The sequence below is a fragment of the Arthrobacter sp. zg-Y1143 genome (assembly GCF_030125565.1).
Taxonomy (GTDB): domain Bacteria; phylum Actinomycetota; class Actinomycetes; order Actinomycetales; family Micrococcaceae; genus Arthrobacter_B.
On record NZ_JASKLW010000015.1, the window covers coordinates 1 to 56,477 of the forward strand.

Sequence of the window (56,477 nt, forward strand, 5' to 3'; positions counted from 1 at the left end):
CGGGCCATGGGGTGCCCCCCTCCGTTACTTGGCCCCCCGAATCGCCCGGGTTTTTCCCCCCCCCCCCCCCCCCCCGGAGGCCGGAGGCCACCGGGGAGCCAGCGTAGCGTCAATCGGCTCCCGGGCACCGGAGTCCTAGTGGCGGAACTTCACTTCCTCGCCGTAGGGGGTTGCCAGCCGTCGCTGCGTAGCGTTCGCCGGGTCTTCCTCCTCGGCCTCGTAGTCGTAATACTCGCTGGTGACGCCGTAGTCGGGGTCGTACTTGGACCGCACCATTTCGTGGTCTTTTGCCTGCTTGCGGCAACCGGTCCGTACGTCAAAACCCACGTCGTGGTAGGGGGATCCGGTTGAGGGTTCTGCGTATTCGTATTGGGCGGAGAAACTCAGGTCACCCATCTCATACACAAAGGACTGGTAGTCAGCGGAGCTATCCTCCATGACCAACGTCCACCCCTTCGACTTCACATAGTTCTCCATCGTGTTCATGGCTTCCCCGGCGGCGGCGCTATCGGGGAAACGCCCGCTGGCGAAGGTCCGCACTTCCGTCACACGGTTCATGTCGTGGTCATGGATCGGGTCGAGGCAGCTGCTTTCCCTCGCCTGGTCCACCCTGATAGGTGAGTGGTACCCCAGATCCTCCGCGAGCATCTCCTCGATAAACGGTTCTGTGTCCGCCAGGGACTGGGCCGACGGGCGGACCGGTTCGTCATATCCGGCGTATGCGCAGGAAACTAGGCCGGCCGCCAGGACAATCGAGGCCACTGCCAGGGGAGCAGCGCGCTGAACCTTTAGCACTGGGGACGCCTACCGGAGGCTCTCGAAGACCATGGTCGCCTGGATGCGGTCACCACCGCCGAATCCCTTGCTGCCGCTGCTCGCAGTGGTGATGGTATGGAGGCGGTAGCCCTTCGCGGCCTGGTCATTGATGGCCTTCTCCAAAGAGGTTAGGTTCCCGGAGCCGGTTCCCAACAGTTTTTCCTTCAGGGTCTCTTGCAAGACGACATAGTGCGGCAATTTTTGTGTCCTTTTATTTTCGGGTAATTTGGGCACCACAATACTCGATGCAGCTAATGGTGATTCCCGGGAATGCGGGGTGTTTTTGCGGGCGTAGCGAGTCACATTTCCCGCCCGTAGATACTGCATTCCCAGGCACACCTCTCACTGGCCGTGTCCGTGAATGCCACACCCGAAGGAGACACCATGGTCGATTCCGAAATGCGGTCAAAAACGCTCGAATACTCCCCTGCGGAACGGGACGTCGCGCGCATATTCTCGCGAACCGGGCTCGAGCACCTGCAGGCGCTGGCCGCCGGCGAAATTCCCGGCCCGCCGATCAGCAGCCATGTCGGACTCCGTCTGGTCAGCGTGAGTGAGGGCGACGTCGTGATGACGGCGGAGCCGGACGAATCGCACTACAATCCGATTGGCTCCGTCCACGGAGGTTTTTTCGCCACCGTCCTGGACTCCGCCTGCGGCTGCGCCGTGCACTCCACGCTGCCGGCCGGCGCCGGCTACACCAGCCTCGAACTCAAGGTGTCCTTCCTGCGTGCCGCGACCGCGGACACGGGCACCGTCACAGCCCACGGATGGGTGACCAAGACCGGGCGCAACGCAGCCTTTGTCGAAGCGGACCTGCGCGACGCCGCCGGCCGTGTCCTCGCGACGGCGTCAAGCACCTGCCTGGTGGTGGGTCCCGGGGCGTCGGGGAACTGAGCGGCCTGCGGATCCGGCTCGTCGCATGATTCCGATCAAGCGCTACCCTGACGCCTCCCATCTCAGGCGCCGGCCGGCCAGAGAATGAAATCGTCGCAGATTAGCCGTACCGGCTCCGGCCCTGCAGCGTCCAGGGCAGATCGCAGCATGTGCAGATGCTTGATTGTCATCTCAAGGGGCGGCTCGTCAGGCTGGTAGGTCGTGCGTTCCGGATAGTCGACGCCCGCCGTGCTTGTCATTTCGATGTGACACCCCACGACGTAGGTCACGGGGTGCGAATTGCAGAACTTGATGAGGCGGTCAATGCTCTGGGAGAAGGCCGGCCAGTCATTGATGTACAGCCGGCCCCGGTACACCGAGTCACCGGTAAAGAGGATCCCGGTCCGCGGGTCGTAGAACGTGACGGCACTACTATCGTGACCCGGCGTGGGGAGAACTGTGAGTATCCGTCCACCCAGGTCAATTTCGCCGGACTGATCCGGGGCGTCAGCGAACCCAAAGTATTGCCAGGCGGCCATCTGGTGTGCCGGCACGAGCGTTGTGCGGGGGCGGCCGGAGAACTGGGCGTCACCGGCGACGTGGTCTCCATGTGCATGTGTATGCAGGATCAGGAGTTCGTAGGAAGGGTCTGCGCCGGATTGACGGTGAAGCCAGAACTCGATGAGTTCGTCGACGACGGCGCGCAGCGGGAAGTGTTGGTGGTCGGCCGTTGCTCCAGTGTCGAGCAGCACCACGCGCTCCTCTCCAAAAAGGAGGAACATGAAGGGAGCCTCGTAATGAACCGCCTTATTCTGCCGCAGGACAACCGTGTCGTCGTCGTACCAGTAGACCTGCACATCGGGGTCCGCATTGTGTTTCGAAGACTCCGACCCATGGATCCATCGCGTCGGTAAAGGACGCGCAACGGGTCCCCCTGCAGATCGAAACTTCATTGCTCTCGCCACAACAGCAGGTGAAGCCCGCTGTGCGCGACGGCGCTGGCGTCCGTGCGGCGTTCAAGGTGCTGCCTGAAGAGCGCCGCCTCCGGCCCCTCGGGGCGGGCCAGCCTGGAACCGGCTGCAATGAATGCCGCCCCGAGGCGGATCAGGGCACGGGAGGTGAACCCCGCATGCACGGTGAGGGTGGCGGGCGGGTAGCACCCGATACTGGCAGAACTCATGGCTGCTCCTGAAAATCGGTAAGGGGAAAGGCGTTGAAGTGCAGCTGCACTGGGCGGGCCCCGGCTGCCCCGGGTTCACTCCGGTAGGTCTCGAGCTTCTCGTGCAGGATCGCTTCCATGTCACGGTTGAGTGCCTTGAGCTGGTCCGATGTCAGGTAGGCGTTGAGCGTGCTCAGCATGGCGGCGTCGGCCCACTCCTCCGGCAGTGCTGACGGGTCGCTTGCCGTGAATGCAGCCAATGCCTCTGCGCGTCCCTGGACGAAGTGCCGGTTGACCTGCCGGGACGCCTCCCGGAGGGCAGGGTCTTGCTCCGCTGTGGTGGTACTGAGGATCAGGGAGCCGCGCGGACGTTCCCACCACCGCTCACGCGCGGACCCTCGATCCGCGACTTCGCGGACCAGGCCGTGCCGAGCCAGTTGCCGCAAGTGGTAGCTCGTCGCTCCGCTCGATTCCCCCACCCGTTTACCCATGCTGCTGGCTGTCTGCGGCCCGTACTGGGACAGGATGTCGAGCAGCTGCACCCGGAGGGGGTGGGCGAGCGCCTTGAGGACGGGGCCGTCGAGGACGCGGTCTCCGTCACGGGTTGGCTGGGGATCAGTCTGCGGGGTCATGCCCTCATCATGACAGTGCAAAGGTTTATTTGCAAACGTTTCATTGCATTGCCGATCCGGGGTACGACTCCGCCAGGATCGCAGCAACCCCCGGGACGACGTCGCTCCTCTGCGGGAGAAACGGTGAGCCTTCCGGAAGGGGCGGGCGGCGACGACGGTTCGGGCCTGCCAGAACCACAATTGTCCTCACACGCGCCACGGACGGGCTCGGAAGAGCGCCGGCCACACCCGCCCGCTTGTGGGAGATCAGCGAGAACCTCTGCCCCGACGCGGCCACCCCGGCGCAGAACCAGCCCCTCAAATAGTGCGGCAGATCGTCCCGGCTTACACGCGGTGCGTGCTGGCCATCGGGCAGGCCCACGTATCCACGCCTCCGCGGCCCACCTTGTTGATGTAGGCGGTAACATCCCGCAGGGATTGGCCCAACGCGGTTTCGGTATACCGCACGCCCAGCTGCTCACAGTGCTGGCGGACCAGCGGGGCAACTTTTCGCAAATTCGGGCGGGACATGGAGGGAAACAGGTGGTGCTCCACCTGGAAGTTCAGGCCTCCCATAAAGGTATCCACCCACCGGCCGCCGGTGATGTTTCGGCTCATCAACACCTGGCGGCGCAGGAAATCGATGCCCGCGTCCCGGGGCGCAATCGGCATGCCGATGTGGTTCGGCGCGAAGGAAATACCCATGTACAGGCCGAAAACGGCGAGCTCGACGCCGATGAACGCTGCCCCCTTGCCCGGTGACAGCACTACGAAAACCAGCACCGCATAACTGGCCAGGCGGACACTGATGAAACCGAGTTCCACCCACCGCCGCTTGACCCGGCCGGGTCCCAGTACTCGCTTGAGGCCCTGGACATGCAGGTTGACGCCCTCAAGCAGGAGCAGCGGGAAGAAAAAGTAACCCTGTTTCATGGCAAGCCAGCGTGTGAAACGGTTTTTGCGCGCGTCGGCCGCCTCGGGGGTGAAGGCCAGGACGCCGGGCGCGATATCCGGATCCGTGCCGATCTTGTTCGGTGCAGCATGATGCTTGCTGTGTTTTGAATTCCACCAGCCCAGGCCCATACCGGCAAAAAGGTTAACCACGATCAGTGAGACCCATTCATTCCACTTCGGCGACACGAAGATCTGCCGGTGCGCGGCGTCGTGCCCCAGAAACGCGATCTGTGTCATCAACAGCGCCAGCACCACCGCGGTCACCATCTGCCACCAGGTGTTCCCCAGCAGGACGAAGGCCAAGGCCAGCACCAGGCCAATCAGCGTCAACCCGATCAACTTGCTCCAGTAGTAGCCGTAGTTCCGGCGCATGTAGCCGGCTTCCTGGACCTGCCGGGTCAAAGCCGTAAAGTCACTGATGTGCCGCTGGCGGGCCGGGCCAGATGGTCGGTGTTTGCCTTCTCCACTCGAATCCACACTGGTACCCGTCATAAGGGCGTCTTCCATAATTCACTCTCATATCGGCGGACAAAGTCCGTGTCATATTAAGGAACAGCACCGAATCCGCTCCTTTGGCTGGGGCGCAGATCCGCTGCTGTGTGCATTTCCGGCTGATGGCCGGCCTAAACTAAGGGTGCTTAGTATATACGGAAGACGGCAACTCCGTTTACACATAGACACGGCGCGCCGCGCTTACTCGGCTGCCAAGCTACGGGCGGAGGAGCGACGAGGTGACCCCCTACGGGCCGAAGTGGTGGTGGTGGTCCACTTTGTCCTTTTTGAGGACTAGGGTTCGTCACGGCGTTCTACGAGTCGGGAGGAATCAGAGAGCAAGACTTCCCGTCGGCGCGGAACCGAGAATCGCTTCCTGGTTTGAGGTGGTGCTCCGGTGGCCGAGTGTCGTCATCAGGAGGATCGCGCCCAGCACGGCGCCCCACATGGTGAGGGTATCGAAGGCGAGGCGCTCGGTAATGCCGAGGCCCAGTGAAATCGATGGCCCACCGCTGATCGCGTCAATGAAAAGAACAAAACCGGCAATCGAGAGTGTGAGACTCGCCAGGGTCAGGGCTGACGCCCATCGTGCGGCCGCGCTGCCTCTGAGTGCGAAGGCAAGGAAGGCCATCCCGATCCACTGCATCAGGGCCTGGGCAAGGGCCACGGCGTCATGAGCCTCCGGGTGAACATCCCAGGCCAGGAAGCCGACCAGCATCACAAGTACACCGCCCGCGGCGAGGAATGACATCGCGGTTTTCCCTGTCCGCTGCCGAGGCCAGGCCGACCACAGCAGGATGGCTCCGACGGCCATGAGGGCTCCGTTGGCGATCGTGGAACCGTTGGCCAGCAGATGGCCGGGGGAGCAAATGTATCGCTCAACGCGGGTGCCGGCGTCGAACGTCCTGCACGCAGTCACGCCCAGATCGCTGATGAAATTTGCGGACCAGGAGTACGGGTTTGGCCACTGCGCGGCCGCAATTACCTGAGCCGGAAAGGTCAGCAGGCACAGAGTCCATAGCGCGGCGCCCAAACGAAGTCGTGTCATGCCCCGAGCATACAATACGAACGTATGGTTTGGTTCGGAGTAATCTCGAATCATGACCTCGGCGGGCGCGCAGCGCATTCTTACGGCTGTGCAGGACATTCTTGTTGAGCGGGGCCTTGAGGATGTGACGATCCGCAACGTCGCCGCAGCCGCCGGCCTCTCCATAGGTGCCGTCCAGCATCACCATAAGACGAAAGACGATTTGATCGTGGCGGCCATGAACGAGGTCTCCAGGAACTTCATCGAGCGGGTGGCCTCCGCCGTGCACCCGGAGGCATCAGCGCGGCAGAATCTGGGCGCGGTGTGCAGGATTCTCGGAGGGGTGGACGACGAATCCCGCACCGCTTCGGTCATTTGGTTGTCCTACGCCGCGAAGGCGGCAACCAGCAGCGCAGTTGCCAGCGCCCATCAGGCATCCTGGCGGCTTATGGAAGAAGGCCTGACAACTCTGCTCCGGCAATGGAACCCGGACCTCGCGGAGGATGACGCCGCCATGCTCATGGCGCTGCTCGATGGCCTAGCCATCGCCAGGGTAACCGAGACCGACCGAATGACGTCCGAGCGGGCTCAGCGCCTCATCGACCAACACCTCAAAGGGCTCGAACCTCCGTCCCGCTAAGGCGATCCAGGAGCGGACACCCCTTACTATCGCACTGCGGCACTGAGTTGCTGCAGCCAGGACTGGAACTGTTCGGGGCTGTCGAAGTGGGCACCGGCTATATTGCTTACTTCCGGAGCCATGTCAGCGCCGTCAATAACTAGCGCGTGCCCCCCTGCTGCGGTTGCCGCTTCGAACGCTGGCATGTCTCCTCTATCATCACCTGCGTACGCGACAGTCTGGATATTCCCAGCATTGATGATCCTCTGAAGGGCAGTGCCTTTGTCCTGTTTGAGGGGCATTCGGAGTTCCTCGACGAACTTGCCGGGTTCATGGCGCAGCCCATGAGTGTCGATCACTTCTTGGACGAGCGGGGTGATTCGTTTCGTGGCGCTGTCACGATCTGGTGCGCGCCGCCAGTGGACAGCGACTGCGAGGGACTTTTCTTCGACGTAGATACCCTCAAGGTTGTCTAGTTCCCGGTGCAACACCTGAGTGGCTGTTCTCACCGCTGTCATCCACTGTTGAGCTTCGGGGACAACCTCGATGCCATTTTCAGTGAGGTGTTCAAGACCGTATGAACCATAAAGTTCTACTCCTGGAATGGATGCCCGCGCCGCCAGAAAGCCGGCAGGTCGCCCGGAGAGGAGCGCTACAACCGAGAGTCTGGTCGCCAAGGTTGAGAGTATCTCCTTCGTGCCTGGCAACAACTCGCTGGCATCGGGATCCTCGGTTATTCGAGAAAGAACGCCGTCAAAATCCATGACCAACCCAGCGTTCTCATTGGCTATCAGAGCTTGCATCACCGTGGTCGCTGCATCCATACATTCACCCTAGCCGAGAGCATTCAGCGCTATTCGGCGGAGACCCGATCCCCACCGCAACAGCCCCGTGCCATTCCAGCGAGGACAGCAACAGAAAAGCTGTCCCGCTCACGGATCCCCTCATGGAGCGGAGTCCACCACGGAAGTCCGCACCGATCGCCAGGACGAAACGGTACCGGCGGGGGCGCCGTCGTAATCCTGCAGCGAAACAACCTGCTCACCGATCACCAGTCCCGTGGCAGGATCGATGACGAGATCACTGCGCCATATGCCATCGAGGCTGACCATGCCGAGGGCGACGCCCTCCCTGCCGTCGGCCATGACCACGCTGCCCACAGCGTCGACGCCGGGAATCAGCGCGGCGGCCCGGTACAGGGCTACACGGAGATCCGACGGGATCACGCCCGTGCGAAGGATTTCCTTAACCATCTCAAATGCCTTGTCGTCCGGGGTCCCACGGTCCTTCGTGTACTCGTATATCCGGTCGAGGAGCTTGGCCGGATCCCGGGGCAGCCCGCTGGTATCGGCCGGCGGCACGCCAAGTATCATGTAGCCGGCACCGTCGAAGTCACCGCCCGGCGCCCGGAAAACCCCCACCATGGCGGCTTCTGTTCGCGGATCATTAACCGCCCGGTTGCGGGCGAGTTCCTTGACCACCTCGGGTGCCGAGTCTGCCGGAACCTGAGCTTCCCGGTTCCACACCCACTCACCCTCCAGATCGGAGGGAACATAAAGCTGATCGCGGGAAAGCGCATCCCAGGAAAGCACTACGCCGTCCGCCGCGAAAGTGTTGGAGAGCAACTCCTCCCTTTCGATTTTCAGATACTGCCCCGGAAGGAGCACCGGATCCGCGGTACTCATCGCGGCCGCTTCCACGTCATCAAGCAGTTGGGTTGCCTCCGCTGTTGCCCGGCCGCGATCGGGCAGAACGACGTCGGCCGTCACCAGGACGCCGACGAGGAAGGCCGCCGCTGCCGCCAACAGAGTGATGCGGCGGCGCGCCTTGCCGCGGCTGGCTGCCCGAGGCGGTGCCACGACTGCGGTGTCCACGGAGGAAACAACCCCTATGCCTGCCAGAACTTTGCGGCGGTGGCGGGCCAGTGTTGCCGGCGGAGGGGAGGCAATGCCGCTGCGCATTCCGCGGAGCAGTGTTATTTCGTCCATGCTTGTTCTCCTTTGTCTGCAAGCTGCACGGCGTCAAGCGCGCTGCGCAGGGTCCGCCGTGCCCGGTTCAGACGGGACCGGACGGTACCGATCGGAACGTTCATAGCGGCGGCAATACCCTCGTAGGTCAGGTCTCCCCAGGCATAGAGAAGCAGCGTGTCCCTGTCGATGACGGGCATCGACTTCAACGCCACGGCGATCAGGCCTGTGGCCACCAGGGCATCCGTCTGGGCAGCGACCCTGTCGGATTCATCGGCCACGGAGTCCCGCAGACCTGCCTTCGCGGCGGCTTTCAGCATCCTGGCTTCGGTCCGGTGGTGTCGACGCAGCAGGTTGGTAGCGATGCCGAACAGCCAGGGCCGCGCGTCGTCGTGGTCGTGGTCGTAGCTCTCGAGCCGTTCCCATGCGACCAGGAAGGTGTCGGCAATAATGTCGTCGGCAGCGAACTCCCCTGCCCGGCGCGCTGCATACCGGTAAAGGCCGGCAGCGTGCCTGTCATACAGTTCCCCGAAGACTGCCGGGTTGTCCCGGGCAAGGCGAATGATTTCGCCGTCAGTGTCTGTGCTCACACTATGTATTGCCCGAACATCGCTTTAGGGTTCACGGACCCAAGACCCGCACGGCTCTCACTCAGGATGTCGGATTTCACCTGACCACTAATGGAACCAGCAGTTTTTTGAACACCAGTCATCACTGCATTCACAGTTTGGTTGCCTGCCCCAAAGCCGATCTCAGCCCACCCCTTGGCAGCACACGGCGAGCTATGACGAAAGCCCAACACCCGCCGCTCAGCAACGGTAAGAGCACCCAAAAGACAAAAGCCTGCCCGAGTGTCATGGAACCCACAACCGCCTGCCACAGGACAGGGACGGCTAACGCCGCTAGCGTAGCCGCGAGAAAACAGGTGCAAAGAGCAATCCACGGCGGCCGACTAGATGCCGCATGCATCAGAAGAACAACCGGTCCCCCCACGAGGAGTGAAAAAATAAACCAGGGAATTGCAACCCATGCAGCGAAGATAAAGCCCATGCCAGCAGGACCGAAATCATCCGTGGCACCGGGTGGACTCGTCACCACCAACACCCAGACAAGCCCGCCAACAGAGACAGCATTGAGCCATGCACCACGAAAATAAAGACGCCAGCTGGATCCTGACACTCCTCGTTCTATGTGGGCTCCCGTCTCTTTTTCATTGGACACGTACCAGAACATACAGGAGCTCGGACGCCAATCCGTCGATCGGACGCCTCCGGGTTCCAGTTGATGATCAGAAGAAACTCTGGCATCGGCGGTAGCTGATTGGCTGTTGTTCGACGCGCCCCCATACTGTCAGTTTCTGAAACGGTGAGTTCTGCGCCAGTTGCATTCCAGTCCAGTGTGTAGGACCCTTCTTCGATTGGCCGGTATCCGTCGTCAGTGCTCTATGTCTGCGATTGGTGTTCAGCTTCCGCTTCTCCAATTGGATCTATCAAATAAATGAAAGCTGAACGTGCCACGCGAAGAGACTCGTGACATGCGTGGTAAGTTCCTGATTGGACGGATGAGGGCAGCACCGGGACTTCGAGTGCATCGCGGTGAATGCTCCCACACCGAGCTCGGCCGACGACATAGCTGAACTCTTCAGGGGCGCGATCCGTTCCGGGCAAACGGTCAGAGAAACCATGCGTACACTCGTCTACTCCAGTGACACCGCTGGAGTATCACTGGATGATGTCATCGCGATACTGCGCAGCATCCGGGCTGTATCGTCTGAAACAAACAAGGGTGACGATGAAATGCAGTCTCCTTAGTCCCCAGGCGTTGGACGCCGCTAATTAGTAGCAGCTCGCAGTGATCCTTGCCCTGAATTGCACGCATTACCCCATTTCGCCCGCGAGAATGTTACCCATAAGGTGTTTGGTGATCCTCCTGCGCTGGCATTATGGCCCACCAAAATAAGGGCACGCGAACGCTCGTCACACCGGGAGTCATCGGGCTGAATAACCTGGACATGTCATGGATGAAGCAGCACTGAAGCGCGCTGGAGCCCAATGGCGTATTAGATCCTGTTGTACAGTCGGTCATAAATCACCGTGGGGTAAGTTCGCGAGGCGAGCTTATGATCACTAACGAATGGAGGGGATTCGATGCGGTTGACCAGGACTTTGAAGCACATCAGTGCAGGGGGCTTCGTATCAGCTCTGACATTGTCAGTTTTCCTATTAAGCGGTTGTGGCAGTAGTAACTCGGAAGCGCCGACAGCGACGCCCAGTCCGACGGCGAGTCAAAGTTCGACAGCAAGTCCGAGCCCAACGCAGAGGCCTTCTGCCACGCCGACGGCCTCTGAGCCGGTGTCTGAAACACCGGCGGCAGAAGCGCCGGCCGCTGAGGCTCCCGCTCCTGTTCCACCTCCAAACCCGGCGATTAACCCCCAGCCGGCTACTGTGGAGTTTGTTTCGGCGGAGGAAGCAGTAGACATCATTGCGGAACACCTCCAGTACAGTCCCGACCTTAGGTATGACGTTACCGATAATGGGGACGGGACCTACAGTGTGCAGGTCACTGTTCTGTCTATCGTGGCGCAGGGAGGATCCGGGGACGCAGGGACCTACCTGGTGAGGCAGGATCGAGCCTATTTCTTGAAGTAGATCAAGAGGCGGGCCTGAGGCTGTTGCGACAGGTCCTGGAATCCGTTTCTCTGTTTAGAGAAGCGATCTTGCCACCACCCCTATGGTGATGCGTCCGTAAGCAGCCACGATATTTGAAGTAGTTCAGTCATCCTCAGAGTGTTTCAGAGGAAAGTTCGCCGGTTAGTCGATCCTCCACAGGGCGGGACTCGGTGCTCTTCAGTGTGCCCGTGCGATGGGCCGTTCCCAGAGGGTGACGGTACTGCTGAGTTTGTCGTAGTGGTACGGTTTTCCGTTCGCCGGTCGGCAGGTATCCGAGTGCTCGCCAGAATGGTTCCGCTGCAGCCGCGTTCTTCTCGACGATCCCGAGCCGCAGGCGTTCGGCGGACGATTGCCGGTGAACGCGCGCAAGAACCGCGTCGTGGAGCTCTCGTCCCAAGCCCTTCCCAGGGTGGTCGCCGTGCACGATGAAAAGTCCGATATAGGCCGCGGCGGGATCAGGGTAACCGAAAAGGATGTCGGCAAAGGCGACGAGGTCGGCACCATTCCACAAGCCGGTTCCACGCTTGCCCGCGGAAAGTTGAGTGGTACGGAGATCAAGGCGCTGGGGGCGTCCGCCGGCCCCGGCGGATAGCCGGCAATCGGCTCGGCACAGTCCGGGACCGATTCGAGTAAATTCTGCAGCGCCTCGACATTGGCAGGCCCTAAATCGCGGATGGTGTTTATCACGTCACCCAGTTTGCCACCTACCGCTTGACTCCCTGAGTGGCCGTAAGAGGAACCCTAGCCGGGCAACGTTGAACAGGATTGAAATCTTAGTTGTCTGTGATCCGCTTGAGTGCCGCGATGTGTGCGGTGAGGGCTGCGTGTCCTTCTTTTGTGAGGGATAGCCACGTCTTCATGTAACGGCCCGATCGCTGCTTATCGATACGAACGTAGCCAACATCAGAGAGTCTGGTGAGCTGTCGTGAAAGCTCAGCGTCGTTCGTTTCAATTGCGTCGCGAATGGCGGCGAACTCAGCTTCGCCCACTCGGGAGAGAGCGGCGAGGATGGAAAGCCGGAGAGGAGAGAGTAGTTCTTTATCGAGCTCGGATCGTGGGTGTGCCATTAGTGGGCCGCTCGGTTTCCTGTGACGATGAAGGCTACAGGCGGGGTTGCACACAGGATTGCCGCGGGAATCCAGAAGCCCGGTACTTGCGGGTAGAGGTACATGCCTGTGATGATCGTCCCGACGAAGAACAGAGCCCAGAAGCCAATAGTAAAAAGGTAGCGGCGAGAGAACGCCCGGTCGCGTGCTCGTGCGGTTGCGCCGACGAGTGATACCGGAATGGTTGCGGCGACTACCGCGGTGGTTCCAGCGACGACAGCACCGATCGACGGGACCAACCCAATGATGAGCAGCCCGAAGGCAGTAGCGGCGGCCAGGCTCACCATCGCGACACACATTGCATACACATCTTTGTGCATTTTTGCGGCCAGCCGGTCGGTTTCCGCGATCGTGATAGCGGCGTCTTGGGGGCTTACCTCATAGGGGCTCACGAGCGTACTCCTTGCTACAGTGGACGGGGTATTTGCAAGCATCGCATGTACTTGGCATATACGCAAGCATATTCAAGGCGCGAAACTACTACCCTTCAGGTCCCTTCGGCCTGGCGGTGGCTTTGTCCTTTTCGAAAGGGGATCCCTGACCGAGTCATCGATAACTGGCAGCACTGGGGCCACGCGCGTCGCTCGGTCGCAACGGCTTGTATAAGCGAAAGAATAGCGCCATGACAATCCGTGGCCTGCCGTCGTTATCTCCAGATCAGGTAGTTCAGCTTCAAGATGCGTTGCTGGCGAACGCCGACCGTCTCCTCGTGTCTGCACTGACGATTCTTGAACGCGACCAGGTGGCGCTGGCACGATCGCTGGCAATCCTTGCGATAGAAGAGTCTGGCAAAGCTATCGCCCTGCACGAACGGCGGATCTCTATTGCCTACGATCCGGAAGGAACCCCTTTTGTTGACGAAGCCCTCGAAACACTCTGGTCAAGTCACCCTGAGAAGCTGAAAAGAGTTCACCGGTTCCTAGTAGACGAAAAGTACTGGTTCGGTACGGCACCAGCTGACCAGGAAGCCAACGCCACAGCTCTTGGGGCAATTAAGCAGTGGACGAAGCGCCACGACAAGCTCAAACAACGTGGGTTCTACGTCGACATTGATCGGATCGGCAATCCTCTCGAACCCACTGGAGTGGGTGACCTGGAAACTGTCCGAGTGGTGATTTCCCAAGTTCATCAGATCGGATGGCAGCTAAGACTCGGAGAACACATAGAAGCAAAGGCCCAAGAGGAGGCGGCGCGCGATGTGCCGGCCTCTGACGAGGCCGAGATCGAGGAAATGCGCGACGTGTTTAGGAGCATCGACCCAGACATACGGGAAGCAATCCTCAGCAGCATGAGAGATGGACGCCAAGGCGATAAGTTGGCAAACGATGCCTATCGGCTCCAGCTCCCCGCGGAAAACACGAATCCTTTCGCTAACGTAGGCAGGCCCGGCTATGAAGCGGAGACGAGGGAGCTCCTGCAGCTCGCTGCAGATCTGGACCAACAGCCCGGTACCTGATGGTAAGAGACATGCTCTTAAGCGCGAAAAGGGCTGCTGGCGGTACTAGAAGCGGTGCAGGGAAATAACTCGAAGCCGGTCCTGATAGCGACACTCAGCGTGCCAGTAGGCGATCCTAGATCGGACGGTCCTTGCATTTGCGAGGCATCGGATAGAACAGTTAGGCGAATGCGCTCCCACGTCCTTTTCATCAGCGGCCGTTCCGGCGTCGGCTCGCCGCACGCGGCGAGCATCGGGCCGGGCCCGAAGTGCTCGGAGCGGTGCTGGGCGTTCCGGCCCGCACGGTCTCACGGATCCTGCGCCGCCACGGCGTTGCCTACCTGCGTGATTGCGACCCGATCACCGGAGAAGTGATCCGTTCCTCGAAGGCCACCGCAGTGCGCTACGAGCGCGAACACCCCGGCGAACTGGTCCACATGGATGTCGAGAAGCTCGGAAAGATCCCCGACGGCGGCGGATGGAAAGCCCACGGGCGGCAGATGGGCTCCAGCAGGGCCCGCAAACAGCTCAAAGTCGGCTACGACTACGTTCACTCCCTCATCGACGACCACTCCCGGCTGGCCTACAGCGAGATCCTGCCCGACGAAAAGGGAACCACCTGCGCGGCGTTCCTGGAACGCGCCATCAACTTTTTCGCAGCGGACGGCATCACCCGGATCGAGCGATTGATGACCGATAACGCCTGGGCGTACCGCTACTCGCTGCGTGAACTGTGCGCATTGCATGGCGTCACGCAGAAGTTCATCAAGCCACACTGCCCCTGGCAGAACGGCAAGCTGGAACGCCTGAACCGCACCCTGGCCACTGAATGGGCCTACAGACAGGTCTTCACCAGCAACGATGAGCGCACAGCCGCACTTGCACCGTGGCTCGAGCACTACAACAATGAACGTCCACACAGCGCACTCGGAGGCAAACCACCCGTCAGCCGACTGTTACCAACCTAATGGCCGGGTACACCTAGTCCCGTGAGCCGTCTTATGGGACTAGCTCAGTTTCGACTCCCCTGGGTTTTCGTTCCTTCTCAGCTCGCTGGGAACAGTCGACCCTACGAATATTTCCGTGCGGGAGGCTCGCCTAGTTCCTAGACGAGCCGCCCCCTGTCTCGGTTGAGCGGGATGTCCTACCGGAATACGCCGGCGCCGCCTGAGATATGAATGGATTGCGCGCTCAGGTAGGTGGAATCGTCACCCAGTAAGAAGGACACAACGGCTCCGACATCCTTCTCGGTATCTCCAATCCGACGCAGCGGAATGGAGGCCATTGCTTGGTTGAACGCCGCGGGATCGACCTGCTCCCAGGCCAGGGCGCCCTCCGAGTTCGCGAACGGTATCACGACGTTGACGCGAATATTGGCGGCTCCCCATTCAAGAGCGGCCACCTTCGACATGCCACGAATCGATTCCTTGGCTGCTCCGTAAGCGGCGAAGCCCACTTCTCCGCCTGCGCCGGCACCCGATCCGAAGTTGACGATCGAGCCGCCACCGGCAGCGACCAGATGCGGGTAGGCTGCCTTCATCATGGCGAAGGTAGCCCGTGGGCCGGTATCGGAAATGCGACTGAAGATATCGTCAGTCTGCTCAGCGAACGGCATCGGCTTGTTAATCCAGACCGCGTTATTCACCAGACCATCGAGGCGACCGAACCGTTCCACGGCGGCATCGATGATGATGCCAGCAGCCTCGCGGTCCGCGAGGTCGGCCTGCACAGACGCTACTTCGGCTCCGAGCCCGCGCATCTCCTCTGCCGCGCTGTTGAGATTGTCGGCGATGATGTCCGTCAGGAAGAGCTGCGCACCGTTCTTTGCCAAAGCACGGGCGACACCTCTACCAATGCCCCTGCCGGCGCCGGTGATGATGATGGTTTTCCCTGCAAGCGATGAGGAGTTCGTATAGCTCAATTGACTTTTTCCGTTCCTGGAGAAATTTTCAGATGATGGGTGAGGAAAGCGATCGTGATCAAGGGGCAAGGGCAGCCGTGCTGGCAACGTTTGAGACACACGTCTCGTACCGGAACGTTGGCAGCTTCCGCCAGTTCCTAGGCGGATCGAATTGCGTGCAGATGCGCCCTACGGAAAGGTGTTCGACGGACTCGGGAGGTCCGGCGGTCCGTTACTTCGCAGCTGACCGCGTAGATTCCTTCACGGACTGCTCGGAGATCCATTTCAGGTCAGGAGTTTGGCCAAGTTCGAGGGCCTTGAAGAAGAGCCGCTCTTCGCGGGGCTGGCTCTGCTCGAAGACATCCACCAGCGCCCCTGATTCATCCGTCGTTCCCATGATCTGTTCCCAGTTATCCAGCACGTCCTCTGAGGTGAGGTCCGGGTTGAAATACCCGCGGGTACCGGCAAGGAACACCCGAGCCATGCGTCCGCCGCCGGCAGTAAACGCTTCACCGGTCGTCGGGGCATCCTCATGAAGGAGGGGAGCGATCGCCATGGCGACCTTCTCCGGCTGCAGAGTGTTTCTCATGAAAGTGATGAGTTCGGTCTCCTCGCCACCGCCGCTTGCACCCACAGTCTCGGTGAAAGCCCACGGCATCAGAGTGTTCGCGATAATTCCGTGCTCCTTGCCGGCGGCTGCGACCTGCCGGGCCGCAGCGAAGACTGCAAGCTTTGACACGGCGTAATCCAGTTCGTAACCCGTCGGTCCGTACCAGAAGCCCGTTCCGACAGCGGACGACGTGAACAGGATGCGTCCGTATCCCTGCTCGACCATGTGGGGCCAGGCAGCCCTGTTCAGTTGCAAAGACCCGCGGACGTTGATGTCGAAGTAGAGATCCATCCCAGCTGCCGGTGCATTCGCGACTTGCTCGGATCCGTCCATGATGCGGCCGGCGGGGACGCCGGCGTTATGGATCAGGATGTCGATGCGGCCAAACTCCGCGATGGCCGCTGCCACGAGGGACGCTGCAGCGTCGTCGTCGCCGATCCTGGCCCCCACTGCTATCGCCGTGCCGCCGGCCGAACGAATATCGTCGCGCACTGCCTCTGCCCGGTGCAGATTGGACGGAAGCTCGTTAACCACGATGGCCGCACCACGGGCGGCCAGATACCGTGCATGGGCAGCCCCGATGCCGATTCCGGCACCTGTCACGATGGCGACACGTCCGTCGAAGCGTAATTCCTTGTTCATTGAAAATCGTCCTTTCAATCTCACGCGCCTCATGGCGAGCGTTCTGTTGATTCTGGTCATGCGTTCATAACCAGTGCCATAGATTCCGACAGAGACGCGTGGGGTCCGCTGTCGGTGGAGGGCTACGGACAGCGGCGTCACAGCTGACACGCTGACAGTTGTCGTCTCACAAATCTTCGTTGTGTCATCACTGTAGACGAAATTGTTTGTGAGGAAGAATAGAGTTATGGAACCCCTAGGCACACCCTTTCAACGGCGCGGCCGACCGCCTTCGACCCGCGCGCAAGATGCCATCCGGGCCGCTGCCACCGTTCTCTTCGCCGAGAAGGGTTATGCCAACACCTCCGTGCGCGATATTGGAACTCGAGCCGGTGTAGATCCAGGACTGATCGCCCGACACTTCGGATCCAAGGACGCCCTGTTTATTGAGACTATGGGTATAGACGAACGCATACGCGGCATCACAGAGGGACCAAGAGACCAGCTCGGCCGCAACATTCTGCGCCGACTGATTGAGGCAGAGCCAGATCATTATGCTGCCCTGTACAAAGCACTAGACCGCACCGACGTCCGCGACTATCTCATCGCGTCCACTGAAGAACACCTCATTCAGCCCCTCGTTGCCCGACTTACGGGTAGCGGCCGTGAGCTGCGCGCCCGGCTCGTGGCAGCCCAGATTTCCGGGCTCATCATCGCCCTCTGGGTCATACGCCGCCCAGACCCTGACGTCACGCCATTGAGCTTGGTCTACGACCAGTACGCTCCTGCAATCCAGGCGCTCATCGACATGGACGAAGGAAGGGACAGCAACGGGGGACACGCAGATCTTCAAGACCACCATCGGCCCAACCTGCCGGAGCAATAACTCGCCTAGACCAACCATCTGGTCAGCACGATCAAAGTGAAAGCATGCCGGCTGATCTGTGAGCTGCTGCGGCGATGCACGTTGGCCCGTCAGCAAAGCCGGGTCTCTTCTACTCCGCAGTGATCACGAGCAATTCATCGATATCGCAGACCCAGGCGTACTGCTTGAGGCAACGCGAAATGCTCTCACCTTGCACCAAGGCGGGATGGGGTCGTTCTAAGATGTCGGCACCGCACACGAGAAGGCATGCAGGTTGCCAAAGCCAAGGGCAGGCTTCGCGGCAACCTAAACTCTCCAGATTGCAGGAAGCGCACGCCTTCAAGCAGCAACTGATGCCCTGCGCATTCACGCGCGTGCCTCCGCACCGCCCTCTCACGCATGACTACGCTAAGGACATGGCAACACTCATCCTCGTGCGGCACGGCCGCACCACCGCGAATGCCTCCGGGCTGCTGGCCGGCCGGACCCCCGGCGTCGAACTCGACCAGGTGGGCCGCGACCAGGCCGCCGCCACCGCCGACCGGCTGGCGAAAGTCCCCGTCGTCGGCGTGGTCTCCAGCCCGCTGGAGCGCTGCCGCCAGACCGCGCAGTTCATCCTCGACCGCCAGACCGGCACGCCGCACACCCCGGTCGAGGACGGACTGACCGAGTGCGACTACGGCTCCTGGCAGGGCCGCACGCTCGAGGAGCTGGCGAAGGAGGACCTGTGGAAGACGGTGCAGTCCCAGCCCTCCGCCGTCGTCTTCCCCGGCGGCGAGTCCATGGCCGCGATGCAGGCCCGCTCGGTGGCCGCGGTCCGGCGCCACGACGCCGCGTTCGAGGCTGAACACGGACCGGGGGCAGTGTGGGTGGCGGTGAGCCACGGCGACATCATCAAGTCCGTCCTCGCCGACGCGCTCGGCATGCACCTGGACATGTTCCAGCGCCTCCACGTGGGCCCGGCCTCCGTGTCGATTGTGCACTACGGCACCGGGCGCCCCACCGTCCTGGCCACCAACACCGACGCCGGGGACCTGTCCTGGCTGGCGGCCAGCCCGACGCCGGACGACGCCCCGGTGGGCGGTGGTGCCGGTCACGAGGCGCCGCCGGCCAGATGAGCCTAGAGTAGTTCCATGCCTACAACCGTTCACGATTTCGACTGGCCCGACCGCGTCGTCATCGGCACCGTCGGCGTCCCGGGCCAGCGCACGTTCTACCTGCAGGTGCGCGCCGGGAAGCAGATTGTCAGTATCGCCCTGGAGAAGCTCCAGTCCGCCCAGCTTGCCGAGAAGATCGACGAGATCCTCGACCAGCTTATGACCGTCGACGGCAACCCCTTCCACGTGCCCGCCAGTACCCCCATCGAGCTTGTCGACAATGACGATCTCGACGCTGTGGAGGAACAGTTCCGCGCAGGCGTCATGAGCCTGGGCTGGGATCCGACGACGGCGCAGCTCGTCATCGAGGCCTACCCCCTGGATGAGGTGGATGAGGACGACGACGGCGGCTTCCTCGACGAAGACGACGACGAGACTGACGCCTCCGACGCCGAAGAGGTGCTGCGCGTGCGGATGCCCGTGGGCACCGCCCGGGCCTTCGCCAAGCGCACCCGCGAAGTGGTGGGCGCCGGGCGGCCGATCTGCGTAATCTGCGGGCAGCCGATCGACCCCGACGGGCACACCTGCACCTTCCCCGAGTCCTGATGCCCGCGCCCGACCTGGTCACCGACGAGCTGACGCTCACCGGCCGCCTCACGACGGCGTCCAACGCCACCTTCCTGGGCAGCATCGGCGACGCCGTAGTGGTCTACAAACCGATTGCCGGCGAGAAACCGCTCTGGGATTTCCCCGACGGCTGCCTCGCGCACCGCGAGGTGGCCGCCTTTGTGGTCTCCGAGGTGCTGGGGTGGAACATCGTGCCGCGCACCTGGCTGCGGGACGGCCCGCTCGGTGAAGGCATGGTCCAGCTCTGGCAGGAGACCGACCCGGAGCAGGCTCCGGTGGACCTGGTGCCGGAAGAGGACGTTCCGGAGACCGGCTGGAAAGAGGTCCTGCAGGGCCAGGACGACGTCGGGCGGATCGTCTCCCTCATCCACGAGGACACTCCGGTACTGCGGCGGATGGCAGTGTTCGACGTCCTCACCAACAACGCCGACCGCAAGGGCGACCACGTCCTGGCCATGGCCGGCGGGCACCGGTACGGGGTGGACCACGGTCTGACCTTCCACCAGGAGCACAAGCTGCGGACCGTGCTGTGGGGCTGGATCGGCGATGCGCTGAGTGCCGAGGAACTCGAAGGCATCGACCGGGTTCTCGACGGCCTGCAGGGCGAGCTGGGCTCGCAGCTGGCGAAGCTCCTCACCGCTGAGGAAGTTGCGGCGTTCGCTGCGCGCTGCGTCCGGTTGCGATCGGCCGGGCAGTTTCCGGCTCCGGCCGGTGACATGCCGGCGGTGCCCTGGCCGCTGTTTTAAGAGGTCCGAGTCACTGGCCCGCCACACACGTCACCGAACAGTGCGCACCAGATAATCCAGAGCCCGGCAGGCCCGCCATCCAGTCCATATGGCAAAGACGCCTGCTCCTACGGCGGCAACAGCGGCAAAGACTGCCAGCAGCGACTGCTGTCCCGCGAGTCCGGCGGCCGGGTCGATCCCAACTGTGAAAGCGGCAAATAGTGTGCAGCCTACAGATGCAAGCCACAGCACGAGCGTGGCGGCAAACATTCCGGCGACCGGGTACGGACGATTCATTGATTTCCCCCTGAAAATGACAACCGGCACAGCCTATCCCACGGCATATGAAAAAGGTGTCCTGGATTCAGTGCTTCGGAGGCCTCGTCAGCCCAAGCTCCGCGGATTGGGCTGAGCCAGAGAGACGGCAGGGCCACTAGCCGCCACTTTCAGCTGCTTTTGCCTCAGCGAGCGTCTCCCGGATTCTGTCTGCTTCGGGATGGTTAGCGCGCAGGACGAAGGCACCCGCCAGCTTGTTCGCATCCTCCGTGGTGCTGACTCCTAGCCGAACTTCGCATGCGGCGCCTGAGGTCTCCTCCGCCGACCAAAACCGCTAAAGACGAAATCGAACCAGGTAGAACCACCCGGGCTCAGCGCTGCTGCCGGACGGGGTAGTGCTCGCGGAGGTACTCGCGCACCGTCGTCGGCTTGCGGCCAAGGAGTTTCTCCAGGTCGCCGCTCGGGTTGTCCCATTCACCCGTGTTGATCCCGCGCACCCAAGCGAGAAGGAAGTCCGCCACGGATTCCGGCAGGCCGGCGGCGAGCTTCTGCTCGAGGTACTGCTCTTCCGTGACGGTCGAATAGGCGACCTCAGTCCCGCGCAGGTCTGACAGGATCCCGGCCATGTCGGCGAAAGAGACCGCGGGGGCGCCGTGAAGTGAATAGCTTCGATTCTCGTGCCCTGGCTCGGTGAGGAGAACCGCCTGGGCTTCAGTGAGGTCATCATAGGTCGCCGCCCATTTCGACTCTTCTGGCTGGTTGCTGCTGTTGATTCCACCGTGTTGATCCGGTCAGTGGTGATCCGGTCAGTCCCGCCCTGAACGCCATCATCGGCAGTTACCTCAACACCTTCCACCGCGACCATCCCGAAACCGGATGCGCATCCGCCGCCCTGGCCTTCGATGCCGCCCGGCACGGCACAAAGGCGCAAATGGAATATGGCCGCGGCTTGGACGGCTACCTCACCGCCATCACTGATCTGCTCCTGTCCGCCGCAGAACAGTCCGGGGACATGCTGGACCCCGCACACGCACGCGAAGCGGCCCTCGCACTGTTCAGCCAGATGGTGGGCGCCCTCGTCATCTCGCGCGCGGTGGCGGCAGCCAATCCCGAACTGTCCGATGAGGTCATCGCTTCGAACCGGCAGGTACTTCTGCGGCAGCAGGCGGACTGAACAGAGGAAACCGGCCCGGCTCGATCACCGCACTAGGAAGTCGATCGCCTTTCGCCGCCCTCAGCCGGAACCGGGAACAGCCCCTCCAGGAACACCGCCACCAGATGCTCATTAAAGGTGATGCCCTTGTCGGGGACGGGCTGGCACAGCAGGGCCACCGCGATGATGACGTCGCCGGCGTCAAGCCGCGGGCGGCTCAACCCTCCCTCCACTGCCGCGTCAAGTAGGAGTTGGAGCGCCGGTTCAAGCCGCTCCCGCACGTACGGGGCAAGACCCTGGAAGGCGTCGTCATCCGAATGCAGGGCGGCAGCGAGCCCCCTTTTCGTCGCCACGAGCTCGGTATAGCGCTGCATCCATTTCGTGAGCGCCCGGGCCGGCGGATTCTCTTCCGCGAGCGTCGCCGCCGCCGCGGCGCAGGCATCGATCTCACTGGTAAGGACGGCGGCCACAAGGTCGGACCTCCGGGGGAAATGGCGGTACATCGTGCCGATCCCCACTCCCGCCCGGTCGGCAATCTCCTGGCCGGGCGCTGCGATGCCGGACTCGGCGAAGACCTCTCTCGCTGCCTCGAGCAGAGCGTCGAGGTTGCGCCGTGCATCCGCACGGAGACGCCGGGGCGAGGATCCGTTGTTCGAGGGGTCATCGATGAATGTCACAAATACTCCTTGCTTAACCGGAGCAGCCCTCCGTATAGTTCCGGAGGGAGCCTCCGGTTACCACCTTAGAGCATCCGGAGCCGTCCTGATCGGAGAAAACCATGCAATACCGCACCCTCGGACGTACCGGCATCAAAGTGAGTCCATACGCTCTCGGCGCCCTCAACTTTGCCGCCCAGATGGGCAACCGCGAAGCCGACTCTGCCCGCATCATCCATAAGGCCCTCGACGCCGGAATCAACCTCCTCGACACGGCCGACTCCTACGGAGACTCCGAGGAGGTCGTCGGCAGGGCCCTGAAAGGCCGCCGTGACGACGTCGTCCTCAGCACGAAGTTCGGCCTGGGCCCCGACGAGCATCGCCGGGGCGGGTCGCGCCGGTGGATCGCCATGGCCATCGACAATTCGCTGCGCCGCCTCCAAACCGACCACATCGACCTGTACATCCTCCAGCGCCCGGATCCCGAAACCGACATCGAGGAGACCCTGTCCGCACTGACCGACCTCGTCCACGCCGGGAAGATCCGCGCGTTCGGAACGTCAATGCTGCCCGCCGCGGACATCGTGAGAGCGCAGTGGGTCTCGGAGCGCCGAGGCCTGGGGCGGCTTCGCGTCGAGCAGCTGGCGTACTCCATCCTGAACCGCGGCGTTGAACGCGAGATACTTCCCGCCGCCCAGGAGTTCGGCATGGGGATCCTCGTCTGGGGCGCGCTCGGACAGGGCATGCTGACCGGGCGCCTCCGCCGCGGGCAGACGAATGATCTCAACCGCGCCAAGTATTTCAATGTTTTCACCGACGAACGCCGCATCGACGCCGTCGAGGAACTCGCGGTCCTGGCAAAGGAAACCGGCATCAGCATGCCGCATCTGGCCATGGCATTCGCCATCTCGCACCCCGGAATTACCAGCGCACTTCTCGGCGCACGGACGGAGGAACAGCTCGATAACCTCCTCGCCGGCATCGACACCGAACTCTCCGACGACATCCTCGACAGGATCGACAAGATCGTCCCGCCGGGGACCGACGTCGGCACGCTGGACCAGGCCTACATCCCGGCATCCATCCAGAACATCGAGTACCGACGCCGGCCCCTCGGCCAGCGAAGCGCTGCCTGACGGACAAGCCGTCCACAATCCGCCCGCAGCGGCGCTATCTCGCCACGTCCGTGTCTTTACGGCGGGCGGGGTCGGTCACGCGATGCATCATCGCAACGGTTCCGCGCCGGCTCATCATCCGGGCGGCCGCCGCACCGACCCGGTTTAGCCGGCCGTCGATCACGCTCGGGCCCGGGTTGCGCCGGGCCAGATGAGTGAGGGCGGTGGCGACGACGTCGTCCGGCGTGCGCATCCGGGCACCCGCGGTGGCATCGTCGGTGCCAACGACGGTGTTGAACTCCGTGCTGGTGGCGCCGGGTGACAGGGCGAACACGGTGACGCCCGTGCCGCGGGTCTCGGCCCACAGTGACTCGGTGAAGCTCAGGACGAAGGCTTTGGCCGCACCGTAGACGGCCATCCGCGGGGTGGGCGTGTACGCGGCCATGCTGGCGACGTTGATCAGAAAACCGGTGCCCGTCTTCACCATGCCGGGCAGGAACGCCGCACTGATCTGGACCGGCGCGCTGATGTCGACGGCGATTTCCTGGGCCAACCGGTCGGGATCCTCTTCGACGAAGTCCCCGAACGTGCCGAAGCCTGCATTGTTAATGACCCCTGTGACCTGCAGCCCTGCCGCCGCGACGGCTGCTGAGAGCTCGGCGCGCGCCGACGGTGAGCCCAGGTCCTGGGTAATCGCGGTGACGGTCACCCCGTGCGCCGCCCGAAGCTCGGCGGCGAGGGCGTCGAGGCGGTCCCGGCGTCGGGCGACCAGTACGAGGCCGGCCCCGCGGGCGGCTAATGCGCGGGCAAAAGCCGCACCGATGCCGGACGACGCCCCGGTGATGAGGATGGTTTGGTTGGGAAAGTCCAGTACCGGCATGAGGAGCTCCAATGTTCCGGGGGTGGATAGCGCATTTGTGCGACCGTATGCCTTGCTGGCACTCAGTGTCAATGAGGCATCTGGGGTACGCTGAACCGGTGACCGAACAATCGACTCTGTGGCAGCGATCGCGCCAGGCGGCATACGCCGAAATTACGGGCACGGCCATGCGGTTGTTCCTGGAGCAGGGCTTCGAGCAGACCACCATCGATCAGATCGCGACGACGGCGGGCATCTCGCGGCGCTCGTTCTTCCGGTATTTCGGCACCAAGGAAGACGTGGTGCTGGGCGGCCTGGCGCAGCAGGGCGAGCTCATGCGGGACGCGCTGGAAAATGTTCCCCTGACGGTCGAGCCGTGGGACGCGCTGCGGCAGGCGCTGCACGCGGTGGATGCCCTCGCCGTCGAGCCGGGCGTTACGTTGAAGATCGCGAAGATGATGTACGGCACGCCGTCGCTCCGGGCGCGCAGCATCGAGAAGCACCTGCACTGGCAGTCGCTGCTGGTGCCCAACATCCGCAGACGCCTCGGGCACGCCGACGACGACGCAGCGGACCCGGCGCCCGCTGCCATTGTCGCGAGTGCGATTACCTGCCTTGACGTGGCCGGCGAACTGTGGGTTCACGGAGGAGGCACGGAAGATCTGGGCGCGCTCTACGACCGCGCGGTTGCAGCGGTGCGTTCCGGCGCATAGGCAGTTGGCTCGGGGACCCGTCCTTCCAGACGGCGCAGGACCTCGGTAGAATCCTTCGGCGGCCCGCGGAGATCCGGGACCGGCGGCCATCAATAGAACGTCAGTGGGCTCAGCTACAGTTCAGGACAAAGCTGTTCTTGATGTGACTGTGCGAGGAACCCGAGGGTTGGAGACCACGATGGATGGACCTTTCAATGCTGCTGAAAATAAGCACGACAAGCGGAAGGCCTTTGACGGACTTGACAGGATCACCGAGGGCGTCCGCCAAGCCAGTCGAGTAGTGTCGACACACATAGCTGACCAGACCAGCCAGACGAAAAAGAGAATCGAGGAGCTCAACACCAAGGCCCCTGATTCGTATGACGAAGCTGTGGCGGAATACAACGGCGTATTCACCGCGATGAGCGACAAAGGCTTGTCCCTCCTACGGCAACGGGAGCGGTCGACGGATCTGATGACGTTTGTCGAAATGCTGGTGAACAGTATCGCCAACACGCCAAAGTCGTTCCGGACCGATTTCGACGAGATCCTGCTCCGCAAGATGGAGTTTCTGCAAGCCGAGGAATTTGCCCGAAATGATTTGGAGGCGGCACGGCGATCGGCAGTCGGGGCCGGAGTGGGCTTCACGGCGGGTGCTGCCATTGCCAGTGTGGCACCCACCGCCGCAATGTGGGCAGCGACAGCCTTTGGGACCGCGTCTACCGGCACCGCCATTTCCACCCTTTCCGGCGCTGCCGCCACCAATGCCGCGCTGGCCTGGCTCGGAGGAGGCCCTGTCGCCGCGGGCGGTGGTGGTTCCGCGGCTGGGACTGCGCTTCTCGCCTTGGCAGGCCCGGTGGGCTGGGCGATCACTGGCGCCACACTGCTGACGACCGTCGTACTCTTCTCTAAGAAAAAGTTCGAGAATAGAGCCGCAAAAGACGCAGCACTAACGGCTATAAAGCAGAACACCGCCCTAGCTAAACGAACCGATATTCGGATCGCCGCCCTCTTAGAGGAGACTTCTTCGCTTCGCATCCGTTTGGCCTCGCTGTATGCAGACTGCCTGGCGTTTTACCGTGCTGATTTTGCCACCCTAAGCGATGCGGATCACGTGCGCCTTGCAACGTTGGTGAACAACACGAAAGCCTGTGCCGCGCTGCTGAGTCAGCGCATTGCCCCGGACATCGCGGACGAATGACATGAAGAAGTTTGCACAGACCACTCAGGAACAAGCGGCTGCCGCCTGGATAAATTACCTCAACCAGCTTCGAGTAGATGCCTTATTAAGGTCGCTAACTGCTCAAAAAGAAAATCTCGGTAACGCAATTACTAGCGTCAATAAAGCCCTCGTCAAGATCGATCTCGAGGTCGTCTCGACCGATCGAGGCGGACAAAAGGGTATGCATGGGTTCATCGCTGAGATCGCCGAAGTAGGAATAGGCAACGCCAGAGAACTGATACACGGCAGGGAAGCAGCCTACACATGGGTTAACGACAACGGGCCCGTGGACTTGGTGCGTGCTGGAATTGATATCCAGCAGAAGTTCTCCATGTCAGGAGGCCGTTTCTCTCTGTCGGCTGTAGAAGATCACCTCAAAAAGTACCCCGACTATGTCAAGAACGGCGGCCGGTACCAGATCCCGCGTGATCATTTCGCGACGGTTCAGCGACTGCACTTCATGTCCCCAGAGGAAGCCGGAAGGCTGGCATCTCACACTGGCGAGGGAGAATCCTTCAAGGATTGGCAGCGAATCAACAGGTTTTTCCGTGAGGCACCGGTCGGAATTGAATCACTGGAACCCTCGAAGCTTGACTATCGCGACGTACAGAGAGGAGCTTACGCGTCAACCCTGGAGTCCGAGAAGAGCTCCCTGAGATCCACCGACCGCGCCTTGCGCGACAGCGCCTACCAGCGTAGCCGTCCAAAACTAGAGGAGGGAGCGAAGGCTTCTCTGGTTGCCGCAACACTAGAAGGCGGAACCAGCTTTATCCTGGCCCTCTCAGCCAAACGCAAAGCAGGTAAAAAATTCAAAGAGTTCAACGCCCAGGATTGGACCGAGATCCTCGCCGGATCAGGACTCGGAGTTGCCAGAGGCGCCGTCCGAGGAGTGAGCGTCTACTCGCTGTCCAACTTCACAGCTACGTCGGCAGCAGTTGCCAGCTCGATTGTCACCGCCACTTTTGGCATTGCAGAGCAGGCGCACAAGCTACGCAACGGCGAACTTAGCGAGTTCGAATTTCTTGAAAATGCCGAACTCGTTTGTCTGGAAGCTGCCGTAGCTGCCCTGTCATCCTTTATTGGACAAGCCTTGATCCCGGTTCCTGTCATCGGCGCCCTGATCGGCAATACCATCGGCCCCATCATGTACCAGTCGGCTTCACACTCACTTTCCAAGATCGAAGCTGACCTGATCAATGGCTATCTCGCGGACCAGAGCGTCCTGGATGAAAAGCTGGCGGCAGAGTACGGTCGCCTCGTCGAAGAGCTCAACGAGGGCCTGTCCACCTATCTGGCAGTACTGGAACGGGCTTTCTCGCCTGACCTACAGATTGCGCTCCTTGGATCGGTTGAACTTGCGCGAAAGCTAGGTGTTCCCACCGAGGAGATACTGGACAGCAAGAACAAGACCAGCGCCTACTTTCTCGACTAAGTGCCGTCGCTGAGATGCAGGCCCTATCCTTTTTGGTGCTGGAGTGCCTGGGTGAGGACTTGCAGCTGTGCGCGCACTTCGGCAAGCTCCCGGCGGACGGATTCGTCAGCTACTTCGACATCGGCTGCTGTTTCCGCTGCGACACTTTCGACCAGCCATGACGCCAGGGACGCGGTCACGACGCCGAGCACAGCAATGCCTCCGATCATCAAGGCTGCCGCGATGAGGCGGCCGGTATCCGTGACGGGGTAGTGGTCCCCGTATCCGACCGTCGTGATCGTCGTCATGGCCCACCACAACGCATCTCCGAGCGTCGTTATATTCGCTTCCGGATCAGTGCGTTCAATATCAAGAACGGCCAGCGCTGCCGCATAGGAAAGAATCCCCGCTGACGCGAGAACGTACATGAGGATCCGACCCCGTAGAGCACGCCCACCCGCACGGTTGAGTGCCCTTAGCAACGTGATGAGCCGAAGCAGGCGCAACGGACGGAGCATTGGAAGTACAACAATCAGGAGTTCGTGGAGATTATGCACGAACCACTGCCTGCGGTTAGGTGCCAGCCAGAAGTTCACCAGGTAGTCAATGAGGAACACTGCCCAGATTACCCATGTGAGGACTTCCAGTATCTGGCGTAGATCCTGCTCGGGCTGGCTTATGACCTGAATGGAATAGACCAACAGGAAGAGAATTGCCGCCGCAGCCAAAGGCCATTCCGTGCGGTCCCGCCAGGATACTTGGGTCATCGAAACATTCTAGGGGCCGAGATAACACTCCAGAGGTGGGGGTCATTCGATCGGCCAGCAAATCAGAGTGCGCCATTTTCGCGGATCCGGCTCCATCTCGGAATCGGTGAGATAGCTTTCCCCCATGAACCTCTGAGGGCTTTAGTTTGTGGGGCAACTGCTCCGTCCCCCGTGCGAGCTACTCGCAAGTGTCCACTCCAGGGTGACGACTCCGAGGCCGCAGCTCCGTAGCGTGAAGTGGTGTCGCGGCAGGTTGCCGACGGCCTCACTTTCGGAGGACCTCATGAAATTTGTGCTGCAGCTGCTTGCCGTGACAGCGGTCGCTGTCCTTGGCAACCTTGCCCTCCAGGCGGTGGACGGAAGCCCTTGGCCCGCCCTGGCCGTTGGCGTGGCAGTCGCCGGACTCGCTGTAGTGGCGTACCGCCAGGTAGTGCGGGCAACAGAGCGGCGCTCTGTCGCGGAGCTGGCGTGGCCCGGCGCCGCACGGGCGGCCGGCCGCGGCGCCGTGGCCGGCGTCGCACTCTTTGCCGCCGCCATTGGAATCATCGCAGCCTTCGGCGGCTACCAGATCACGGGGCTCGGCTCCGCAGCCGGAGCAGTCGGGCTGATCGGTCTTATGTGCGCTGCAGCCGTCACCGAAGAACTGATCTTCCGCGGTGTGCTGTTCAGATGGGTGGAGGTCGCAACCGGTACCTGGTGCGCGCTGGTCCTGACGGGATCATTGTTTGGCTTGGTGCACCTGCTGAATCCCCATGCATCCCTCTGGGGCGCCGTCGCGATTGCAGTAGAAGCCGGCGGGATGCTCACCGCGGCGTACATCGCCACCCGCAGCCTCTGGCTCCCGATCGGACTGCACTTTGGCTGGAATGCCGCCGCCTCCGCCCTCTTCAGCACCGAAGTGTCAGGCAACAACACTCCGCAGGGGCTTCTGGACGCCGCCACGTCCGGCCCGATGCTGCTCACCGGGGGAGATTTCGGACCGGAAGGCAGCATCTTCGCAGTCCTGTTCTGCGGGCTGGCCACCCTGGCCTTCCTGCGCCTGGCGGCACGGCGCGGCAACATTGTGTCATTCCGTGCGGCCCGCGGCACCGCACGGGCTAAAGTGGCGCAGTGACTACGATCACCGATAGATGGCGCCGGCTCGACGTCGTCGTGCGGGATCTACCGCTTGCGGCGGCACTGTTTGTCCTGGCCCTTCTGCCGGTGACCCACGGATACGGAACAGTGCTCGGCGGGCTGCCTGACCGCCCCTTTTCCGGCCCGGCCCTAGCCGCAGTGGCTCTGCAATCCCTTCCTCTTGCCGTCCGCCGTCGGTGGCCGGCTCTCTGCCTGGCTCTGGTTTCAGCAGGGTTCGCCCTGGACCAGCTCAACGGCTTTCACACCTTCGCCGGCACCGGCCTGGTGGTGGCCTTGCTGAGTGCCGGCTCCTATCTTGAGCGGCACCGCAGGCTTGCCGTAGCGGTTTTCACCGTCGGGTACACCGTCCTGGTTGCCGGCATGTACCGGCTGGGAACCCCCGAGCCCGTCAGCGAGTTCGTGACGTTTTACGTGGCCATGGCCTTCGCCGTCGGCGTCGGGGCATGGCAGCGGGCCGGACGGATCGCTGAGCGGGACCGCCTTGACCGCATCGCCGAGGAGACGCGCTCTGGGGAACGCACCAGGATGGCGCGGGAACTGCACGACGTCGTCACCCACCACGTCACCGCCATGGTGGTGCAGGCGGAAGCGGCACGCTACCTCAGCGGGGCTCCCGACCGGCTCGACGTCGCTTTGGAAACCATCGCAGGCACCGGACGGCGGGCGGTCTCGGATTTGCGGCAGGTGCTGGACGTGCTCAACCCGGGCCATAAGGAGCCCGGCCGCACCCCGGGCACCGCCGAACTGCGCAGCCTTGTGGAGCACGCGCGCCGCACCGGCCTGCAGGTCGACTTTGCCGAGGAGGGCAGGCCGCCCGGGGACATGGATGACGGAGCCCAACTGGCCCTGTACCGGGTGGTGCAGGAAGCGCTGACCAACGCGTGGAAGCATGCAGCCGGCAGCCGTACCGCTGTCAGCATCTGCTACAAACCAACGGAGACCACAGTTTTGATTCATTCGGACGCCGCGGCGCCACCGTTTCCTGACACCGCCCAATTGCCTGCCGGCAGCGGCCGCGGTCTGACCGGACTTCGCGAACGGCTGGCGGCAGTGAGTGGCGATTTCAGCGCCGGACGGCAGGAGGACGGCAGCTTTACGGTGTCTGCCCGCGTGCCGACGGAAGGCCCGGCATGAGCCTGCCGACCAGGGTCCTGGTGTGCGACGACCAGCCGCTGATCCGGACCGGATTCGCCACGATCATCGGCGCGCAGCCGGATATGGAAGTGGTGGGCGAGTGCGGTGACGGACGGGCCGCCGTCGACCTGGCCAGGCAGCTGCTGCCCGACGTCGTGGTGATGGACATCCGGATGCCGCAGCTGGACGGCATCGAGGCCACCCGCGCACTCGCCGGCGCCGGCGTTTCCATCCCCGTCAAGGTGCTGGTGGTGACCACCTTCAACCTGGATGAGTATGTCTATGAGGCGCTGCGCGCCGGGGCCAGCGGCTTCCTGCTCAAAGACGCGCCGCCGGCACAGCTGCTCAGCGGTATCCGCACCGTAGCTTCGGGGGCCGCCCTGCTGGCACCGGAGGTGACACGGCAGCTCGTGGGCCGCTATGCCGAACGCATCCGGCCGGCGGGCAGCGCAACCGCCGATTCCGGCCTCACGCCGCGCGAGCGCGAAGTGCTGCAACTCATCGCCGCCGGACTGTCCAATGCCGAGGTCGCCGCAGCACTGGTGATCAGCTCGGAAACAGTGAAGACCTTTGTCTCTCGGATCCTCGCCAAGCTCGGCCTCCGCGACCGGGTCCAAGCCGTGGTGTATGCCTACCGGCACGGCCTGGTTTCCTAAGAGGATGACGCTGCGAGAAGGCCAAGGAGTCACTGTTATTGACGGGATCGATGGCGGCGTAGGCGTATAAGTCGGCAGCCCGGCCCTGATGCCTCAGCCGGGCAGACGGGTCGCCTTGACGGGTGCGTCCTCGAGGGCCTTCGATGCCGCAGCATGGACGGGGTCGCCCTCGAGGGCTTGCGCGACCGCCGCGTTGACCCGTTCATCCTCGCGTTCCTTCTCAGCGGCGATACGGTGCCTACGACGGCGGATGTACAGATACGTCGCGGCCGCCAGCAGCAGGATGATCGCCATCGCGGTCCACGGGATCGCCGCGCCGACAGCGGTTCCCGATACCGCCGCGAGCGGCGTGGTGGAACCGGATGCATCGGTCATCACCGGGGTCACGGTCGTGCTCGCCAGCAGGACGAACAACGGCAATACGCCGTCCACGGTCACCGTCCGTGTCCAGCTCTCCCCGGGTAGTAGCTCGGGCACCGCCTCGCCCTCGGCGGCGTCCACCGGGAACCAGCCGAACGGCCCACTCACCACGTCGGCAGGCTGTACGGACAGCGCCGCATTACCGGTGTTATGCAGCGTGTACGTCATAGCGGCGTCGCCGCCCGCGAAGGGGTTCCAGCCGCCGTTCCAGGACACGGACAGGTCCTCGACGGCGAGTGAGGGCGCCAAATCGCCGCCGACGCGCAGGTTGACGCGTATGCCCAGCCGTCGGTCGACGCTGACACCGGAAGGCGCGTCCGGGACAGTGAGCGAGGTCACCAGCCCTCCGACGTAGTCCCCGGGGGTGGCGTTGGCAGGGATGTCCACGGTGAACGGGATAGTGGTGGCTGTGTCAGGGCCGATGGTGACAGTCTTCGTTTCGGCAGTGATCCAGGTTCCGACCGCCTGCGAAGTCTCGCCCGCGACGAGTAGCGAGAGCTCCCCGTCGTCGGAGGTGAAACCGTCGGCCGCGTACACGGAGAGAGCCACCGGTTCGTCGCCGCGATTGGTGATGACCATAGCGTCCGTCAGCGAACCGCCCGGATCGACTGTGTAGGTGAAAGTTGTGCGGTCGGCGCCGAGGTCGTTGGACGCGGTGCGGACGGTCCATGTCACGTCGTCGGGGCCCTCGGCATGGGCGGGGAAAGCGGGGAGGAGGAGAGCAAGGGCCGCGAGGGCGGCGACCCGGAGCGCCCGGCGGCGCGGGCGCCGGTATACGGGGGAAGCGTTCACGTGAGATCTTTCGGGAGGGCGGAAACGGGGGCGATCCGTGGGAGTGGGGCAGCCCTCCCCCACGGATCTGAGGACGTGTTGTTGTCAGCCCGCGAGCGCGGTGACCGTCAGGGTTGCGCGGTAGCTTCCCTTTTCCGTGCCGGCTGGCAGCTTCAGGTCGAGATCGGCACCGAGGAGCGCCGAACCCTTCTCGTGGCCGTTCGCGGCGGAACCGAGCGCCCGGCTAACCGACAGGCCGCTACCGCCGAAGTATCCGGAAGCGACGGGGGCGCCCGCGACGGCACCGGCACCGGGGATGAGCACCTTCGGGGTCCAGCCCAGGTAGCTGCCGGAGAAGGTCTTGCCACCGTCGGAGAAGTCACTCACCACGGCCGTCAGCGACCAGGGTGCATGCGAAGAACGGCTGTCGGCGACGTTGATCGGGTTGATCTCCCCGTTGGCCACGAGGGAGCCTTTGGATTCCTGTGCGGTGCCGAGGTCCACAAGACCGTTCTGTCCGTCGATCGTCCACCCGAATTCACCCGGCGCGGCCGTAGGAACAGTCACCTGAATCTCCTCGGAATTGCCGTGGAAGGGGTGGATGGTGACGCTGTCGATGACACTTCCGACACCATCCACGGCCGTCGAGGATCCGGCGGTACCGCACCAGGACGACTGCCCGCCTTCAACCGTCGAGTCGCAGGTTCCGCTGCGGATGCCTTCGACGACGAGTTCGTCCGCCTTCACCTGGACCTTCACATAGCCGCGCACATGCTCCTGGTTCTGCACCGAGTTGTACCAGTAGTTAGCCGGGTTCAGCGGGTCCCCTCCGTTGCCGGCACCGCTGGTGCCGGTTGCGTCAGGAGCCGAGATGTCGTAGTACTTCGACCCCGATGCCGAGTTCGCGGTCATATAGATCACGCCGCCCTCGCCAACGAAAACCTCGTTCTGGCCGGGCACCTCGTCCGCGTTCGCCTTCGCACCATCGTTGATTTCATAGCTGCGCGTGTACACGTGATCGTGGCCCTGCAGCACGAGATCGACGCCCAGGTCCGAGAATACGGTGGGGAAATCGACACGGCGCACCTTGGCGTCCTTGTCCTTGGCGTGCGCCGCTGCCGAGTAGATCGAATGGTGGTAGGTGAGCACCTTGTACTTGGCGTCCGCACCGTGCGCGTTCACCACATCCGTGACGTACTGCACGTGAGCCTGGTCGCCGCCACCGGTAGCGGAGTCGTAGCTGTTGCTGTTCAGATCGATAAACAGCACATCCTTGTAGATGTACCAGTAGTCACCGCCCGAGGTGGTCGACTTCTGCGCAGCCTTGGCGTAGTACGCATCCGAGTAATCGGTGTTGGGGGTGTGGAAGTGCTGCTCGTATGCCTTGCCGCCCACGTCGTGGTTACCGATAGTTGCCGCCCACGGGTACTGCCGCAGCTGGTCGGGGGCAAGGAAAGCGTCCCACTGCGACTCGGTGTTCGCCGTTTCGACCTGGTCACCGCCTGAGACGAGGAGCTCGGCGTTCGGGTTGGCATTGAGGGCGACGTTGAGGGTGTCAGCCCAGCCCGCCCCGTCCTGTGCGGTGTTCCCGGAGGCGCCGATCTGCGGATCCCCGAAGAACAGGAAATCGAAGTCCCCTTCAAATGACTGGGTCTTGAAGGAGTAGGTGGTCGACCAGTTTCCGGTAGAACCGACACGGTACGAGTACTGCGTGTTCTCCTGCAGGCCCGAGACGACCGCATGGCGGTTATACCCGCCGCTGGTGGCGATGTTGGCGGCGCCGGTTGCTGAGAACGTGGTCACGGACGGGCCGAATTCTCCGTTCACCAGCGAGGCTGTCGGGGCAACCTGCACAACCTGCGCGCTGTCGGAGCTGGTGTACCAGGCGAGCGTGCGCTGGGTTTCATCGGAACCGACGCCGAGCACAACGCCGGTGTAGGACACAGGGTCAGCGGCGTGGGCTGCAGACGGTGCGACGGCGATAACGCTACCGGCGGCCAGTGCCGCCGTGAGGGCCACAGTCGACAGCCACCGTGCCGCGCGGCCCGCGGGCCGAGGGGGTGCTACCAGGAACATGTGTATTCCGTTTCTCTCATGGAAGTGCGGTGATGGGGGAACCGGACGCGCTCTCGCGGCCGCGTCCGCCCCAAGGATTTAGGCGGCACATTGACGGAAGGTGAACAATCGGCGGTCCCGCCGCATCGCAAACGGAAACATCTGGCGGCCAGCGGATTCCATGCATGGCGTCACCAGCCCAGGCGAACATGAGGAGCCCATCCGATGAACAGCCCGGTAACTTGTCCGTGGCGAGTCGGCTCCAGCGCATTTGCAGATGCACTCTGGAATCGCTCGCCGCTGTCCAACCGATGAGGATATTTCCGTGCATCACCGCCCCGCGATCGCGACCACCCTGAGCGTCGCTGTCCTGCTCCTGTCCGGCTGCGCTGCCAGCGACTGGGACGACGCCCGCCCCACGACCACTGCGACGGGTCTGCCCGCCGCGGGCTTCATCCCAACACCGCTACCGTCCCCGGAGGGGACCGTAACGCCGGCGTCCGGCTCTTGGGCGGGTGTCGACCCTGCGCCCGGTTACCGCGTAGTCCTCCTCACCAGTGGCGAGGAGGAGCGCACGGCAACACTTTCCGCAGCCGTAGTCGAGTGGGCCGACGCCGTGTCGGCGGATCTGCGTCGAGTGGATGCCGGCGAGGACGCGATCCGCAGCATCACCGAGGCGATGGATATGAAGCCCGAGCTGATTGTCGCCGCCGGTGACGACCTGATCGATCCGCTCGCCATCGTGACACCCAACCATCTGGATATACCGTTCCTCGTGCTCGGTGCTGAGCTGGCCGAGCCGACCGCCAACGTCACGGCTGTCGAATGGTCGGGAGCGGGGTTCCGCGGCACCGGCCTCGGGTCAACCACGCAGTTTGATGCGGCCTCGTTCACCCCGGAGCGTAGCGCGGAGGCGATCCGGGCCGGCGTCGCCGCCGTGCTCACCCGCATGACCGGCGTCGTACTCTGGATCGATTGAGCGTTTGTTTGGGGTGGCCTCGCGGGTTCTGAGCCACAGTGCGGCAACCACTGCCACGAGTCCGAGGTAGAAGGGTACGGGGAAGTGCGCCATGGCATCGAACAGGGGCTGGAGGACAGAATCCTGACCGGTGCTGATGCCAACGATCCAAGCGATCGCGGCGACCACTGCCAGGGAAGCGGTCACGAGGCGGAACCCGGCGTACGCATGGGAGTGTGACAACCAGATCAGCAGTGGCAGAACCAAAGCTGCTGCGATGATTTGTGCCAGCTCAATGCCTATGTTGAACCCGATGATGGCGACGAGTTTTTCGCTGAACCCGAGGTTCAGCTCGAGGATAGTCGTGGCGAAAGCGGTGCCGTGGACGAGGCCGAAGCCTCCCGCTATGAGGAGCTCACCGCGGGACAGAACCGGCCGGGCGGCATGGATGGCGGCCACGATGATGGAGACCGCCACCAGGACCTCAACGGGCTTGGTCGGGAAGGAAATCAGTCCGAGCGACACCAACGCGAGAGTGACCAGGTGTCCGGCGGTAAACGCGGTGATGATGAGTGTTGCCCGCCCGATCGCCCGCTTTGTTGCGATTGGCTGGTTCCACCGAAGCCCCCGCCCGCCGCGTCCGGCAACCGATGGAGCCACCACCAGCAGCGTCGTGAGAAACAGCAGGTGATCGGTGCCCTCGGCAATGTGGAGCATCCCCAGCCGGATCACGGCGACGAATCCGTTCGTGGGCGTGGACGCATTCCGGTCGAGGACCATCTCAGTCACCCCGCCGCCGAGGACGCCCACCACGCTCGGCTCGCCCTCTGTAAGAACGCCGTTGTTCCAATCGCTAACCAGGGACACATACACCTGGTGCGAGGGGACCACATCCAGGATGAAGCGGTAATCCAGCACGATGTTTCCCTCGATCGCACGGTTACCGTTCGCAAACCGGACTGTCGTGACAATGGCGTCCTCGCCGTTGATGCTCTTGAACTCGGGTTCACTTACGACTGCCGGCTCGAGAGCCGACACGCTGTCGGCGACGGCCACGCGATTGAGGATGAATGACAGGAGGTTGTCAGCGATGTCATCGAGCGCGGCTTGGTCGGACCCGATGTCGAAGCCGGTTGCGGCAGTGAAACCGGCGTTGTGGATCTGCATCTCGAGGTCGACTGAGTCTGCCCGCACGGTCACCTGCACGCCGGTGGTTCCCGCGGGGTGGGCGGATGCGGTTTGAGCGGGCAGCACGATGAGAAGCAAAGCGAACACAGCGGTAAGGCAGACAAGTATCGGCCGGGAGAGGCGGGGGGAAATAGCAATCACGACGCGACAGTAACCGTCGTGTGCGAACGGGAAGCAAACCCCCGGTGACGAGACGGCGTTGAAAAGGCCGCGAGGGTAGCGCCGAGCGTCTTCTGCTCGGTTGGGGATGCTGCGGCTCTATTACAGCAGCTGCCGCGCGTTGGCCTTTGCCAGGTCAATGAGTTCGCGGCCGTTCCCGGCGATCACCGTGCGCAGCGCGTAGACCGCGAAACCGGTGGCCTGCTTCGCGTCGATCTTCGGCGGCATGGAGAGTTCCTGCCGCTCCACCGCGACGGAGACGAGCGCGGGTCCGTCGTACTCGAACGCCCGGCGCAGGGCGCCCTCAAGGTCCTCCGGGCGGGTCACGCTCTCGCCGTGCATGCCCACCGCCTGCGCCACCTTGCCGAAGTCCGGGTTCTGCAGTCCGGTGCCGAAGTTGACGATGCCCGCCGCCTTCATCTCCACCTCCACGAAGCTCAGCGCAGCGTAGTCGAACACCACGATCTTGATCGGCAGATTGTGCTGCACCGCCGTGAGCAGCTCGCCGAGCATCATCGCCAGGCCGCCGTCGCCGGCCAGGATGACCACCTGGCGGTTCCGGTCCACCGCCTGCGCGCCAAGACCGAGCGGGGTGGCCGCCGCCATGGTGCCGTGCCAGAAGGAGCCGATCAGCCGCCGTCGCTCACTGATGTGCAGGTGCCGGGACGCCCAGATGACCGGGGTGCCGACGTCGGGCAGGAAGACCGCGTCGTCGTCCGCGAGTTCGTCGATCAGGTGGGCCAGGTGCTGCGGATGGATGGCACCCGGGCCCTGCTTCCCGCGGCCAGCACGCTGGAGGCTTGGTCCACACATAGAGGTCACGCCTGGACATCGAATGCCCGTTGGGACGCGTAGTTACCTCCCAAAGACAGGTATCCCTACGCTGGAGACATACCGTACGCCCCGGGCCTACCGTGCACTCACCGGAGCAATCAGCCTCCGCGTCAGTCTCGGATTTCTCGGGGGTCATCAACGGGGCCGAACAGATGACGACGGCCACTGTTGGCGGGAAGGCCTACACCTACAAGTACGCCGGCGCGGCCCAGAACGAGCTGCTGTCCCAGACCACGCCTCAGGGCACCTATCAGCTCACCTACGGCCGCACGGACGCCCAGGGCCAGCCGGTGATCGAGCAGTTGAAGAAGGACAGCCTCACCGCCTATGTGGAACATGACCCCGTCACCGGTGAGCCGCTGATGCTGCGCACCAGCTCCGGCATGCAGTCACTGTATGTTTACGACGGCACCGGGAATCCTGCCGCCCTGATCACCAGCGGCAAGTATGTGGCCTTCGCCTACGCCTACGATCCCTACGGCAAGCCCACCCTCACCGAAGACTCCGGCGGCCTGGGCGTGCCGCAGAACCCGTACACCTTCAAGATCGGGCTCCAAGACCGGGCCACCGGCTGGGTGAAATACGGCCAACGCTGGTACAACCCTGGTGTTGGCCGCTGGACCCAAATGGACACCTTGGATGCACCCCTTGACCTGGCTAACGCCAACCGTTATGCCTATGCGGCCAACGATCCCATCAACAACTCCGACCCCCTAGGCATGCTTACAGATGATCAAAAAAATGATTTGGGCGCAAACATCACGTGTGGAGTTGGGTTCGGTATTCTAGGCCTACTTTCCCCACCCGTGGGTATAGCTGGCATAGCCATCTGTACGGGCGTCACCATATATACAACTATTGATACAGGTGAGGACTGATTGGCGTTATGGAGACCAAACAGCGGGCGATCATTATCCTTCCCACTATTTTAGCTATTTTGGCATTGGGCTGTATGGCTCTTCTCTACCCGGCAGTCTTCCGCCCTGCGACGATCGCTATGCCAATCGTTCTAGGCGCAGGAATGATTACCTTGCTGGTCCGAGAACGACACTCACACAAAAACGGCGGGCCGAAAGGCCGTAACGTGAAACTCATAATCGCTTTAGTTGGAGCGGTGTTCGTGATAGCGATGACTTTGGTTTCTTTGACCGTTGGGTATCAGCCACTAATACTCATCGTGACGATAGTCGGCACATCAATTGTTGTGATGATTGGCTTCTATTTAGATAGGCAGGCAAAGCGCTAACTCCAGAAATCTTCAAAACGGGATTGTCCGGGACAGCTCGGGATGGCTGCGCGTGGAGACAACCTGGAGACCAAAGGATGAAGACCTCTTAGGCCGATATCAACGATCAAGCCGGTCCTAAGAGGTCTTGACCTGCACCCGTTCCCCGATAGCGGCGGAACTTTCCATGACTCGGTACCATCTGACGCTGGTCAGCACAGTCCGCGATGCACATCTCGGACCCCGGACCACGCGTAGCACATGTCTTCACCCGATCCTTCTCCGAAGGCACCGGCAAGATCACCTACACCTATTAACGCCGGCGGCCGGACCATCAAACGCGTCGACGGCTCCGGCACTACCACCTACGCGTACGACCGGCTCGGCGGTACCTGCCCTCGATGAGACCCAAGCCGAAGCGTTCCCGCTAGAGCAACTGGCGCGCGTTGGCCTTTGCCAGGTCGATGAGTTCGCGCCCGTTGCCGGCGATCACCGTGCGCAGCGCGTAGACCGCAAAGCCGGTGGCCTGCTTCGCGTCGATCTTCGGCGGCATGGAGAGCTCCTGCCGCTCCACCGCCACGGAGACAAGCGCGGGGCCGTCGTACTCGAATGCCCGGCGCAGGGCGCCCTCGAGATCCTCCGGGCGCGTCACGCTCTCCCCGTGCATCCCCACTGCCTGCGCGACCTTACCGAAGTCCGGGTTCTGCAGCCCGGTGCCGAAGTTGACGATGCCGCGACGGCAAGCTTTATGACTGGCCGGCCTTCTCCCAGAGCATTGACCGCCTCATCGTGTGGGAAGAACTGCGAGTATCCGTCCACCCAGATCAATTTCGCCGAAGCGGGTGGGCGAGGGCCTTGAGCACGGAACCGTCGAGGACGCGGTCGCCGTCGCGGGTTGGCTGGGGGTCTGACTGCGGGGTCATACCCTCATCATGGCAGTGCAAAGATTTATTTGCAAACGTTTCTTTGCACTGCCTGAGTGGAACTTCCCGATGAGCACCACTGCTAGCCTTTGCCCTCCACACGGGCATGAGCCGTTCCCGCACCACCCAGCCGAACCCGCACGGCATCCCAGTCATCGCGATCCAGACCTACTACCGCTTTCAGGTATGCGGCCGTCGTCTCACGCAGGAGTCTCACGACCGCCGGGTTCTCGTCCGTAGTTTCTTTGACGTCATAGCCCGGGATGCCGCCGAGGGAGTGTTCGGCATTGTGAAGGATAAGCAAGTGTTTTGGTCCGGGACTGTCCGTGTACGGGTCGGCTGACCAGTCCGGGCCACGCGTGGTCAGGGGTGAGTCATCCTGGTCACCCAGCACAACCAGGGCTGGTGCGGCCATCTGCTCAAAGACGGGGTTCATGAACGGAAAGTGCTCCGCAGCGTAGGGCGACAAATCGGCGCCGCGTCCTGCGGTTGCCATTAGTACACCGCCGCTCACACGGTCGTCCCGGTAGTAGACGGCGTTGCCGGTGTCGGGGTCGATGACGCCGGCACCGAGGAGGAGGGCAGTCGTTTGCCCCCCGAAGGAGTGCCCGGCGGCGACAATGCGGCTCGTATCGGTGCGCTGCCGGAGGCCCGGGATGGCTTCCAGGATCTCGTGAAGATTATCCAGGACCCGGACGGCGTCGTCGGCCCGCTGCCGCCATATCGATTGGCGGCGGGGGTCGTCGTCGGGCAGACCGACGCTGCGGGAATCGAGATAGGTGGGCTGGACGACGACGAAGCCGGCTGCCGCCCACCAGTCAGCGAGCGGACCGTAGCCGTCCATTGACTCGCCGAAACCATGCGAGAAGAGCAGGACCGGCAGTCCGGTTCCGGCGGCCGGTGCGCTGAGCCGCAACTGCAGGGGGACGGCGCGTCCCGGACTGGGCAGCGTGACCGGCTTAAGTGAGAGCACTGGCTGGTCAGTACCTGTGAGGTGGGTTGTGCGTGAAGGCATTACGGGGCTTTCTGATCGATAGGGCAAATCCGTGGCGCAGTTGAAGACAAGCGGGCGTTGTCGGCGGGCCTGAGCTCGACGCCGATGCAACCCACAGGCCGACCGGCTGAACCCATCTCCTCGCATTGGCAGTTTCACTCGGGTCAGATCTGCTCACTGCCGCCGTCGACGAAGACTTCTCCGCCAGTCATGAAAGAGCTGTCCTCAGAGGCGAGGAACAACGCGACGGCGGCGATCTCTTCGGGACGGCCTACCCTGCCCATCGGCGCAGCTGCAGTCATCTCCTTCAACATGACGCCGACGTCGACGGGTCCTGACGCCAGACCCCTGAGCCCTGGCGTCTCCGTTGAACCCGGGATGAGGGTGTTGACCCGGATGCCGGCATCAGCGAGTTCCGCGGCCCAGGTGCGGCCAAAGGAGCGGATAGCCGCTTTTGACGCAGCGTAGGCACTGAACGCTGGTGTGCCATTGGTGGCGGAGGTAGAGCCGGACAAGATCACGGATGCACCGCGATTGAGCAAAGGCAATGCCTTTTGGACGGTGAACACGGTTCCGAAGACGTTGCGCCGGAATGTGTCCTCAAGATGACCACGGGTAAGGTCCGCGAGCCGGGCAAATTCGCCACCGCCGGCATTGGCAAAAAGCACATCCAAGCCGCGGCCGCCTGCTTCGACCGTGGCAAACAGATCGTCCAGGTCTGAGTCGCTGCTGATATCCCCAAGTACGCCGGTTGCACCGTGGCCTATCTGCCGGACGGCGTCATCCAGCAGGTGCTGGCGCCGGCCGGTTACGTAGACTTGCGCCCCCTCAGCTGCGAACCGCACCGCCGTAGCGAGACCGATCCCCTGTGTACCTCCGGTCACCAAGGCAACCTTATTCTCCAGTCTTCCCATGATCTGCTCCTACTCCTAGGCGGGCTGGCCGCCGGCAATAAGCCGGCTTACCCGGGTTTCTGACCGAATAGTCAAGAACTGTAAGTTATAATTGATCCATCAGTCAATAACGATGCGGTCACCGAGTGCCGCCGGAGGGAAGCGCAGCCATGCCGCGACCACGGATGTTCGACGAAGCGGAAGTCATAGCCTCGGCGAGCCGGGCGTTTGCCAAGACCGGGTACGCCGGCACGTCCATGGATGACCTCGTCTCTGCAACCGGGCTCGGCAGACAGAGCCTTTACAACGCATTCGGGGGCAAGAAGGAACTTTTCATGCGCGCCTTCCTCAGCGATACCGAGGACGCAGTCGCAGCAATTGAGGCGCTGCGCCACGGTGTTGACAGCCCTATCGTCCGGATCCGTGCACAGTTGCTAAAGGTCGCGGTCAGGTACGGTTCGGCTCGGGAGCAACCTTCTTTGTTCGCCAAGGCTGCGATGGAACTCTCAAGCCAGGACACAGTCGTTGCCGCCTCTGTCTGCAGGACCTTCAACAACATGCAGTCCCACTACCGGGGGTGCATTATCGACGCGCAGGAAGCGGGCGAGGTTGAAGCCGGCACTGACGCTGACGCCCTGGGTGCATTCTTCCTGACGCTTATCGAAGGGATGGCGATGCTTGGCGGCTCGGGCGTTTCAAGGACGAAGCTGACAACTGTCGGGTTAACCTCGCTTGCGGCAATCCCGCTCACCGACCGGGGGCGGGACGCCTTGGAAGGGCCTGCAGGCGACTGGAGCTGATACTTCGGACTGCGTCGGACGCATGATCGAAAGGAAGCACGCATAGACTCTCAAAGTCCTCTATGCGGACGCTGACCGACCGTATCCTAATCCCATGCCTTCGACTCACGATCTTCTTTCCATCGGGGAAGTCAGCGCACGCACCGGCCTGAGCGTCGACACCCTCCGGTTCTATGAACGCGAGGGTCTATTTCCGCCTCTCCAGCGGGATGCTGGCGGTCGTCGGGTTTTCTCGGCCGACGACCTCGGCTGGATTGGCATCTGTCAACGTCTGCGCGCCTCGGGAATGCCGCTGCCGGAGATTGCCCGATACGCCGAGATGGTCCGAGCGGGATCGGGCAATGAGGACGAGCGCCTGGAGTTGTTACAGCGCCACAAAGCACGGGTGCAGGAGCAGATGGCCGCCTTACAAGACGCTCTCGATCTCATCTCCACGAAGGTGGCGGCGTATACCGAGGCTGTGTCGTTGGGAACGGCGAACGGATTGTTCGTTAACGACGACGCCGACGACGCCTACTTCGCTGCAAAGAATGAGGCCTCGATGCGTCAACAGACTCTTGGTTCCTGAGCTGCCTGGCGGTTGTGTTTGACCTGAAGTGGACTCCAGCTTTTAGGGTTACGGCACTGGCCATCGAGCGGCCCAAGCGTTGCTCGAGGGAAGCCATCGACAAGTGACCGTAAGGAAGAATATGTCTGCCTTTATCGACCCCAATGACACCCGTTATGACGATCGCTCCCGCGCACTGGTGCGGGTCGGCCGCGATGCCATCGCTCAGGAAAACCCTGCCCTCTTGCGGGAGTACTTCAGCGAGGACTTCACGTTCCATGGTCCGGGTGCCGAACTCGACTTCGCAGGACTTGAGGCCAACTTCGCGCGGATGCGTGCGGCATTCAGCGGATTCTACTGCGAGCGCTACGAGATCGTATCGTCAGGTTCCCTCGTCGGATGCCGCACCGAAATGGGCGGTACATTCGACGGCCCGTACGAACCGACGCCGTTCGGCACTATCCACCCGGATGGCGGGAAGTTCACATTAACGCTGATTAACATGTTCCGCTACGACGAGGACGGCAAGCTCGCCGAGGAATGGGCGCAGTACGACAACCTCGAGATGATGCGCCAGCTCGGCGTCGAACTCACCGCGGTGGATACGCACAGCGTCTAAGTTGGTGCCCTTGCGCTGCATCGCTGGAGGGGCCAGTCCGCAAGTGCCACCCCTCTCCCACAGGGGAGGTACACCATCGCAACGACGTAAATATTATGCGGCTTCCTTGGTTTGCACGCTCATAGGAGCAGCCCTCCTTCTAGCGACGGTGAGCTGGTGATGCTTCTCCACTAGAACTACCGACGAAGGGCCGGGGTGCGCTCAAGGTGCACCCGGCCCTTCATTGATAACGCGACAGCGCCACGGGGCTCATGCATTCCCCCTGCCACGCTAGCTGCGGGCGGACTACGGGCCGAACTCTGACCATTTGACCGGCCGCACCGTGCTGATCGTCGGGTGCTTCAGCTCCTTCTAACCGGCTCCTGCTAGCCCAGTAGCGTGGGCACACGGCGGCTGGGATTCTTACGCTCGTTACATGCCCGCAATGAGACCCAAGCCGAAGCGTTCACGTCAGAGCAGCTGCCGCGCGTTGGCCTTTGCCAGGTCGATGAGTTCGCGCCCGTTGCCGGCGATCACCGTGCGCAGCGCGTAGACCGCAAAGCCGGTGGCCTGCTTCGCGTCGATCTTCGGCGGCATGGAGAGCTCCTGCCGCTCCACCGCCACGGAGACAAGCGCGGGGCCGTCGTACTCGAATGCCCGGCGCAGGGCGCCCTCGAGATCCTCCGGGCGCGTCACGCTCTCCCCGTGCATCCCCACTGCCTGTGCGACCTTACCGAAGTCCGGGTTCTGCAGCCCGGTGCCGAAGTTGACGATGCCGGCCGCCTTCATCTCCACCTCGACGAAGCTGAGCGCGGCGTTGTCGAACACCACGATCTTGATCGGCAGACGATGCTGCACCGCCGTCAGCAGCTCACCGAGCATCATCGCCAGGCCGCCGTCGCCGGCGAGGACCACCACTTGCCGGTTCCGGTCCACCGCCTGCGCGCCAAGACCGAGCGGGGTTGCCGCGGCCATGGTGCCGTGCCAGAAGGAGCCGATCAGCCGCCGTCGTGCGCCGATGTGCAGGTGCCGACACGCCCAGATGACCGGGGTGCCGACGTCGGGCAGGAAGACCGCGTCGTCGTCGGCGAGTTCGTCGATCAGGTGCGCCAGGTGCTGCGGGTGGATGGCGCCCGGGCCCTGCTTCTCCAGGTCGTCAAGCTGCCGCCGGGTGCGGCGGTAGTGATCCAGCGACTTCTCCAGGTGGGTGCGGCTGGACTTGCGCTCGAGCAGCGGCAGCAGCGCCTCGGCCGTCTCCCGCACTCCGCCGACCATGCCCTGGGTGAGCGGCACGCGGCGGCCGAGCTGTTCGCCGCGGATGTCGACCTGCAGGATCTTCGCGTGCTTCGGGTAGAACTGCTGGTAGGGGAAGTCGGTGCCGAGCATCAGCAGCGCGTAGCAGTCCTCCATCGCCCGGTAGCCGGACGCGAAGCCCAAGAGCCCGGTCATGCCGACGTCGAACGGGTTGTCGTGCTCGATGAATTCCTTACCGCGGAGGGCATGCACAATCGGCGCGCCCAGGGCGTCGGCGAGGGCGAGGACCTCCTCGCGCGCCCCCTCGACGCCGGCGCCCGCCAGGATGGTGACCTTTTCGCAGGAGTTCAGCGTGGCGGCGGCTTCCTGCAGCTCCGCCGGGGAGGGCACGGTGACCGGGTCGGTGCGGCGGATGGTGAAGACGCGCTCATCCTTGGCGTCTTCGAGCGCGGTGTCGCCGGCCATCACGAGCACGGCGACGCCCCGCTTTTCGATGGCCGTCCGCATGGCGATTTCCAGCAGCCGCGGCATCTGGTCGGCGCTGAGGACCATTTCGCAGAAGACCGTGCAGTCGCGGAACAGTTCGGTGGGCCGGGTTTCCTGGAAGTACTGGCTGCCGATCTCGTCGCTCGGGATGTGCGAGGCGATCGCGAGCACGGGAACCCGGCTGCGGTGCGCATCGTAGAGCCCGTTGATCAGGTGCATGTTGCCCGGTCCGCAGCTGCCTGCGCACACCGCAAGGTCGCCCGTCAGTGCCGCCTCGCCTGCGGCGGCGAATGCGGCTTCCTCCTCGTGCCGGGTCAGCATCCACTCGATGCCCTTCTCCCGGCGGATGGCCTCGGTTACCGCATTAAGGGAGTCGCCGGGAACACCCCAGATCCGCTGGATCCCATTGGCGGCGAGGTTGTGGACGACGGTTTCGGCGATCGTGGGCATGCTGCTCCTCTGTTGGTGCGTTCAGACGGCCCTGTCAGTCTATGCACCGGGGATCGGGCGGTGCCAGAGGTGTGGCGGGTGCGCCCGCCTGAATGCCACGCAGGCGTGATGAGTCGGGGCTGGGATCGGACGACGTCGCAGCTCCTCATCGAGGCCTACCCTCGAGGAGGTGGGTGAGGATGATGACGAAGAAACAGACGACGCCACCGCGGTGCTGCGCGGGTAGACGCCACCCGGGCCTTTGAGAAGCGCGCGCGAGAAGTGGTGGGCGCCGGGCGTTCGATCTGCGTGTTTCTGCGGTCAACAGATCGACGCCGACGGGCCCACCTTAACGTTCCCCGAGGGCTGATACCCACGTCCGGCGTGTACAAATCGATGGCCGGTGAGAAGCCTCTGTGGGACTTCCCGACGGCTGCTTGGCGCATCGGGAGGTGACTGCCTATCTGGTGTCGGAGGTGCTGGCCGGGAATATTTTGGTGAGCAAGTGGCTGCGGGATGGCCGGTTCGGTGAAGGCAAGATGGAGCTCAGGATTCTCGGGTTGGATCGGCGATAAGTTGGATGCCGAGGAGATTGCTTCGCTTGCCGCTGCGTCCGACTGATTTCGGCCGGGTGGTTCCCGGATCCGAGCGGCGACATGCCTGCGGTACCCTGGCCGTTGTTCTACGAACAACGGAGGCGGGCTTCGATGTCGGAATGACATGGATCCCAAAAATAACGATCAAAGCTCGACATTCCTGACCCCGGAATATTTACGCCGGAGCCCGAGCGTGAAATTTAGGTGGTGGCTGGGGACCCAGTTTCGTTGTCGATGAGCCCAAAAGGCTCGACCTCAGGATTTCGCGTATATCGGACGACAACGTGCTCCTCAACATTATTCGGAGGGGTGTTATCGACGACGATCACTTGAGCACCTGCACCCGCACTGCTGAGCCACTCAACTAGGTGCGCATAGACCCTTTCAATGAGGTGAATGTCTGCAAACTCGGCGTCGTCGGCCGCGCCCCCGAGATTCTTTTGGGGCGTGTCGATCAGAAGTACCCCTGGATGTCCCGCGTTCAGTTCGTAGGCAATCTCGAAGACAGAAAGCATCCACGCGAGTGACACGAGCACCTGTCCACCGCTGCTCGCTTCTTTGAAGTGTTGATTCCTGACGAATGGGACCAGTTTCTCGTCCAGATAAGGGGACAACACGCCGTCCTGCATGACTTTGGGGTATTGGATCTCTATCAGGATTTGTGCGTATCGTTCCGATATCTGCCGGAGGACTGCTTCTCGGTCCGGGCGTTCCTTCTTATCCCGTTGCTCCTGTCTCAGGCTATCGAGGCTCCGCCGGGCTCGATCCAAGTTGGTTAGCCTCGCTGCAAGCCCTGCTCGGAGCTTTATCCCGTTCGTTACTTCGCTCCGCGAGACGAGAGCTGCTTGGCGCCTGCGCTGCAGTTCGTTGCGTTCTCCAAGGAACGGCGTCAGTGCTTCATGGGTTGCCTCGTCAAGACTGGAACCGGCTTCGGCCTCCGCGAAGGCCGCAGCTTCTGCCGCCTGGCGAAGCGCAGGAAGTTCCTCATTGAGGCGATGCCAATAGTCATCCAGTTCTTTGTAGCGGCGTTTCGCGGTTCGTAGTTCTCTGCGGGCATGTTGCTTCGAGCCGTCCGAACGATTCGAAGCAGTTCTCTCGGGCTCGTGACCGTCGAGTTGCGGTGGGAGAGTGCTCTGATGGCAGAGGCTGCAAGTCCCGTTGTCTTGATTCGGGGCTTCGAGCAATGGATTGAAGCAGGCAGGGCATACCTCCACTGACAATAGGTCGAAGGCGCTCTCGGCCTCCACGAACAAAGTGAGTTTACGTACGTCGTCCGCATACTGAGCTCGCAGGCTGCCGAATCTGCTAATTAACGAGAGCCTGTCCCGGACAAGCGCGTCTTTCTTCGCGGCTCGAGCGGCCAACTCGGAGTGCCGGCTGCGCAATTCCGAGGCGAAGGCTGAAGCGGCAGCTTCGCGCTTGCCGAGTTTGCGCAGCTCGCCGTCGATCTCACGGAGTTCTTTGTCTAGATCGTCTGCTTCAACCTCTAATGCGGTGAGTGACTTGGGCTGCTGTTGTCCAACGAATTCCTGCAGTAGTTCAACGGCTCGATGCTGGTGGTCCAAAGCGGCCTGCGCTTCTTTGATTCTTCGCGCAAGCTCGGCCTGGTTACTGTCATGTACGCCATAAATAGCGTCGACGACCTGGCGAAGCTTCAGTTCCTTCATAAAGTTGCCGGAGTGAAGAAGTTGCTGGCTTCCAATGCGCTCATTGAGGTAGAGGCAAACCCCCATCACATCGCGGAAACCGAGCCGGTCGGTGCCGGACTCATCTTGTGTAGGGGATTCCTTGAGTTTGACGTCTTGCAGTCCGACGGTGGCCAGCAGTAAGTGCGAGACACTGTTCGGGTGGCCGGTCGGATCGATGACTAAGGTGGACGCCGTGACAGCATCGAAGCTGTCGATATCGGATGGGAAGAGAGTGGCAGTGTTTGCGCCCAGGGCCCGTTCCAGGGTGAAGAGACCGTCCGGAGTTTGCAACTCCAGAGCAACGGACCTAACTTGGCGAAGGACTTCACTGTGATTGGGGAACGTCTTTGCGCCGAGTGCATATTCGATGAATCGGAGGACACTTGTCTTGCCCGTGTTAGTCCTCCCAGCAATAATGCTAAGAGAGCGGGCCAGTCCGTTGGACTCACGAAAATCGACATCAAACGAACGTGTGGCGCCAAGCAACCGGAGACGCCGAATGCGAATTCCGCGTTCAATATCCAAGAGTGGTGTCTCTTCCGTCGACGAAGTCGCATGGCCAGAGTCATCCCCGTTCTCGTTGGCTAGGGGGTCGAGGCGCATGCTTTCACTTCCTGAGCTGTTGGTATTCAAGGTAGGTCACTTCGATCCCTGCCGCGCGGCGGCTGTGCTGCTATAAGGTCCTCCCCCGGGGCTTCGCCTGCTCCATATAAATCGAGTAACAGCGATGGCGTTCTTAGCCATCCGCGGACCGCAGCGGCTAGCTGGGTGTCTGATAGCCCGCTAAAGCGCTTGTGTACCACTCTGACGGAATCTCGGTATTGGTCGGCGTACAGGGCGGTCAGAGAGATGGCGAAGTCGTTGCCCTTGTCACTGATGCCGTATCCGGCTCCACGTTGGGCCACGAGCCGGTATGAGACGAGCAGCGCGACGTCGTGTTGTAGTCGCTTTCGACGGTTGGCAAATCTAGATCCTGTTGACGCATAGGACAGCTGACGCTCATCGAAGGCCGCCCGGTGCAGCTGTGCATGCTCAACCAGGTCTTCAGCGCCGAAGATCGCGAACGGATTGGCCGAGAAAAAGTCGTAATATCCTAGTCGTTCAAGGTCGAGCCCCTTCGCCCCGGGCGGCGCAATTTCGTCTATGAGTATGACCAGCTGAGCGAGCCGGAACATGGTGTGATCCTCCGGTGACGTCACGGAGAATCTGCCGTGTTCGGCCGCCTCTGAATGGTCCTGCACATGGTCCGGACTCATACCGTTTCCTGAATTTCCGGCAATACCATATCCGGCACCAAACGTGGATCGCCGCCTTCGTCCGCAGTCACATAGTCGGATCGGTCAATGACGTGGTCTTGCGCTATATCCGGCCAGTCATGCACCCAGCCTGCCCGGCCATTTTCGACGATTCTGTGCATAAGCCCACGGGTGTGAACCGGACGGAGCGGTAGCTCCACTGGGGGCTGAACAGCCCCTGTTTGCCTCATGACGGTCGAGAACAGTTTCCGCGCAGAAACTTGGTAGTTGTTAGCATTCGGGGCCGTATCAGGGTCCGCAACGGCGTCTTCCCAATTCCCGAGCAGCGTCGCATCAATTTCGCTAATCGCGGCTAGTTCCTCGGGTAAGGCACGCGCGCTGACATCCCGGACCAATATGTCGGCGTTAAAGAACGCCTTGCGTTGAGCATCGACAGCACTCACCCCCGCCACGGTCATTTGCTTGACGAAGAGGGCACTCTCGTAGCTAGGTGTCTCCGCCAGCGATATGGGTGGCGCAAGATGCCGGGCACCTTCAGCCGTGGCCGCCGTCCGCATCTCACTTATGTCTCGATTCGGCCCATAAAACTCGGCCCAGACGTCTTCCGCGTCGGGTGACATCAATTTCCTTCGCAGACGAGGTGCATCCCACAGATCGAATTGCACTCCGGGGTGAAGTTGCTTCCACTCTTTAATCTTCGTATCCCACCATTTACGTTCCGGTGCGCTGAACTCGCACGCCACGCAAAGCGTCCACGTTTCGACCGTGTAGCCTTCATTCTTCGCATTTTTCATCGCTGACGCGAAGGACTCGCGGATCTGTTTCTTCTGCGAGTCTCCGATTCTGGTGTAGAAGTATTTCGACTGCCAGACGGAGACCGTCCCCACTAGGCTGCCCACGAAAACATCGATGCCCCAGTCTCCAGGGTCGGCTCTGATGTCAGTCGCTGTCGGGTGCGTGATTCCGATCAGCGCTGAGAGCATTCGGTGAAAATCGACCCTGCCCGCGTCGTCACTACCGGTACGCAATGCATGGATTCGAAAGTCGATCAGCGAAGGTGTTGTCACTGCATCCTCATGGTTTCTCGGCGCTGGTCGGCGGGAGCAGGACAGCCTACCCGCCCCGTTCCAGGATGTGAATCGACTGCACCCTGCATTTCTCCCCCGCTACCCCTATTCCGCTTATCGTAAGACATTCCACGCCCGCATACAGATTCCGGCGATTAGGCTGCCCTCTCGGTGGAGCGTTCTCGGCGTTTAGCCACATCAAAGTGGGAATCAAGCCGTTCGTGGATTCCCCAGAGTATCGACATACACGCCGCGGCCGATAGCACGATCGGATCACCGATCTCGATACACGGGTCTCAGGTACGGCCAACCGTCCGGCATTGTCTCGGAAGATATCGAGCACTACGAGGACAGACGCTCCTTCCGACTAGCTTCGACTTTCGCCCTATTTCGCACCCAGTACGCTCGTGCCACTACTCTGGCCTTATGGAAAAAACACCGTTAAACCTCCAGACTGGCGACATAGTGGCCATTGACCTCAACTGGCCTCTTCGTTACGCGAATAACGAACTGCGCGGGATGATTCGCCTGGAAGTCGATACCATTTCCGAGATCGGCATTTCGGGTCGCGGAAGCGAAGTCGACGGGTTAGTCGTGCCCAGAAAAGGTAAGGACTACGATCGTGTGGGCGGAAATCAGGCAGAAGAACCTGTGTTCTTCCCGTGGTCGTCTGTGCAGAAGCTATCGCTTATGTATAAGGCTGCCGATTACCAGGCGCTGTGGGATGCCGAAGAGAGCTGGGAGTAGCGTGTAGCGGATAACGGCACGGGCAGATCCTCACGCTTCATCCGGTCAATCCCTGTGCGCAGGTTCAGTTGGTCCACACCAGTGGAAGCAAGGATCCGCCCAGAATGTTCCGCCAATTCGGGTGAGGGCTTAGCTTGAAGTTCCAGCACTTGAGCTCGATGAGCTATATGTCACGTGCGGGTCCAGCTATGAAGCCGGTCTGAGATCGTTCCAATAACGTCTCTCTAGATTCATGGTGGCCGACTAGATTTGACTTGTGAGGGTTCCGGGTAGGCGCCCCAATTGAAGAGAAGGTAGCCGCTGCGTTGAGAAACAAGATCACCGACACCACAAGACGCAAGATCATTGATTCTTACCATCTTGAGTCCATAGCTTGGTCGGGCAGGCTCAGTGAACCGGACTTCATAGGTCGTATTTTCGATCTAAACGAGATGCGGAGCGACGACCCGCGATTCAAGAATGCCTATCAGGACATCCAGCAGCACCGCGTGCGCAACCCTTACGACTGGGAAGACGATTATGTTTTCACTGACCCGAGATTCAACGTCCGCTGGGGAACCGATGACATCTTCATCCAATTTCTGGAGATGACAGTCCACCCACTGGTTCGGGATGCTGAGCAAAGCTCACATATAGTCGGCATCTACAACAACATTCTGCACGACAATGGGTTCCATCTGGTGGCAGACGGTGAGTCCAAGGGGCAGCCAGTATATAAGGTCAAGTCCCTTAGTAGCTTCCACGGTGACATACCCACAGCGATCGCCCATCAACCGCTCCTGACAGATTCAGGTGTACTGCACGAACATCTGGACCGCATTAACAAGAGCATTGCCCGAGATCCGGCCAGTGCGATCTCGTCATCCAAAGAACTTCTAGAGAGCCTGTTTAAGCTGATCCTTGACCAAGAAGGAGTTGAATATCCCCACAAAGACGATGTACCGGATCTGTACAAAAAGGTAGGAGAAACGCTAAGAATTAACGCAGCGAGCGTCGAGGGTAGCAGCAAAGCAAGCCAGACGATTCAGAAGATTTTCCGGACATTGACCACGACGGTGCAAGCCATTGCCGAACTCCGGAACGAGATCGGAACTGGCCACGGGCGCACGACAGCAAGCATAGCCACGGAGACACACGCACGTCTGGCACTAAACAGCACTGTAACGATCGCAGAATTCCTACTGGATACTCTTGGCCAGCGAAAAACCCAGAGCCAAGCATATGAGCTGATCTAGGGCCATACGAGGGGCTGTTCTATATCGAACCTCTGGAAGAGCATCGTGCGGTCCATATCATCGTTAGCGTGCTCGTTGAACCACTCCAAGGCTTCGTCTAAAGGTACCCATAGAAAGCGCTGACTCACACGCGAGTTGTACCAAGCTGCGCGATTTTGGAGTTTGCCGACCCTCCATGAGTGTCTCTTCCAGACCCAGCCAGGTCCGTAGGGTCCCATGCCATATGGGAGGTCTCCGAATCCGCCTCTGCTGGCAAAGGTGACCAACTGATGGGTTCGCTCTCCACGAGCAAGCGCCAGGGCACCGACGGCGTACCCGCGTGTGGCGCCAAGAATCTTGTCTTTCTCAGCCAACGCGTTAATCCTGCGCGGCCGGAAGTAGGCCTCATGCAGGTCGTACACGGAGTGAAGACCGAAGTGGGCTTCAATGGCGGCCGTCTCAATGTCGCTTCCTTGACACGCGGACCGAACTCGCTCCGAGGCTAATTCAAGGGCCTGCAGACTTAGCTGATAAGACTTCCATGCATCATTCACGCTCACCAGATTACGGTTCGCGGATGCTGAGCAGGTGTCACTGCGTGGAGAAATGGGTGGGCCTGATCCCGCTACGCCCCCGTCAACCTGCTCAACAGCGCCGAGTTTGGGTACCTGGAATTGGACGGCGCGGCGCCGAACTCCTGTCAACAGTCCTCAACGTTCAGCTATATTGCCAGTTGACAAATCTCCGCTTGAGAACAGCACGGCCCCACTACGAGTTTCGGGGTCGCCCCCCTGATCCGCCGCCCGCTCTGGGCGGGACTGATTATCGTGGATTTATGACTCATCTGCGTCCGAGCGAAGATCGATAGGGCGAAGAGGCACCTGCTGCAGCTTGACGATGAGATTCACACGTGCCTCCACTTGGAGCCGATTACCCTAATCCACCACAGCCAGCAGGATGGCGCGTTGCCAGCTAGCTCTGGGCTGGTGCCACGGGAGGCTTCGACCCCTACCCCGCCGATCGAGACATTCAGGTGAGCACGGAGAGCGCTGAGCCCGAAAAGGGAAAAGCTTCACCGCCGAGTTGCACCTATTCGCTTAGAGCGTCGTGAACCACACGGAAACCCGGTATTCCAACACAAGGTAGATAGTGACGAGGGCTTTGAACCGATTGCAGATTGCGCGGTGCTAGATTCCGCGTTAGAGACCCACTCGCTATTGGGTGGGCCTCCCCCATCTCTTCCACCGCCCCACCGCACGCCGCTGACTCACCCCGCTCCTCCACCCGGCTAAAATCGAGGAGGCCCGTTTTACCCCCACCGCACGGGCGGAAAGCGCAGCATGTCCTTCATCGAAAACGCCGTTGCCCGCTGGGCCGAACTGCAGCGACTCCAGGCGGCCCCCGGCTGGAAACTGACCAACGCCAACGCCTGGGTGCTGGCCCTCTTCCGCGAAGCCTTCACCCGCACCCGGCCGCGGGTCCCGCTGGACGACTTCCACGCCATGACGGACTCCTTCCTGAACCGGCTCCGCATGGACGGCGTGCAGCTGCGCGAAGATTGGACCGGCCGGAACTACGCCGATGACTGGGTGGCCCGCCGCTTCCTGGCCCGCCCACGCGCGGATGGAAAGTTCGTCTACGAACTCACCGAATCCTCCGCCCGCTTCCTCTCCTATCTGGACGGCTTCAGCAGCGACAAAACGTCGTTGAACTCCTCCCGCCTGGCCACCCTGCTGGATCGGGTGGAAAACCTCGCACAGGAATCGAACCCTGATCCCGCTGCACGCATCGCTGTCCTTAAAGAAGAGGTCACCCGGCGCGAGGAAATGATCCGCGCCCTGGAAACCGGAGAGGCTCCCCCGCCGCTGCCGGAAGACACCGCAGTGGAAGCCGCCCGCGACATCCTGGATCTGGCCGCCGCCCTGCCGGCCGACTTCAAACGCATGCGCGACGGCCTGGAAAAGATGCTGCACAATCTGCGCCAGGAAATGGTGGAATCCAACGCCGCCAAGGGCCTGACCATGGGCGAAATCCTCGAAGCGGACAAAAAGCTGCGCAGCACCGCCGAAGGCCGCACCTACGAGGGCTTCACCGCCTTCCTGAACGACGCCGACCAGCAGGCCCGCTTCCGCGCCGCCATCGCCGAGGTCCTCGAACGGGACTTCGCCGACAACCTCACCCCCGAGGACCGGCAGAGCCTGTACCGGCTGATTTCCGATATGCGGGACCAGGCCACCGAAATCCACCGCATCTACGGCCGGCTCTCCGAATCCATGCACACCTACGTGCAGAGCGACGAGTACCGCGAATCCGTGCAGCTGCGCCAGCTCATCCGCGCCGCCGAGGCCGCCATCCACAAGGCCCCGCGCGGACGGCGCCGCGCCGCCGTCGTACCCGCACCGCAGCTGTACGGCTCGGGCTTCGAGTCGCTGAGCATGGTCCGGGTCTACAACCCCGAAGACCACGCCGCCCCGCGCACCCTGCCCGAACCGCCGCAGTTCACCGAGGCGGACATCCACCGCTCGGCCCGCACTCCGCGCGCGGACCGGCGGGTGCTGGCCGACGCCGTCTCCCGGGCGACCGCGCAACGCCCCAGTGCCACGGTGGCCCAGGTGTTCGAGCAGCTGCCGCCCGAACACCGGCACCTGAACAGCATCCGTGCCCTGCTCGCTGGCGGTTCCGCTGCTGGAGACACCCTTGAATCCGTCACCTTTACCCAGATCGACGGCAGCGAGCGCACCGCGCTGCTGCCCGCCGTCGCCGTCGCGAAAGCCCCCGAAAAATGAGCGAGACCACCGCAAACCTGACCGCAGCGCCGGAGGACTTCGAGCCCGACGTCGAGGCGGACGAGACTGAGGAAAACGACGCCCCGCGCGACGTCCTGGTCGACGGCCCCGAACTATTTCCCGGCGACACCGGCACGCTGCCGCTGAAGCTGCGCCAGGCCCTGATCCGGCTGCTGCGCGGCCCGTATCTGGATGCCACCTCGTCCGACAATGTGTACGAGACCGTGGTGGACAACCAGGAACAGCTGCGTGTGCGCCTGAGCGAGCTCTTCCTGTCCCTGGTCATTGACGAGGACCGCAAGGTCGCCCTGCTGCGCCCGGTGGAAATGCCCGACCCGCACACCTCCGCCCTGCAGCGCCAGCGCGAAATGACCCGCGAGGAAACCCTGCTGCTGCTGCGCCTGCGGCTGATCCTGGACCGGCACACCGGCACCGGGAACGAGGCCACCATCGCCCGGCAGGACATCCTCGAGGTCCTGGAGGCCTACGTGGACCCGGGCCAGCGCGACGCGAAGTCGGTGGAGGACACCGCCGACGCCGCCATCCGCAAGCTCGTCCAGGACCGCCGCCTGCTGATCCCCACCGAGCTGGACAACGTCTGGGTCATCTCCCCCGCCCTGCCGCTGGCCCTGCCCTATCACCAGATCGGCGACATCGTCACCTTTATGCAGACCCTCTCCGGGGACGCGGGGGACGACACAGCGGACGACGACGCCCCGCCGCTCGACGTCGGGCCCGCCGACACTGCCGCTGACGCCGACACTGAACCCGCCACGAACGACGGCGAGGAGCCGGCATGAGCATCGAAACCACCCTCCCCATGGGAGACCTGATCAACCCCGGCCAGAACCGGCTCTCCTCCGTGCAGATCGTGAACTGGGGAACCTTCGACGGCGCGCACACCATCAAGGTGGACCGCGCCGGCACCCTGCTCACCGGCGATTCCGGCGTGGGCAAATCCACCGTCTTCGACGCCATGCTGCTGGTGATGGACGCCCGCCCCCGCATGAACGAGGCCGCGCAGAACAACAACGGCACCAATGCCGAGGAAAAGCGCACCGCCTTCTCCTACATGCGCGGCCGGCTCGGCACGCAGGGAGCGGACGACGGCGCGGGCACCGCCTACCAGCGCCCCGGCGCCACCTGGTCCGCGGTCTGCCTGACCTTCGACAACGGACTGGGACAGATCACCAGCCTCTCCGTGGTGATGGACCTGCCGGCCACCGGCACCGAGCACAACCTGGGCCGCTTCTACCTGGTGCACAACAAGCCCCTGGACATCACCGCCCTGCAGACCGGCATCCGCGGCCGCTTCACCAAGGGCAGCCTCGAGGC

Annotated in this window: 55 protein-coding genes and 3 pseudogenes (1 of these 58 running past the window's edge); 28 read left to right on the forward strand and 30 right to left on the reverse strand. The window is 62.3% G+C overall.

From position 1 onward, the window contains the following. Window positions 1-135 precede the first annotated feature (135 nt). On the reverse strand, window positions 136-795 hold the full coding sequence (locus tag QNN98_RS15685; RefSeq protein WP_283998336.1) for a hypothetical protein: 660 nt from the start codon (window positions 793-795) through the stop codon (window positions 136-138). A gap of 9 nt (window positions 796-804) precedes the next feature. Further along, a complete protein-coding gene (locus QNN98_RS15690) occupies window positions 805-1,119 on the reverse strand; it encodes a DUF4177 domain-containing protein (protein WP_283998338.1) in 315 nt (104 codons plus the stop codon). Window positions 1,120-1,200: 81 nt separating this feature from the next. On the opposite strand from QNN98_RS15690, the gene QNN98_RS15695 reads away from it, so the two are divergent. Further along, complete coding sequence (locus QNN98_RS15695; protein ID WP_283998340.1) at window positions 1,201-1,713, forward strand: PaaI family thioesterase; 513 nt, start codon at window positions 1,201-1,203, stop codon at window positions 1,711-1,713. A gap of 62 nt (window positions 1,714-1,775) precedes the next feature. Here QNN98_RS15695 and QNN98_RS15700 read toward each other — a convergent pair whose 3' ends face one another. From QNN98_RS15700 to QNN98_RS15720, 5 genes are all read right to left on the reverse strand, one after another. Next, a complete protein-coding gene (locus QNN98_RS15700; protein ID WP_283998342.1) occupies window positions 1,776-2,474 on the reverse strand; it encodes an MBL fold metallo-hydrolase in 699 nt (232 codons plus the stop codon). Window positions 2,475-2,641: 167 nt separating this feature from the next. Continuing rightward, window positions 2,642-2,872 carry a hypothetical protein gene (locus QNN98_RS15705; protein ID WP_283998344.1) on the reverse strand — a complete coding sequence of 77 codons (231 nt, stop codon included), beginning with the start codon at window positions 2,870-2,872 and terminating at the stop codon, window positions 2,642-2,644. Beyond that, on the reverse strand, window positions 2,869-3,483 hold the full coding sequence (locus QNN98_RS15710) for an ArsR/SmtB family transcription factor (protein WP_283998346.1): 615 nt from the start codon (window positions 3,481-3,483) through the stop codon (window positions 2,869-2,871). The genes QNN98_RS15705 and QNN98_RS15710 overlap by 4 nt, the downstream gene beginning before the upstream one ends. Before the next feature lie 324 nt (window positions 3,484-3,807). After that, window positions 3,808-4,908 carry a fatty acid desaturase family protein gene (locus QNN98_RS15715; protein WP_283998348.1) on the reverse strand — a complete coding sequence of 367 codons (1,101 nt, stop codon included), beginning with the start codon at window positions 4,906-4,908 and terminating at the stop codon, window positions 3,808-3,810. A gap of 331 nt (window positions 4,909-5,239) precedes the next feature. After that, window positions 5,240-5,956 carry a DUF998 domain-containing protein gene (locus QNN98_RS15720; RefSeq protein ID WP_283998350.1) on the reverse strand — a complete coding sequence of 239 codons (717 nt, stop codon included), beginning with the start codon at window positions 5,954-5,956 and terminating at the stop codon, window positions 5,240-5,242. Window positions 5,957-6,008: 52 nt separating this feature from the next. On the opposite strand from QNN98_RS15720, the gene QNN98_RS15725 reads away from it, so the two are divergent. Continuing rightward, on the forward strand, window positions 6,009-6,575 hold the full coding sequence (locus QNN98_RS15725) for a TetR/AcrR family transcriptional regulator (RefSeq protein WP_283998352.1): 567 nt from the start codon (window positions 6,009-6,011) through the stop codon (window positions 6,573-6,575). A gap of 26 nt (window positions 6,576-6,601) precedes the next feature. Here the strand turns inward: QNN98_RS15725 and otsB are convergent, their stop codons facing one another. The 6 genes from otsB to QNN98_RS15755 form a co-directional block, all read right to left on the reverse strand. Beyond that, window positions 6,602-7,378: a trehalose-phosphatase gene (gene otsB / locus QNN98_RS15730; RefSeq protein WP_283998353.1), complete on the reverse strand. Its 777-nt coding sequence runs from the start codon at window positions 7,376-7,378 to the stop codon at window positions 6,602-6,604. Between the two features lie 120 nt (window positions 7,379-7,498). Continuing rightward, window positions 7,499-8,542, reverse strand: a complete 1,044-nt coding sequence (locus tag QNN98_RS15735) for a CU044_5270 family protein (RefSeq protein WP_283998355.1) — start codon at window positions 8,540-8,542, stop codon at window positions 7,499-7,501. Continuing rightward, window positions 8,530-9,111 carry an RNA polymerase sigma factor gene (locus QNN98_RS15740; RefSeq protein WP_283998357.1) on the reverse strand — a complete coding sequence of 194 codons (582 nt, stop codon included), beginning with the start codon at window positions 9,109-9,111 and terminating at the stop codon, window positions 8,530-8,532. The genes QNN98_RS15735 and QNN98_RS15740 overlap by 13 nt, the downstream gene beginning before the upstream one ends. 2,191 nt (window positions 9,112-11,302) lie before the next feature. Then, the gene (locus tag QNN98_RS15745) at window positions 11,303-11,701 is read right to left on the reverse strand and encodes a GNAT family N-acetyltransferase (protein ID WP_283998359.1); all 399 of its coding nucleotides are present in this window, start codon (window positions 11,699-11,701) and stop codon (window positions 11,303-11,305) included. A 262-nt stretch (window positions 11,702-11,963) separates the two neighbouring features. After that, a complete protein-coding gene (locus QNN98_RS15750) occupies window positions 11,964-12,257 on the reverse strand; it encodes a transcriptional regulator (RefSeq protein ID WP_283998361.1) in 294 nt (97 codons plus the stop codon). Further along, window positions 12,257-12,688, reverse strand: coding sequence for a hypothetical protein (locus QNN98_RS15755; RefSeq protein ID WP_283998362.1), 432 nt, complete (start codon window positions 12,686-12,688; stop codon window positions 12,257-12,259). Before QNN98_RS15755 ends, QNN98_RS15750 begins: the two co-directional genes overlap by 1 nt. Window positions 12,689-12,918: 230 nt before the next feature. Here QNN98_RS15755 and QNN98_RS15760 point away from each other — a divergent pair, with 230 nt between their 5' ends. Both QNN98_RS15760 and QNN98_RS15765 read left to right on the forward strand, forming a co-directional pair. Continuing rightward, window positions 12,919-13,752, forward strand: coding sequence for an AbiV family abortive infection protein (locus tag QNN98_RS15760; RefSeq protein ID WP_283998364.1), 834 nt, complete (start codon window positions 12,919-12,921; stop codon window positions 13,750-13,752). 215 nt (window positions 13,753-13,967) lie between these two features. Continuing rightward, window positions 13,968-14,699: pseudogene (locus QNN98_RS15765) on the forward strand (IS481 family transposase); the annotation flags it as partial. Window positions 14,700-14,875: 176 nt separating this feature from the next. Here the strand turns inward: QNN98_RS15765 and QNN98_RS15770 are convergent. Then, on the reverse strand, window positions 14,876-15,652 hold the full coding sequence (locus tag QNN98_RS15770) for an SDR family NAD(P)-dependent oxidoreductase (protein WP_283998366.1): 777 nt from the start codon (window positions 15,650-15,652) through the stop codon (window positions 14,876-14,878). A 211-nt stretch (window positions 15,653-15,863) separates the two neighbouring features. Continuing rightward, window positions 15,864-16,883, reverse strand: a complete 1,020-nt coding sequence (locus tag QNN98_RS15775) for an SDR family NAD(P)-dependent oxidoreductase (RefSeq protein WP_283998368.1) — start codon at window positions 16,881-16,883, stop codon at window positions 15,864-15,866. Between the two features lie 226 nt (window positions 16,884-17,109). Here QNN98_RS15775 and QNN98_RS15780 point away from each other — a divergent pair, with 226 nt between their 5' ends. The 4 genes from QNN98_RS15780 to QNN98_RS15795 all read left to right on the forward strand — a co-directional run bounded on the left by QNN98_RS15780 (window position 17,110) and on the right by QNN98_RS15795 (window position 20,197). Further along, window positions 17,110-17,748 (forward strand): TetR/AcrR family transcriptional regulator, encoded by a 639-nt coding sequence (locus tag QNN98_RS15780; protein ID WP_283998370.1) that lies wholly within the window; start codon window positions 17,110-17,112, stop codon window positions 17,746-17,748. 395 nt (window positions 17,749-18,143) lie between these two features. Next, the gene (locus tag QNN98_RS15785) at window positions 18,144-18,845 is read left to right on the forward strand and encodes a histidine phosphatase family protein (protein ID WP_283998372.1); all 702 of its coding nucleotides are present in this window, start codon (window positions 18,144-18,146) and stop codon (window positions 18,843-18,845) included. 15 nt (window positions 18,846-18,860) lie between these two features. Continuing rightward, window positions 18,861-19,430 (forward strand): DUF3090 domain-containing protein, encoded by a 570-nt coding sequence (locus tag QNN98_RS15790; protein WP_227913002.1) that lies wholly within the window; start codon window positions 18,861-18,863, stop codon window positions 19,428-19,430. Continuing rightward, a complete protein-coding gene (locus tag QNN98_RS15795) occupies window positions 19,430-20,197 on the forward strand; it encodes an SCO1664 family protein (protein ID WP_283998375.1) in 768 nt (255 codons plus the stop codon). Before QNN98_RS15790 ends, QNN98_RS15795 begins: the two co-directional genes overlap by 1 nt. Window positions 20,198-20,823: 626 nt before the next feature. Here QNN98_RS15795 and QNN98_RS15800 read toward each other — a convergent pair. Continuing rightward, window positions 20,824-21,078, reverse strand: coding sequence for a Rossmann-fold NAD(P)-binding domain-containing protein (locus tag QNN98_RS15800; protein ID WP_227927214.1), 255 nt, complete (start codon window positions 21,076-21,078; stop codon window positions 20,824-20,826). A gap of 305 nt (window positions 21,079-21,383) precedes the next feature. Between QNN98_RS15800 and QNN98_RS15805 the strand changes: the two genes are divergently transcribed. Beyond that, window positions 21,384-21,626: a hypothetical protein gene (locus QNN98_RS15805; RefSeq protein WP_227927215.1), complete on the forward strand. Its 243-nt coding sequence runs from the start codon at window positions 21,384-21,386 to the stop codon at window positions 21,624-21,626. A 32-nt stretch (window positions 21,627-21,658) separates the two neighbouring features. Here QNN98_RS15805 and QNN98_RS15810 read toward each other — a convergent pair whose 3' ends face one another. Then, window positions 21,659-22,282 carry a TetR/AcrR family transcriptional regulator gene (locus QNN98_RS15810; RefSeq protein WP_227927216.1) on the reverse strand — a complete coding sequence of 208 codons (624 nt, stop codon included), beginning with the start codon at window positions 22,280-22,282 and terminating at the stop codon, window positions 21,659-21,661. A 101-nt stretch (window positions 22,283-22,383) separates the two neighbouring features. Here QNN98_RS15810 and QNN98_RS15815 point away from each other — a divergent pair, with 101 nt between their 5' ends. Then, entirely contained in the window at window positions 22,384-23,397 is a 1,014-nt protein-coding gene (locus QNN98_RS15815) for an aldo/keto reductase (protein WP_227927217.1), read from the forward strand. A gap of 34 nt (window positions 23,398-23,431) precedes the next feature. Here the strand turns inward: QNN98_RS15815 and QNN98_RS15820 are convergent, their stop codons facing one another. Next, window positions 23,432-24,256 carry an SDR family NAD(P)-dependent oxidoreductase gene (locus tag QNN98_RS15820; protein ID WP_283998378.1) on the reverse strand — a complete coding sequence of 275 codons (825 nt, stop codon included), beginning with the start codon at window positions 24,254-24,256 and terminating at the stop codon, window positions 23,432-23,434. A gap of 71 nt (window positions 24,257-24,327) precedes the next feature. Between QNN98_RS15820 and QNN98_RS15825 the strand changes: the two genes are divergently transcribed. The 3 genes from QNN98_RS15825 (at window position 24,328) to QNN98_RS15835 (ending at window position 27,581) form a co-directional block, all read left to right on the forward strand. Further along, window positions 24,328-24,948 (forward strand): TetR/AcrR family transcriptional regulator, encoded by a 621-nt coding sequence (locus QNN98_RS15825; protein ID WP_283998449.1) that lies wholly within the window; start codon window positions 24,328-24,330, stop codon window positions 24,946-24,948. 166 nt (window positions 24,949-25,114) lie between these two features. Continuing rightward, entirely contained in the window at window positions 25,115-26,128 is a 1,014-nt protein-coding gene (locus tag QNN98_RS15830; protein ID WP_283998380.1) for a hypothetical protein, read from the forward strand. Window position 26,129: 1 nt separating this feature from the next. Then, on the forward strand, window positions 26,130-27,581 hold the full coding sequence (locus QNN98_RS15835) for a hypothetical protein (RefSeq protein ID WP_283998382.1): 1,452 nt from the start codon (window positions 26,130-26,132) through the stop codon (window positions 27,579-27,581). A 23-nt stretch (window positions 27,582-27,604) separates the two neighbouring features. On the opposite strand, the gene QNN98_RS15840 is transcribed toward QNN98_RS15835, so the two are convergent. Then, a complete protein-coding gene (locus QNN98_RS15840) occupies window positions 27,605-28,327 on the reverse strand; it encodes a potassium channel family protein (RefSeq protein WP_283998385.1) in 723 nt (240 codons plus the stop codon). Window positions 28,328-28,610: 283 nt separating this feature from the next. On the opposite strand from QNN98_RS15840, the gene QNN98_RS15845 reads away from it, so the two are divergent. Genes QNN98_RS15845 through QNN98_RS15855 form a run of 3 tightly spaced genes read left to right on the forward strand, consistent with a single transcriptional unit; the run spans window position 28,611 to window position 31,254 of the window. Then, window positions 28,611-29,441 carry a CPBP family intramembrane glutamic endopeptidase gene (locus QNN98_RS15845; protein WP_283998387.1) on the forward strand — a complete coding sequence of 277 codons (831 nt, stop codon included), beginning with the start codon at window positions 28,611-28,613 and terminating at the stop codon, window positions 29,439-29,441. Continuing rightward, complete coding sequence (locus QNN98_RS15850) at window positions 29,438-30,598, forward strand: sensor histidine kinase (RefSeq protein WP_283998389.1); 1,161 nt, start codon at window positions 29,438-29,440, stop codon at window positions 30,596-30,598. The genes QNN98_RS15845 and QNN98_RS15850 overlap by 4 nt, the downstream gene beginning before the upstream one ends. Further along, the gene (locus tag QNN98_RS15855) at window positions 30,595-31,254 is read left to right on the forward strand and encodes a response regulator (RefSeq protein WP_283998390.1); all 660 of its coding nucleotides are present in this window, start codon (window positions 30,595-30,597) and stop codon (window positions 31,252-31,254) included. Before QNN98_RS15850 ends, QNN98_RS15855 begins: the two co-directional genes overlap by 4 nt. A 93-nt stretch (window positions 31,255-31,347) precedes the next feature. Here the strand turns inward: QNN98_RS15855 and QNN98_RS15860 are convergent, their stop codons facing one another. Both QNN98_RS15860 and QNN98_RS15865 read right to left on the reverse strand, forming a co-directional pair. Continuing rightward, window positions 31,348-32,466, reverse strand: coding sequence for a WxL protein peptidoglycan domain-containing protein (locus QNN98_RS15860; protein ID WP_283998392.1), 1,119 nt, complete (start codon window positions 32,464-32,466; stop codon window positions 31,348-31,350). Between the two features lie 84 nt (window positions 32,467-32,550). Then, window positions 32,551-34,521: a purple acid phosphatase family protein gene (locus tag QNN98_RS15865; RefSeq protein ID WP_283998394.1), complete on the reverse strand. Its 1,971-nt coding sequence runs from the start codon at window positions 34,519-34,521 to the stop codon at window positions 32,551-32,553. 304 nt (window positions 34,522-34,825) lie between these two features. Here QNN98_RS15865 and QNN98_RS15870 point away from each other — a divergent pair, with 304 nt between their 5' ends. After that, the gene (locus QNN98_RS15870) at window positions 34,826-35,479 is read left to right on the forward strand and encodes a hypothetical protein (protein WP_283998396.1); all 654 of its coding nucleotides are present in this window, start codon (window positions 34,826-34,828) and stop codon (window positions 35,477-35,479) included. Here the strand turns inward: QNN98_RS15870 and QNN98_RS15875 are convergent. After that, the gene (locus QNN98_RS15875; protein WP_283998398.1) at window positions 35,363-36,787 is read right to left on the reverse strand and encodes a HupE/UreJ family protein; all 1,425 of its coding nucleotides are present in this window, start codon (window positions 36,785-36,787) and stop codon (window positions 35,363-35,365) included. The genes QNN98_RS15870 and QNN98_RS15875 overlap by 117 nt on opposite strands. Window positions 36,788-36,907: 120 nt before the next feature. Continuing rightward, window positions 36,908-37,567: pseudogene (locus QNN98_RS15880) on the reverse strand (thiamine pyrophosphate-dependent enzyme); the annotation flags it as partial. Window positions 37,568-37,791: 224 nt separating this feature from the next. Here QNN98_RS15880 and QNN98_RS15885 point away from each other — a divergent pair. Then, window positions 37,792-38,517, forward strand: a complete 726-nt coding sequence (locus QNN98_RS15885; protein ID WP_283998400.1) for an RHS repeat-associated core domain-containing protein — start codon at window positions 37,792-37,794, stop codon at window positions 38,515-38,517. A gap of 8 nt (window positions 38,518-38,525) precedes the next feature. Continuing rightward, window positions 38,526-38,885, forward strand: a complete 360-nt coding sequence (locus QNN98_RS15890; RefSeq protein WP_227927230.1) for a hypothetical protein — start codon at window positions 38,526-38,528, stop codon at window positions 38,883-38,885. Between the two features lie 406 nt (window positions 38,886-39,291). Here QNN98_RS15890 and QNN98_RS15895 read toward each other — a convergent pair whose 3' ends face one another. From QNN98_RS15895 to QNN98_RS15905, 3 genes are all read right to left on the reverse strand, one after another. Next, window positions 39,292-39,594: a thiamine pyrophosphate-dependent enzyme gene (locus tag QNN98_RS15895; RefSeq protein ID WP_227927248.1), complete on the reverse strand. Its 303-nt coding sequence runs from the start codon at window positions 39,592-39,594 to the stop codon at window positions 39,292-39,294. Window positions 39,595-39,869: 275 nt separating this feature from the next. Continuing rightward, on the reverse strand, window positions 39,870-40,760 hold the full coding sequence (locus QNN98_RS15900) for an alpha/beta hydrolase family protein (protein ID WP_227927231.1): 891 nt from the start codon (window positions 40,758-40,760) through the stop codon (window positions 39,870-39,872). Between the two features lie 185 nt (window positions 40,761-40,945). Beyond that, window positions 40,946-41,695, reverse strand: a complete 750-nt coding sequence (locus QNN98_RS15905) for an SDR family NAD(P)-dependent oxidoreductase (protein ID WP_227927232.1) — start codon at window positions 41,693-41,695, stop codon at window positions 40,946-40,948. Between the two features lie 164 nt (window positions 41,696-41,859). Between QNN98_RS15905 and QNN98_RS15910 the strand changes: the two genes are divergently transcribed. The 3 genes from QNN98_RS15910 (at window position 41,860) to QNN98_RS15920 (ending at window position 43,640) form a co-directional block, all read left to right on the forward strand. Further along, window positions 41,860-42,474 (forward strand): TetR/AcrR family transcriptional regulator, encoded by a 615-nt coding sequence (locus tag QNN98_RS15910; protein WP_283998403.1) that lies wholly within the window; start codon window positions 41,860-41,862, stop codon window positions 42,472-42,474. A gap of 94 nt (window positions 42,475-42,568) precedes the next feature. Continuing rightward, a complete protein-coding gene (locus tag QNN98_RS15915; RefSeq protein WP_227927234.1) occupies window positions 42,569-43,042 on the forward strand; it encodes a MerR family transcriptional regulator in 474 nt (157 codons plus the stop codon). Window positions 43,043-43,163: 121 nt separating this feature from the next. Next, window positions 43,164-43,640, forward strand: coding sequence for an ester cyclase (locus tag QNN98_RS15920; RefSeq protein ID WP_283998405.1), 477 nt, complete (start codon window positions 43,164-43,166; stop codon window positions 43,638-43,640). A gap of 450 nt (window positions 43,641-44,090) precedes the next feature. On the opposite strand, the gene poxB is transcribed toward QNN98_RS15920, so the two are convergent. Then, window positions 44,091-45,809 (reverse strand): ubiquinone-dependent pyruvate dehydrogenase, encoded by a 1,719-nt coding sequence (gene poxB, locus QNN98_RS15925; protein WP_283998407.1) that lies wholly within the window; start codon window positions 45,807-45,809, stop codon window positions 44,091-44,093. Between the two features lie 363 nt (window positions 45,810-46,172). Here poxB and QNN98_RS16560 point away from each other — a divergent pair. Then, window positions 46,173-46,336, forward strand: a pseudogene (locus QNN98_RS16560) (SCO1664 family protein); the annotation flags it as partial. Between the two features lie 248 nt (window positions 46,337-46,584). On the opposite strand, the gene QNN98_RS15935 reads toward QNN98_RS16560, so the two are convergent. Genes QNN98_RS15935 through QNN98_RS15945 form a run of 3 tightly spaced genes read right to left on the reverse strand, consistent with a single transcriptional unit; the run spans window position 46,585 to window position 50,395 of the window. Further along, window positions 46,585-48,675: a hypothetical protein gene (locus QNN98_RS15935; RefSeq protein ID WP_283998409.1), complete on the reverse strand. Its 2,091-nt coding sequence runs from the start codon at window positions 48,673-48,675 to the stop codon at window positions 46,585-46,587. Window positions 48,676-48,701: 26 nt separating this feature from the next. Beyond that, window positions 48,702-49,328 (reverse strand): ABC-three component system middle component 2, encoded by a 627-nt coding sequence (locus QNN98_RS15940; protein WP_283998411.1) that lies wholly within the window; start codon window positions 49,326-49,328, stop codon window positions 48,702-48,704. Further along, a complete protein-coding gene (locus QNN98_RS15945; RefSeq protein WP_283998413.1) occupies window positions 49,325-50,395 on the reverse strand; it encodes a hypothetical protein in 1,071 nt (356 codons plus the stop codon). The genes QNN98_RS15940 and QNN98_RS15945 overlap by 4 nt, the downstream gene beginning before the upstream one ends. Before the next feature lie 426 nt (window positions 50,396-50,821). On the opposite strand from QNN98_RS15945, the gene QNN98_RS15950 reads away from it, so the two are divergent. The 5 genes from QNN98_RS15950 to QNN98_RS15970 all read left to right on the forward strand — a co-directional run. Continuing rightward, complete coding sequence (locus QNN98_RS15950) at window positions 50,822-51,142, forward strand: hypothetical protein (protein ID WP_283998415.1); 321 nt, start codon at window positions 50,822-50,824, stop codon at window positions 51,140-51,142. Between the two features lie 305 nt (window positions 51,143-51,447). Continuing rightward, a complete protein-coding gene (locus QNN98_RS15955; RefSeq protein ID WP_283998416.1) occupies window positions 51,448-52,377 on the forward strand; it encodes an abortive infection family protein in 930 nt (309 codons plus the stop codon). Between the two features lie 1,319 nt (window positions 52,378-53,696). Continuing rightward, entirely contained in the window at window positions 53,697-55,142 is a 1,446-nt protein-coding gene (locus QNN98_RS15960; RefSeq protein WP_283998418.1) for a DUF3375 domain-containing protein, read from the forward strand. Then, window positions 55,139-55,942 (forward strand): DUF4194 domain-containing protein, encoded by an 804-nt coding sequence (locus QNN98_RS15965; protein ID WP_283998420.1) that lies wholly within the window; start codon window positions 55,139-55,141, stop codon window positions 55,940-55,942. The genes QNN98_RS15960 and QNN98_RS15965 overlap by 4 nt, the downstream gene beginning before the upstream one ends. Continuing rightward, window positions 55,939-56,477, forward strand: the 5' portion of a protein-coding gene (locus QNN98_RS15970; RefSeq protein ID WP_283998422.1) for an ATP-binding protein. Its footprint extends 2,773 nt past the window's final position; only the first 539 of its 3,312 coding nucleotides appear in the window; the start codon lies at window positions 55,939-55,941; its stop codon lies beyond the right edge, outside the window. Before QNN98_RS15965 ends, QNN98_RS15970 begins: the two co-directional genes overlap by 4 nt.

Bases quoted from the DNA above. Each gene is read 5' to 3' on its own strand.
- QNN98_RS15795 (WP_283998375.1), top strand. From the start codon at position 19,430: ATGCCCGCGCCCGACCTGGTCACCGACGAGCTGACGCTCACCGGCCGC.
- poxB (WP_283998407.1), bottom strand. From the start codon at position 45,809: ATGCCCACGATCGCCGAAACCGTCGTCCACAACCTCGCCGCCAATGGG.
- QNN98_RS15965 (WP_283998420.1), top strand. From the start codon at position 55,139: ATGAGCGAGACCACCGCAAACCTGACCGCAGCGCCGGAGGACTTCGAG.
- QNN98_RS15890 (WP_227927230.1), top strand. From the start codon at position 38,526: ATGGAGACCAAACAGCGGGCGATCATTATCCTTCCCACTATTTTAGCT.
- QNN98_RS15780 (WP_283998370.1), top strand. From the start codon at position 17,110: ATGGAACCCCTAGGCACACCCTTTCAACGGCGCGGCCGACCGCCTTCG.
- QNN98_RS15700 (WP_283998342.1), bottom strand. From the start codon at position 2,474: ATGTTCCTCCTTTTTGGAGAGGAGCGCGTGGTGCTGCTCGACACTGGA.
- QNN98_RS15720 (WP_283998350.1), bottom strand. From the start codon at position 5,956: ATGACACGACTTCGTTTGGGCGCCGCGCTATGGACTCTGTGCCTGCTG.
- QNN98_RS15845 (WP_283998387.1), top strand. From the start codon at position 28,611: ATGAAATTTGTGCTGCAGCTGCTTGCCGTGACAGCGGTCGCTGTCCTT.
- otsB (WP_283998353.1), bottom strand. From the start codon at position 7,378: ATGGATGCAGCGACCACGGTGATGCAAGCTCTGATAGCCAATGAGAAC.
- QNN98_RS15835 (WP_283998382.1), top strand. From the start codon at position 26,130: ATGAAGAAGTTTGCACAGACCACTCAGGAACAAGCGGCTGCCGCCTGG.
- QNN98_RS15840 (WP_283998385.1), bottom strand. From the start codon at position 28,327: ATGACCCAAGTATCCTGGCGGGACCGCACGGAATGGCCTTTGGCTGCG.
- QNN98_RS15865 (WP_283998394.1), bottom strand. From the start codon at position 34,521: ATGTTCCTGGTAGCACCCCCTCGGCCCGCGGGCCGCGCGGCACGGTGG.
- QNN98_RS15910 (WP_283998403.1), top strand. From the start codon at position 41,860: ATGTTCGACGAAGCGGAAGTCATAGCCTCGGCGAGCCGGGCGTTTGCC.
- QNN98_RS15805 (WP_227927215.1), top strand. From the start codon at position 21,384: ATGGAATATGGCCGCGGCTTGGACGGCTACCTCACCGCCATCACTGAT.
- QNN98_RS15935 (WP_283998409.1), bottom strand. From the start codon at position 48,675: ATGCGCCTCGACCCCCTAGCCAACGAGAACGGGGATGACTCTGGCCAT.
- QNN98_RS15790 (WP_227913002.1), top strand. From the start codon at position 18,861: ATGCCTACAACCGTTCACGATTTCGACTGGCCCGACCGCGTCGTCATC.
- QNN98_RS15825 (WP_283998449.1), top strand. From the start codon at position 24,328: ATGAGGCATCTGGGGTACGCTGAACCGGTGACCGAACAATCGACTCTG.
- QNN98_RS15920 (WP_283998405.1), top strand. From the start codon at position 43,164: ATGTCTGCCTTTATCGACCCCAATGACACCCGTTATGACGATCGCTCC.
- QNN98_RS15855 (WP_283998390.1), top strand. From the start codon at position 30,595: ATGAGCCTGCCGACCAGGGTCCTGGTGTGCGACGACCAGCCGCTGATC.
- QNN98_RS15710 (WP_283998346.1), bottom strand. From the start codon at position 3,483: ATGACCCCGCAGACTGATCCCCAGCCAACCCGTGACGGAGACCGCGTC.
- QNN98_RS15750 (WP_283998361.1), bottom strand. From the start codon at position 12,257: ATGGCACACCCACGATCCGAGCTCGATAAAGAACTACTCTCTCCTCTC.
- QNN98_RS15940 (WP_283998411.1), bottom strand. From the start codon at position 49,328: ATGAGTCCGGACCATGTGCAGGACCATTCAGAGGCGGCCGAACACGGC.
- QNN98_RS15735 (WP_283998355.1), bottom strand. From the start codon at position 8,542: ATGGACGAAATAACACTGCTCCGCGGAATGCGCAGCGGCATTGCCTCC.
- QNN98_RS15705 (WP_283998344.1), bottom strand. From the start codon at position 2,872: ATGAGTTCTGCCAGTATCGGGTGCTACCCGCCCGCCACCCTCACCGTG.
- QNN98_RS15760 (WP_283998364.1), top strand. From the start codon at position 12,919: ATGACAATCCGTGGCCTGCCGTCGTTATCTCCAGATCAGGTAGTTCAG.
- QNN98_RS15915 (WP_227927234.1), top strand. From the start codon at position 42,569: ATGCCTTCGACTCACGATCTTCTTTCCATCGGGGAAGTCAGCGCACGC.
- QNN98_RS15905 (WP_227927232.1), bottom strand. From the start codon at position 41,695: ATGGGAAGACTGGAGAATAAGGTTGCCTTGGTGACCGGAGGTACACAG.
- QNN98_RS15885 (WP_283998400.1), top strand. From the start codon at position 37,792: ATGACGACGGCCACTGTTGGCGGGAAGGCCTACACCTACAAGTACGCC.
- QNN98_RS15785 (WP_283998372.1), top strand. From the start codon at position 18,144: ATGGCAACACTCATCCTCGTGCGGCACGGCCGCACCACCGCGAATGCC.
- QNN98_RS15950 (WP_283998415.1), top strand. From the start codon at position 50,822: ATGGAAAAAACACCGTTAAACCTCCAGACTGGCGACATAGTGGCCATT.
- QNN98_RS15815 (WP_227927217.1), top strand. From the start codon at position 22,384: ATGCAATACCGCACCCTCGGACGTACCGGCATCAAAGTGAGTCCATAC.
- QNN98_RS15775 (WP_283998368.1), bottom strand. From the start codon at position 16,883: ATGAACAAGGAATTACGCTTCGACGGACGTGTCGCCATCGTGACAGGT.
- QNN98_RS15820 (WP_283998378.1), bottom strand. From the start codon at position 24,256: ATGCCGGTACTGGACTTTCCCAACCAAACCATCCTCATCACCGGGGCG.
- QNN98_RS15715 (WP_283998348.1), bottom strand. From the start codon at position 4,908: ATGACGGGTACCAGTGTGGATTCGAGTGGAGAAGGCAAACACCGACCA.
- QNN98_RS15960 (WP_283998418.1), top strand. From the start codon at position 53,697: ATGTCCTTCATCGAAAACGCCGTTGCCCGCTGGGCCGAACTGCAGCGA.
- QNN98_RS15800 (WP_227927214.1), bottom strand. From the start codon at position 21,078: ATGGCCGGGATCCTGTCAGACCTGCGCGGGACTGAGGTCGCCTATTCG.
- QNN98_RS15695 (WP_283998340.1), top strand. From the start codon at position 1,201: ATGGTCGATTCCGAAATGCGGTCAAAAACGCTCGAATACTCCCCTGCG.
- QNN98_RS15725 (WP_283998352.1), top strand. From the start codon at position 6,009: ATGACCTCGGCGGGCGCGCAGCGCATTCTTACGGCTGTGCAGGACATT.